Below are 57,671 nucleotides of genomic sequence, written 5' to 3'. Positions count from 1 at the left end.
AAATCAGGCTCTCCTTTGATCACTACGACCTCTGGCGCTGCAGGTACTGGAGCTATGCATATTGACCAAGATTCAGCTACAGGTGGAGGCTATGGTTACATTTACTACAATGCAACTTCGACAACTACTACTGGAGCTCAAGCCATTGAGGATTCATTCTCTGTAGAGACGGTTATTAAAGCAGATCGTTTTGGGTATGATTCCGACGTTTCACTTGTTGATTTTGCAGAAACTAGTGACTACTTGGGGTTTAAACTCTACCTCGAGTCATCAGACAACTCCATCAAGTTTAAGGTTTACGGCGGTCTTGATGCAGATGACAAGGGCTTGAGTACAGAAGCGAAGTCTAGTGAAGGAGACGTTTATCTTGTTGAAGATAATTGGTATCACATCTTAGCGACTTACAACCACTTAGATTCGACTGCTAACTTATATATAGATGGTACTCTTGCTCACTCGAAAAGTGTCGATTTTTCTGTTATTGAAAATACAACAGATGACAAATTTATTCTTTTAGGTGGCTCTTCTAGTAGTGATAAAAACTTCGATGGGTCGGTGGACAATATCGCAGTTTGGAATACAGTTCTGACTGATGTACAAATTCAAGAACGTGTAGCTCAATTTACTGCTGAGTAATAACTCTTTGATTGCGCCAATAATAGCCTCTAGTTCTGCTAGAGGCTTTTTTGTAATCGGTATTCCAATATATACCTCAAACCTACTCATCTAAATCTCTAAAAGCTCCTAACTTCAAAAGTAGTAACCTCCTAACCTCCCCGTCCTGTTATTTGGGCTTTTAATAGCCAACTCAATTTCAGTTTACCGATACAAACCCCGTTGTTTATTCAATGACTTCCAGAACTAATCATCCTAGGTGCAAGGTATTATCAGCCAATAAATTGCCCTTAGTATCTAGTGTTAAATATAAGTATTGATAGCGATATGGCGATCAGTTTGAACAAACCCAAAGCAACCTAAGCCAATGTTTAACACTAACCCTAGATTGTTAATATATGGCTTATTGATGCAGGTCTATGAACGAATGAAAGGCTATGTGTTGGATATTAGATTAGGGGATCGGAAAGAGGATGCTCAAAACAGAAGTTAAGGTCAACCACCAACTTTTAATCTATATGCCTATCTTTAACAACTGATGGTTTCTGCCCAAATAACAGACACAAAAAAGCCTCCAAACTCGAGAGGTTGGAGGCTATTGTTTATCCGTTTAGATTACTTTTTGTATTGATCGTGCGATACGTCTAGCTGGTAGAAAGTCGCTTGTGAATAATCGTCTAGGTCACCACTGATGTTTTGATTATATACACCAGCCTTGAAGTACATGTACTTACCACCTGCGTCGTAGCCGCTTTCGCTCATATCTACGACTTGTACAACGTCATCTTTGCCTTCACGCATTAAGCTAACAGTCATCGTGTTGCCTTTAACGTCAATACGGTAGCTGAACACTTCGCCAAGTGCGATACCATCTTCACCCACTTCAGCTGTCATATCGCCCACTAGAGGGTAAAAATCTTCTTTTGTCGCATCTTGGCTTTCGTGTGCAAAGTAAACCGCACCCGTTGCTTGGTTTGGTAGTTTACGGTAGTACAAACGAATTGGCTCATCGTTTTGATCATGAATCTGACCAATGATAAAGCGGCCTACTTCGTTCGCATTACCGGTCGTTGTTGCGTGATCGATTTTCAAGGTAGCTTCTAGAACACCATCAATACCCGCTGCCGCTTCTAAATCTGATTCAGGCGCGCTTGAAAATACCCAGTTGTTCTTGTTAACACCCTTAGTGCTAATAGATTGGTCACCACGGCGCATCATTTCACGAAGCTCCGTACGTGCGTACTTAGTGTTTTTAGAGGTACGTACACCCTTCACGTAAACTTTGAATACTAGGCCGCCATCGTCAGCAGTATAGAAGATTTCTGGATGCTGGTAACCGTTTGCTAGGTTCCACTCAGAAACATCATCAGGCTTGCCATTTTTATCATGATCGAAAGGCTGAGATAGATACCAGTGGGTCATATCAAAGTTTTCGCTCGGAGCATTACCTGCTAGAGGTGTTTCAGGTAAACCCGTTGGTACAGGTAACGCAGTGCGTGTTTCACATTTCACTGTTGTCTCACAAGGGTAAACCGCTGCGACACCGAAATTACCAGAACGTAGATCTTTACGTGCTGCCTTACGCGCTTTTTCCGCAGCTTTCATTTCAGCGATCATTGTTTGTTCTGCTGCTACTACTGCAGGGGTAATAATGTGGCTAGTAGGACAAGCGTTAACGTTACAGTTAACAGCAGCTAACTCAGTCACACTGTTCCAACCGTTTTTGGTGTTGCCGTGACCAACGTATCGTACGTAACGAGCTTGAACTGCTGGCTCAAACTGGAAACGCTCTAGGCCAATCGCTTTACCTGAACTCATTTGGTTCTCAAGTACTGTTGTCCAGCTTTCGCCATCAACACTGACTTGAATATCAAATTTAGATTGACGCTCGTTACCTTTGCTAAATGATGCCTGAACAGCGTCAAATTCTTGAACTGAGCCATAGTCCAACATTGCCCACTCGCCGTCACCTGCTGAAGACCAACGTGTTGTTAGATCTTGGTCAAACAAACGATCTGGACCGTTACCATCGTGGCTGCTAGCCGTCATAGCAACCGGCGTCAGGAGAGCTTCACCGGTTTCTTTGTTGTTTGGAAAATCAGCAGTAGGTGTGCTCGTGCTCGCACAACCAACCGCAAGTAAGATAGAAGAAGCGAGTAGGGTTTTTATAGTAATTTGTTTCATATTTAATCCATTATTATAATACAAAGGCAGCATTTATAAGTGAAAGTAGAACCTGCAAACACGAGCTATAAGGCGATTCCTCTCTCAATATTTGCGATAACACAAAAATATTACGTAATCTTATAATACAAACAAAACATTTCGTTGAATAAATGAGACTGAGGACACTTTCCGTTTTTCCATACTTTAACTGGATCACATTTCCTATTGATAAAAGACAATATATATTAATTCAGAATGCGAAATGAGCTCACAAACTTAAAAATTCCAAGATAAAATTGCCATTTTCAAACTCAACGCAGCTGGTCATACATCATTGTGAACGGACCCTATATTCACCTCTCCGAAAAGTAAAAAGACCACATTGTTAGTCACCAATGTGGTCTTAAAATTACCGTAATAGCTCATTAGCCATCTATCAAATCAGTTATGTTCAACCCTTAACGAACTGAAGCTCACATCAAACACTTCACCTGTATAGTCGCTATCTGGCTTAAATTGTGGATAGATACCCGCTTTGAAATAGAATGCGATATCGGTAGATGTCCACTCTGACGTTAACGAAACAGTGTCCCCGTCTTTGTCTTGGTAATCTTCGCCCCAAGGAATTAAATGCGAAACCGTATTGGTTCCATCTGAATCATGAGTTGCCAGATAAACACCGTCTTGATTGGTTCGAATCGTATATCGCCACTCTTCACTGGCTGAATATGTACCTAATTCAACACTGAATGGTTCACAATCGCTGCAATCTTGATTGTTGCGCTCAAAATCGGAGTTGAGTATAACTCGGACGGGCTTATCCTCTCCTTCCCATAAGAGCTTCACCAGTGCTTGATTAATTTTCCAACCATGGATTTGTCCGAGTACCACTTTCGGGTCTTGGTTATTGAGATTTGGATAGTTTTCAACTCGTAATGTTGCCGTCAATTCGTGAGTGGTTGCACTTGTTCTTATATCGTTCAGATACCAACTAGTGTCTTCATCGCTGGTGCTGCAATCCGGTTGTGCATTGCTTTGATACAACTCTCTTAACTCAGAACGAATATAGCTAGAATTTTGTGTCGTAGTGCCGTACCCCATATCCGCTCTAAAGTGAATTCTTCCTTCATCCGTGTTGAAATAAGAAAGATCAATATCGCTATGGTAGACATCGCTGTCATTAGCGAGAAGGCCCTTGCTCGACTCACAACGTTCAGGCTCTAATTCAGCAGCACTATCGCCGCCACTGCCATACCAAGTATCTTTGCTCGCGGGAATCGTCAACTTCCAATCATTAATATCCCAATCGTTTGAACCACTGATTTGGGTTGTGGTGTATCTTAACGCTTGAAAATAGGCCGTAGCTTCACCATTTTCAAACTGGTTATATATACCCGCTTTAAAATAGCTTAGGAGATGCTCCCAATAGGCGATATCTTGGTCCACTTTTACTTCATCATTCACTTTGATCGACAATGTATTTTCATAAACAGAAAGATCAAATTTAGTAAAGCTATCAAGATCTGCCTCTCCTAAATCGTACCGATCATAAGAGGTGGCATAACAGTTTGAAGAGTCTGAAGCACTGCTGCAGTCAATGGCGTTGTTTTTCATTACGGCCCAATAGTGGCCTGTGATACCATCGCGTTCTTGTTCCCAAACCACACGTAATAGCGGATGAGGAATATAACCAGTTCCGCTCTCGTCCGTACCTTTATTATGTATCTGTAACATCGTCACTTCATCATGATCGGCAGGTGAGCTCGCCATTGCATGTTCGATATCAGGTAAGCTTATTTCCGCATACAGGCTTCGTCTTACACCCGTTTCATTGATATCGAAGTTTTCTCCCTCACGAACCTCAGAACGCATCTTATAGTTCGCCATTTTAAAAATTAGGTTTTCCGTCTCTTCATCTGCATAAAAGTAATCACTGATGTAACCATCGAAATCGCCATCTTTCACTTCAGAGGTTTTGTTACCCTCTGTGCCGTTAGGATCCGATACCTGAAGATCGGAACTAGAGAGTATGTTTTGATATTTTGCGATATCGTAAGGTGCGACAACACCATAAGACGTTCCTGGATTGCTACCAGATGGGTCACTGCTGTCACTTGAATTATTTGAACTGCTTCCACCGCAGCCATACGTAAGCGAAGCGAGCACGACGACAAAAATTGGCTTATTCACATTTATCTCACTTATCCATAAGAGTTGAGTGATAATGTATATTTGTACTATTTTATGTCAATTGTGTAATTATCAGAATGTGAGATGCGACAAATCAAGTGAAATGAGTAAGGAATACGGCGTTTTCTATATGATAAAACGCAGAAATGCCACTCTAAACTCGAACGTTATTGAGTGGCTTTCAGTGTGATAAATTAAGTTAAGCTATTGAAAATTAGTATTAATTAGCGCCCAATTTAAATATTAATTGTGAACCTGCTAAACTTTAAAGCTGCTCATAAGCTCACTGACGCTGCCATTAAGCGTTTTGATTTCTGCCGACTCTGTCAGTTGGTCTTGGCTTAACTTGTTCAGCTCTTCAACGAAGCTTTCAATCTTATGCATGTTCTTAGCAATACTCTGAATCAATGCGTTTTGCTCCACAGAAGACCCCGAAATGTCGTTATTGAAACGGCTCACGGTTTCCATCTGCTCAGTTAGCTTAGCCAGCATGTTTACCGCTTGGATTACTTGAGCACGAGTCATCTCACAATTACTTTTGGTCAGTTCAATCGATTTAACTAAACCATCTGATTTCGACTGTAAACCCAATAGCGCCTCTTCTATTTCAGAAGTGCTGATTTGAGTTCGGTTAGCCAGTGCACGAACTTCATCAGCCACCACAGCAAAACCTCGACCGTGTTCGCCGGCACGCGCTGCTTCTATCGACGCATTCAATGCCAGCAAGTTGGTTTGCTCAGCAATACCACCAATCACAGAAACGATAGACTGTATGCTCTGCGTTTCGTTGGCCATAGACCGGATGTCATCAGAAGTCGTGCACACTTGCTTTTCAAGATCACTGATATACGTTTCAGTTACCGTATTGATTTGCTTGGTTTCATCACTGAACACGGCCGCATCTCGCGCTGCGTCTGCCGCCGATTGAGAGCTCTTCTCTACTTCGTTAGACGCTTCTGAAAGCCCATTAATCGCAGAGACAACTTGAACGGTTTCGTCAGTGTGAACTTTCAACACATTACTGGTCTCTTTACAGCCCTCTCGAATACTCAAAACTTTGGTATCGAGATCCGAGTTCTTGAATTTCACGTCTTTAACCATTTCTTGCAGGCCAATGATGAACAAATTGATGTCTTTAGCGATGTGCCCTAAGTCATCATTGCCCTTCTCTACCAGCCTTCGAGTTAAGTCTCCGTTGCCCTGAGATAGATCGTGAACGATTTTGCGCAGCGACACTATTGGGCGGTAAAAACGATTCAGAAGTAATATCATCAGTATCACTGAACCAAATACACAAGCGACAATCAGCATTCGAGTACTTGACATCACACCGTTCAATTGATCGAGCGCTAGCTCAGGATCGATACTGGATATCATGTACCACTCTTTTTGGCTGCCGATATCAACTTTCTTCGCCATCAAGATCCTTGGGTTTCCATCAATTACGCCCTCGATAAATTGATCAGGCTGTTCAATGGCATTTTTGAGTTTCATCTGCGTGTCTGCAGAAGATATGTTGGTTTGCGGAAGTACGTTCTCTATTGTTGAAGCAACAACCATCCCTCTTTCATCAACAATGATACCTTTCGCTTGATAAATTCCGTCTAACTGTTCGAGTTGCGCTTTTAAGTCATCAAATCGAATGTCTGCCATGATCACACGGTCTTGATACGAATACGTCACACCAATCATTGGTACTTGAGTACTCTTAGTGAAAAATAGGTCACTAAAAGATAAACCTGACTTCAGTTTCGCTTGTTGATACCAAGGGCGAGTCGTTGGGTTATACTTTTCTTTTAGTCCAACACCGTTAGGGAAAGACTCTGAAGGTCGAGATGTATAAGAACGTCCGTCGTCGAAACCCACCACAATTTTGTCGATGCCACCTAGCTTAGCGGCATAGTGCATAAGCGCTTCGTTAGGTACCTGGTATGGTGACTTCATGAACTCTTGAGCAACTGAATTTACGGTATCGATGGTTCTCTGAACGGTATTTTCAATTTGGTTAATTTCTATCGTTAACGAATGGTCGATCTCGTTGTAAATCGTTTGGTTGACTTGTTCTGTCGCCAAATCGAGCGTAAACCAGTTCGTGAATACTAAAGCACTGGTACTAACGATAGCCACCATTAAAATCAGTTTTCCTTTAAACCCTAGAGACAATTTTGAATTCATAAAACTCATTATCCATATAACCTATGTCTATTATTTTCATCCGAATAAAATGGTCATATTTTGCATTATCGAAGATACGGTAAAACGTTACGTATCCATGTCGATTCATCGCTACAACCACAATTTAATTAATATTGTATGTTTAATTGGCAGCTCTTTCTGTGAGCGATCTTGATATATTAAAACCGGCTGTAAACACCCTGTGACATAGGTATCATTTATGCATTTTTACTTTATCCTTGTCGGATAAAATCGTCAAAATTTTGTAAAATATCCGAACTTTAAATAAAAAGATCCTATTTTCGCCGATAATTATCATCAATAATTTTAACTGTCCTCTGCGATCTAATCATGCGTAAAAATGACGATGAACTCACACTTTCACAAACCAACCATTCACTAAAGGCATTCAAGACCAAGATTTATTTGTAATACAATAAGCCTTGATGTATGGTGTATTTGAATCATAACTTAAGTTCTTTCTGAATCCTTTTGTTCAATTCAAAGTGGTAATTGAAGCAATTTGCTTTGAGGTCATTGAACACGTTTAACGTAGAAACTGTCGGGGGATCTCGTTAATCGTTATTTCACTTATGATTGTTCATTCGTTTTTTCAGACGGCTCGTCCGAATACGCCCACATAGTCACCAGCTGTGTGGGCTTTTTTTTGCTTTCTTTTCAGGTGTTCGAGCTGATAATCCGCTTAAAGCTAGACAACAACAGTGTTGGTTTTAAAGTTTGCGGCTTGGTTTACTAGGAACTTAATTGACTAAGGTTTCGGTTTACCAAAAGATAGGCGATTGGCTTGATACGAGGATAATGGCTTGAAGCTGAATGGCGTTGGAAACTAACGCATTAAGAGTTGAAATCAAATTAGAGCTTTGATTAGGCAAAACAGAACGTAATTAGAAAGGAAGAATAGTAGAAAGAAAAACGATTACGAAGAGTTGTATGAGAAAATATGAACTGCAGATAAAAACGAACCTCGTTGAGGTATCGCTGCCAAAAAGACAAGCCATACCCTAACGAGGTCGTACGTCGATTACTTCTCTAGTTTAGCGAAGTAGTCGAAGATTACTGGTACGTCGTTTTGACCAAGACCTGCATCAACAGCAGCTTGTAGGCTTGTTGCAGTACCTTGAGCAATTAGAGACTCAGTACCTAGCTCTTCACAAAGAGCAAGGAAGTAGCCAAGGTCTTTGTTTGCGTTTGCAACAGAGAAACCTAGCTTCTCTTCACCGTCTACAGCGTAGAACTTACAGAATTGCATAAACGGAGAGTTAGATGGACCTGCAGACATGATATCAAACAGTTGTTGGCCATCAACACCAGCGCGTTGAGCAACAGCGAAAGCTTGAGACATAGTCGCAACAGTTGTCATACCCATGAAGTTGTTCACAAGCTTAGTCACGTGACCTGAACCTAGAGCACCTAGGTGGAATACGTTTTCGCCTTGCTCTTCAAGAACAGGTTTAACTTTGTTGAAAGTTTCCATGTCGCCAGCAGCCATGATGTTCAGAAGACCATCTTTAGCGTGTGCAGGTGTACGGCCTAGAGGAGCGTCGATCATGCCAGCGCCTTTCTCAGCAAGAGCTGCACCGATCTTCTTAGTAGAAGCAGGGATAGAAGTACCGAAGTCTACTAGTACTGCGCCTTCTTTGATGCCCGCAAGAACGCCATCTTCGCCGTATACGATTTTTTCAACAACAGCTGAAGTTGTAAGACAAAATTGAACAATGTCACTTGCTGCAGCGAGTTCTTTAGCAGAAGTGAATGCAGTCGCATTGCCGCGATCTGTAACGCGAGCAACAGCTTCAGCGCTTAGGTCCATTACGTTTACGTGGTAGCCGCGCTTTTGCAGGTTTTCAACCATGTTGCCGCCCATAAGACCTAGGCCAATGAAACCGATTACAGGTTTAGTCATGTTCAAACTCCAAATATAGTATTGTATGATTATATGCTCATTATAATAACTACGTCTTTCTCGTTTCGCAATAGTTTTAAGGCATTCATTTGATGCTTAGGCGTAAGTTGTGACGGCGATACAATTTACGACAAAATATGGCTTACGTTTTATATTTACCGGAACGATATCCCCTTTAAGAAACCGTTCATTTAAAAAATGTCGCACATTATAGTTAACGCAATAAATATGAGCACACTTAAACCAACCTACTTTTAGTTCTCTATTTCTTTTTCTACCAGTGGCTGAGGTCCTTCATTATTAATAAGTGATGAAAATTTCTTGGAAACCACAAAGCCATACATACGAGCCTCTTATACGACCCTGAACATTTGCACTCAACATTATTGTCGAATACGTGTCCTGTCTTGCCCTACATCAGCTCCATCAGCCCGTACCATTGGTTTGCCGTTGAGAGGCTATCAAATGCTCTTTAGCATTAACCCAAGTAAAATGAAGGTACATTGGAATAAAGATTGTCATTTTCGCTAGGCAAAAAAAAACTCCGAACTTTCACTCGGAGTTTTTATATCTAGCTTCTGTTACTTCAGCGAATTACAGTTCTATCGAAACCGTTTCACCGTCAACATTGAGCACTAACATGTTGCCTTCAAGCTTGTGAGACACTTCAACTTGTTCGCCTTCGTTCTTATTAGGAACAAGAAGCGTCAGGATGTTGTGCTCTTTAGACGCCTTGAATTCCACTTCAACGTGACGGTGGATCTCAAGATCTTTGAACTCGTATGGGTCAACTTCACCAAAGCCTTCAACGTTCTTAACTGAAGTGATGTTATCAGCAGACTCGTTAATAAAGTTTACGTCTAGGTGCGCAACTTCGCCGCGGATAGTGAAAGACTTGTCTGCCACTTCGTTTGCGAAAGTGGTATGCATGAGCCAAGTCATATCTTTCTCTTCAGAAAGCGTTGCCTTGTCTTGCATTACGAATACTTTACCTTGAACGAACCAGACCTTACGCTTGTAAGATTCAATTTCAGGAACGAAGTACTTGTAAGAAGCCGTTGCATCACCTTCAACCATCTTCACATCAGATTCTGTGTCGAAGTCAGAAATAGTACCGCCCGCTTCGATACAGAAACGATCTTGGTGGTTTTCGTAGCCTGTGTTCTTGTTCTCACCATACTGACCTTTGCCGCCAAATAGTGGAAGGTTTTTAGAGAACGTTTGACGACGCCATTTCGTGTGCATATCAACACCGAAACCACCGTAGTAGCCAGTGATTGACGCTAGCGTTTCACCGAATGCATGCAACGTGAATGCATTTTGGTCACCGTGAGAGTGGCTGATTGAGCCAAACGGAGAACATTTAAATACCATATGGATATGGTTATCACGCTCAGTCATCTTGTTGTGGAATGCAGCCCAACCCGTGATTGGGAATACTTTCAACAGTGGATCGTTCGATGGTGCTTTCTCTTCAGGTGCATCCCAAAGGAAGTTGAAACGAAGATCGTCGTAACCGAAGTCCCACCAACCGAAGTTGTAGAATTTGGTGTGTGCTTCAGTATCACGGCCTTTCAATTGATTATAGTACCAAACGTATTCAGGCTTCTGGTTAACACCCGCATAGTGCTTGATGTTGTAAGCCAGTTTTAGACCTGGGAAATCACCGATTGAAGACTGGTCACAAAAGCTCGCGCGCTTAGAGTGAACAGGCATACAGTAAAGCGGGAAGTCACCGGTGTTTTCATAGAATGTTTTGTTAAACATGTCTACGCCACAGTATGCTTTCAATAGATCGAATGCTTCACCTAGGAATGCAGTTTGTGTGTTCCAGTAATCCGGACCTTCAGCCCAACCGCCGTCTACACCGCCCCATGGCGGGTAATGTACTGCGTAGTATTCTAGCGCGTATGCGATGTACTCGCCTGCTTTCGGGTGATCGTGGTAAAGCGCGATACACGTTGGAATAATAGCAGAAGAGATCGAACGAACACCGTGGCTGTTTAGCGGGTTGTTCAATAGATCAACCGTCACTTTTAGGTGGTGCATGATTTCGTCTAGACGCTCAATCAAAGCATCTTGAACTTGCTGACGCTCTTCATCGGTGAAGTAACCGTGTAACCAGTCGTAGCCCCAAGCCATAGCAGCGATAACACGGAAAGCCGCTTCGTCGTTATAGCCACGAGAAGTCACGCCTTCTGGATCGTAGGTAGACAGTTTTAAAGTCCAAGCTTTTGCTTTAGCAATGAGCGCTTCGTCTTCTTTTACTACACCAGCGATAGCTAGGTTACGTGTCGCGTTCAATGCCATTTGGCAATCAACGTACATTTGACGCCAGTAAGGACGCCATAAAGAGGCTTTACCTACCGTCTCAGCTGGGTACGCTTGAGGCTCTTCAAAAGGAGCAGTCTCAAGGAACTTAACTGTCGAGTTGTTGTAGAAATCATCAAACATACAGTGAGCTTCATCAGCTTTCACTTTCGCTTTGAATTCTTCTAACTGATCAGCTTGAACAAGAAGACGTGGACGCGCTTCGCTCAAGTTGTCTAGGAATGATAGGTCGAAGTCACGTTTCTGTACTTCGATAGGGAGTAGGTCTACAAGATTACCTGCTGAAGTATCATTCTCCAGCTTCATCTTCCTGATTGCATCAAGAGATTTTTGGTCGCTCATTCTAACTCACTTATTTTCAAGTTGACTGAAAGGAATTAGCAACAATATACGTCTTATTGTAGGACAATTGAATGTATTTCGGTTCAATCGTACAATTTTTTACAGTTTTCGTGATTTAGGTCTGATGTTGTAAGGCTGACACGTTTACTCGCTTCGCAAAGCAAAAAATGCGACGCCCTTTCGAGTCGTCGCATTCTATTATAAACGTTTTCTATGTATTAGCTTTCAGTCACTGCTTTCGCTTGCTTGCCGCCATCATCGACCGCTTTCACAAGTAGTACACCAACACCACCAACAATCACACCACATAAGATGAAGACTAGACGTCCCCACATTGGGTTAGTTAGCAGAGCCATTAGCATAATACCAATACCTGCTACTGCAATCAGTTTACCAAGCATTTCACGCTGCTTGTTATCCAGTACTTTCTGTTCCGCTGACTCCGCAACTAGAGGAGTAGACAGATTACCGAAGAACTTATCAACGTCTGCTTGACGCTTATCAGACAGTGGTTTGTAGAACAATGTCGATAGGATGAAGAAGCCACCTGTTAGTGTGATGTGACCAATTAGACCAATCGCAACTTTAACATCAGACCATTCGCGGCTCGTTAGCTCTTCAAGACCGAATACAGATGACACCATTTCAGCATTTACAACGAAACCTACGTAGTAAGACACAAGACCACCCACTACTAGCGTACCCCAACCTGCCCAGTCTGGAGTCTTCTTGATGAAGAAGCCAAGGAATGCAGGGATTGTCATTGGGAAGCCGATTAGAGCACCAACGTACATCATTGTATCGAACAGGCTCAAACCTTTAAGCGAGTTAATGAACTGGGCGATAAGAATGATAGCAATACCGAAGACTGCAGAAGTAATCTTAGAAACTGTTACCAGCTCTTTCTCACTTGCGTTGCCTTTACGAACAATAGTTTCGTAGAAGTTCTTAACAAAGATACCTGAGTTACGGTTTAGACCTGAGTCCATTGAAGACATTGTCGCTGCAAACATCGCTGCAACTAGAAGACCTACCATACCTGCTGGCATGTACTCTTGTACAAAGTATAGGTATGCAAAGTCACCCGCTTTCTTACCTGCTTCTGGGTAAGCTGCTGCTAGGTCGACACCTTGACCAGCAATGTACCAAGAAGGCATGAACCAGATGAATACACCACAAAGCATTAGAATACATGCAAGTAGCGCTGCTTTCTTAGCGTTCTTTGAGTCTTTAGCCGCTAGGTAACGGTAAGAGTTAAGCATGTTGTTCGTGATTGAGAATTGCTTCACGAAGATGAAAAATGCCCAGATGCTGAAGATGCTTAGGTAGTTAATGTTGTTACCAGAAAGGAATGAACCGCCTTCTGCTACAGGGAAGTTACTGACGATTTCGCCAACACCACCACCTTGTACAACCGCTACAACCGCACAAGTCACCGTAACTGCCATGATGATAACCATCTGCATAAAATCAGATGCGATAACTGCCCATGAACCGCCCGTTACCGACATAGCTAATACTACTAAACCAGTAATCCAGATAGTCGCTGTCATGTCGAAGCCGAAGATACCAGAAGCAATGATTGCTAATGCGTTTAGCCATACACCTGCAGAAACCACACTGTTTGGCATTGAAGACCAAGTAAACACTTGTTCGTTAGTCGCGCCAAAACGCATACGGATTGCTTCTATTACCGTCACTACACGTAGTTGGCGGAACTTAGGCGCGAAGTATGCAAAGTTCATGAAGTAACCAAAAGCATTGGCTATAAAGATAACCGCTACGGCAAAACCATCGTTATACGCTTTACCTGCCGCACCGGTGAATGTCCATGCACTAAACTGGGTCATAAAGGCGGTTGCACCAACCATCCACCATAGCATATTACCGCCCCCGCGGAAGTAATCACTGGTGGTACTTGTAAATGTTCTAAACATCCAACCTATCGCAATCAAGAATAGGAAATAAATGCCGACAATAATCGTGTTGAGTTCCATCGTGTATCCTTTGTCCGTTGTAATTTGATACGAGGACTATAGGAAATCTCAAACCTTATTTGTAGTACAATAATCCAAATAAGTGATGGTGATCTTATTTTGATTGATTAAGTTAATTATATATATGACATAGGATGGAATATGGCTAATCCATTAAGGAAATTACTGGGGTTTGAGGTGAAAACATGAAAAACCACCCACCAATAACACCCACCCTATAAAAATCAATGACTTACAAAAAAGTGAGACTTTGCACACTTATTAACAAATACAACCAAACACATATAAATATAAAATTCTCAAAAATAATAAAAGCCAAATCAGAGCTGAATCACCCTCATTTATCACACAATAAACCAGTGTTTTATATCAATTGAGAGTAGCTAATTCTATTAGAATTCTACGTAAGTTACTCAATATAGAAGCCACATATCTTGTTGAGATGATGATGGATTCAAAAGGTAAAAAATGAAAAATCATGGATGGCGCATAATTATTTGAGGAGAGATCGAGTGTCTAAAACACAAATCTCGCCGCAATATTCTCTTAATTACGATGGTAGAAAGAACTACCGCTAAACGTATACAAGAAAAATTGCCTTAAGAAAGAGTTAATCGGGAGTGAACCAAAACCGTGCTACACATGGTGCAACACACTTCTTAAAAACAAAAAAAGCATTCACTTGGTATACCTTTTTGACTGGTTTTGATGAACCTATAAATGGTTCATCGGGACGTTTAAGTGGTTCACATAATAGTTGAAACGCGCGTTTAGCTTAACGGTGGTTAGCGTCTTGCAGGTGAGCCGCTGACATGTTCGCATATAACTCGTTGTGTTATAGGACGCTCGATTATCAAGCCAAAATTTTCTCCCTTATGAATTAACAGAACGGCGAGCATATGGTGGTGAATTTATATCTAGGAAATCAGCCAAAATAAAACTGGATCTGTGTCCATTTACACCCAGCTCAAAAAAAGACCAGAATCACACTATTTCCGCCAGAATATGGTCAAAACAAGATCGAAGTCTTGTTAGAAGACTTTCACTTGTGATCGCTCCCCGCTTCCAAGTCATCGTTAATTGAAGAATTATTGTCATACAATATTCTATATTCATCTACCAAACGTAAGGACATGTGGAATGCGATCAATGAAAGATATCACTCAAGACGCTATCGATATCGTTAAACCCTCTATCGACAAGCTGTTTGAAAGAACGAATAGAAAAGAACTGCATATTGTCGTTATGAATCCACACCTCAAGCCTTGGGAAGCCTCTTTTGAAGACGCCATTCTATATGAAGAGTCGTTAGGAGCTCCTGACAACTGGACAATCAAGTTTGATCACCTTGCCCGTAAGAAAGCACAACAAGCGTGGCGAGAATCGACAAGCAATCTAACACTGCACTCCCAACACCCATCTTCACTACGTGACGAAGACTTACTGTTTTATGGTTCGTTTGTTTACGGAAACGTGGTTGTTGCCTGCAGTGGTGTACAACAATGGTATGACATGCTGATCAGTGGCTGGATAGCGATAGCTATTGAACAGTTAGCAATGCACGAATACCAAACAGAAAAAGCAGAAAACCCTACAAAAACATATCGCTAATAATTAGAAACAGAAGGTACTTATTATGAGTAAACTATTAAAATCCATTATGCTAGCAGCCGGTATACTTGTTTCTGCAACGTCAATTGCAGCTGACTATCCAAGCAAAAACATTCGCTTAGTTGTGCCATTTGGCGCGGGCGGCGGCACCGATGCCGTTGGTCGTACTCTTGCAAATAGCGCGAAAGACATTCTTGGGCAAAATATTTCAATCATGAACCGTACTGGTGGTGCAGGCGCAGTTGGGATGAGCTTTGGTGCTCAGCAGCGTGCGGATGGTTACACATTAACAGTAGTAACACGTGAAATCGCTTCACTTCCTCAAATGGGTTTGATGCGTCATACCGCTGACGACTTTAAACTCATTCGTTTAGTTAACTTAGATCCTGCGGTCGTATTGGTTGCAGCAGATAGCCCATACAACACGATTAACGACCTGATTAAGGAAGCCAAAGAAAAACCAGGCAGCGTAAAATTCGCTTCAACCGCTGCGCCAAACTTCTACCTAATGTCTCTTGAAAAAGATCAAGGCATTAAATTAAACGCTATCCCTTACAACGGTGCATCAGAAGCAATCCCTGCTGTACTAGGCCATCACACAGACGTCACTATGGTTACTCCTGGTGAAGCTATCGCTCAACTTCGTTCAGGCCAACTAAAAGCATTAGGTGTCATGTCTGAAGAACGTATTCAGTACATTCCAGATGTTCCTACTTTGAAAGAGCAAGGCATTGATGTAGTAACAGGTACATGGCGCGGTATTGGTGCTCCAAAAGATACACCTGATGCAGTAATCGAGAAGTTGGGGGCTGCATTTGATGAAGCAATGGCAAGTGAAGAGTTCAAAACTTTCATGGCGAAAGGTGCAATGACGATTCACAATCTTGATGACAAAGCCTTCACTGAGTTTGTTGCAGAAGATACAAAATCATTGACTCAATTAATTCAATAACCTTTGTTCAGAGGCACAGCTTTTATCAGTTGTGCCTCTGTTACTAGTTTGTACCTTTCCCTTGCTTTACTTTTTAGGGGTAAACTCCATGTCTAACTCTCACTCTTACTTAAACCGAAACGTCGTTTTCCCTTCTATCATCATTATCCTTAGCGCAATCGCGTTCGCGCTGATCACTCAATTTGATCGTCCGATGTACCAAGATGCAAGTGTCGATGCAAAATTCTTCCCGATGATGATTGTGATTGCCCAAATTGCTATCTGTATTGTTCTCATCGTTCAACACAAATTAAAAGGTGCCTCTGAACAACAAGAAGCGATGATAAGCAAGATGTCGATTTTCGGCGTTGCTTTTCTTATTGGCTACGCATTACTCATCAGTGTAGTTGGCTACCTTTATGCTAGTTTGATTGCATTTATGTTCTACCTCGTTTACTTCAAAGTGAAGAAGCCAATCTATTACGTTGTCGCCGTTTTCTTTGTGTTCGCGGTTTACTATCTATTTGGCGAGGTGTTCTACATCGCGCTTCCTGAAGCAACGTGGTCTTAGGAGGTCATATGTTTGAATATCTAATCGATGGTCTCGCAACTGCAGTTAGCTTTGCAGTGCTTCCTGTCCTTGTTTTTGGCGTACTGGGCGGCGTTATTTTAGGCGCACTACCCGGACTTACAGCGACAATGGGCGTGGCAATTCTCCTTCCATTTACCTTTGGCATGGAACCGACTTCAGCCCTTGTGATGTTAATTGGTGTATACATTGGTGGGATTTACGGTGGCTCAATTGCCGCAATTTTACTTAAAACCCCAGGAACACCGGCTTCTGCAGCAAGTGTACTCGACGGTCACACTATGGCTGTTAGAGGACAAGCCGCAAGAGCATTAAGTATTTCTGCTGTTGCATCATTTATTGGCGGGCTGTTAAGTACTATCGTCCTCATCGCGATTGCGCCTAAATTAGCGACCTTTGCACTGCGTTTTAATGCGCCAGAATATTTTGCACTCGCTCTGTTTGGTTTAACGATTATTGCGAGTGTTTCTTCGAACAACATTTTTAAAGGGTTACTTGCGGGAACCATTGGATTATTGGTTTCAACTGTTGGACTCGACCCAATCAGCAGTGTGCCAAGATTTACTTTTGACATCATGGATCTTTACAGCGGAATCAATGTCATCCCTGTCTTGATTGGTTTATTCGCTCTATCTGAGGCATTAAACCAACTAGAGAAGCTGTTCTCTGAAAAGAAAGTCGTTGCACCGAAATTTGACCACAAACTATTAAGTAAAAGTGATCTCAAAGAAATGCTACCAACGGCCATAAAAAGTGGTTTGATGGGAACAACTATCGGCTCGGTACCGGGTGCTGGTGCTGATATATCTGCATTTGTTTGTTACAACGAAGCAAAACGTTCGTCTAAGAACCCAGAAGAGTTTGGTAAAGGCTCGGTTCGTGGCCTTGCAGCCGCTGAATCTGGAAACAACGGCGTAACGGGTGGCTCGCTAGTTCCGTTATTAACACTAGGTGTTCCTGGAGATGCCGTGGCAGCGGTTCTTCTTGGTGCACTTATAGTACAAGGACTCACACCAGGCCCACTGCTATTCGCCCAAAACCCCGAAGTGGTTTATGGCGTGTTCAGCTCAATGTTGGTCGCTAACCTTGTGATGTTAGTGATTGGTTTACTGGGTATTCGCTTCTTCTGTCGAATCATTGAAGTACCGAAGATCATCATGATTCCAATCATTGTCTTCCTTTCAATTGTCGGCGCTTACGCAATTAACAACTCGATGTTTGATGTGGGTATTGCAATCGGTTTCGGTCTACTTGGCTTTATCTTAACTAAACTGGATATCCCTTCTTCACCGATTCTGCTTGCGATCATCTTAGGGCCAATGGCAGAAACAAACCTTAGAAAATCACTACTGATGTACGATGGCAGTTGGTCTTTCCTTTATGAGCGCCCTATTGCTCTCGCGTTTATCATGTTAGCTGTATTCTCGGTTTATTCAACGTTAAAAATGAAGAAAAAGCAGAAACAAAAGCAGACTTACGAACATCATGATTAGCCGCTTGTTTAAGCTAGAATATTGAAACAACTCAAAGCCAGAGACAACAGTCTCTGGCTTTTTTCATACATGAAAGCAGCCAATTTTCGTAAACGGTAGACAACAAAAAAGGTATGCACTTGGCATACCCTTTTAAGTCGTTTATCCGAGCGTAATGCTGTTCATCTCTATATGAGGTGACTCATCTACCTACGCTCTAGACTATTTCTATTACGCTGTCGCCAGACGGTGGTTGGCATCTTGCAAGTGTGCAGCAGACACAACTCGTGCCTTATCACTATCACCAGCCATGATTGCTTCATAGATTCTACGGTGTTCATTGATACACGTGCTTCCTTCTTCAGAAGAGTGCACGATGAAGTTCACGAACATCGTAGTCAAGATATTGCCGAATGGCAGGTAGAAGTCATTACCTGTCGCATTAAAGATCAAGCTATGAAAACGAGTATCAATATCTGTCCAACGCTCTTGATCAAATACTTCAGCCTCATCCACTTCTACCATTTTTTGGAAGATTTCTGAAAGTTCAATGCGTTGTTCAGCCGTTGCAAATTTAGCCGCCAGTGCGCACGCTTCAGGTTCTATCGCACGGCGAAGGCCTAAAAACTGAGAACAGAATTGATCTATGTCGGTTAGACCATCCATCCATTCAATCAGCTGAGGATCAAGAAAGTTCCAATATGCGCGGTCGACTACACGAGTACCGATTTTCGGGCGGGACTCTAACAAACCTTTAGAAGTTAATAGTTTAACTGCTTCACGTAGTGCCGTTCGGCTAATACCAAACTGTTCACATAACGCCATTTCACCAGGAATAATAGAACCTTGCGGCAGATCGCCAGACAAGATTCCACGAGCGATTTCACGCGCTACTTGCACGTGCAGGCTACGCTTCGAGCCCGAAATTGAATTAAAAGTGCTAACCATAAGTTCACTTATTTTATATGTTATGTTTATGTATTATTTAAGGATTACTATAACAGTATTTCAACCTACAGCCAATTGAGTAAAATCAAACAAAGAATAGCCCATTAATTTACCCGCTAAATCAGATAGTTAAAAGCATCTAATTTCATTTAACGAGAAACATCATGTTACACCATTCATAAATCCGTCATCAAAAAGCAGCGGTTCTGTCATCGTCGATTCCTATACTCCCTTCCCAACAGATAACTCAATTGGACTGAAACAATGAAACCGACAAAAACTAATCTCACGCTTAAAAGCGCTATTACTGCTGCGCTGATTTTTTCTGGTTCTGCATTAGCAATGGATTCACGATACGAAGATCGTTCTGGTAACTTAGTTGCTGACGTTCCCCAAGATGAATCACAATGGGTCGACCCAAACACGCTGATTTTTGCTTACACGCCAGTTGAAGATCCAGCAGTATACGCTGATGTGTGGAGCGAGTTTTTGAGCCACCTAGAAAAAACAACCGAAAAAACGGTTCGTTTCTTTCCTGTACAAAATAACGCAGCTCAAATTGAAGCCATGCGTTCTGGGCGTCTACATATTGCAGGCTTCAACACTGGCTCTACCCCACTAGCGGTCAACTGTGCTGGTTTCGCTCCTTTTACCATGATGGCGGCTGAAGATGGTTCTTTCGGTTACGAAATGGAAATCATCACTCATCCTAGTTCTGGCATTGAAAAAGTAGAAGATCTGAAAGGTAAAAATCTCGCTTTCACAGCGCAAACTTCTAACTCTGGATTCAAAGCTCCATCTGCAATTTTAGATGCTGAATACCAACTTCAACCGGATCGTGATTTTAAACCTGCGTTCTCTGGCGCGCACGACAACTCTATCTTAGGTGTAGCACATAAGGATTACGATGCGGCGGCCGTTGCTAACTCGGTGTTGAACCGCATGCTTTCACGTGAAGTAGTAAAAGAAGACCAAATCAAAAGTATCTACAAGTCACAAACCTTCCCGACTACCGCTTACGGTACTGCACATAACCTAACACCTGAACTACAAGAAAAGATTCAACAAGCATTCTTCACGTTTGATTGGGAAGGCACCAAACTGCAAGAAGAATTCGAACGTAACGGCGAGGCAAAATTTGTTCCAATCACTTATCAAGAGCACTGGGAAGTGATCCGAACTATCGATACAGCGAACAAAGTGTCTTACACGTGTAGCTAAGTTCAAGCGAACTAAAAAGCCAATAACACAGAAATACTAACTGCAGGCAAACACGCCTGCAGTTATTCAACACTCTTTCCGGTTTGCTCTCCACGCCTGCCTCTGGCGAACTCTTAGTACACCGTCTTATAGGAATTTTATGTCTACTCTTACCCTTAAAGGGCTTACCAAGCACTATTCCAGTTCTGACAAAGCCCTAACTAACGTCAGCTTGTCAGTGAATGCTGGCGAAGTTGTTGGATTAATTGGCCCATCAGGAGCAGGGAAATCAACACTTATCCGTTGTATTAACCGACTAACAGAGCCCACCAGCGGCGAAGTTATCTTTTCCAATACCAACTTAGAGACGCTGTCTAAGCGCCAGCTAAGACAATCTCGACGTGAAATTGGGATGATTTTCCAAGAATACGCATTGATTGAGCGCTTAACGGTGATGGAAAACGTACTTTCAGGACGTTTGGGATACGTGAATTTCTGGCAAAGCTTTACTCGTCGTTTCCCTGAATCGGATATCCAAGCCGCTTATGCCCTACTCGACCGAGTTGGATTATTAGAGCACGCCAATAAAAGAGCCGATGCCTTATCAGGTGGTCAGCGTCAGCGTGTCGGTATTGCGCGTGCGCTTGCTCAAAAACCAAAGCTATTACTGATTGATGAACCAACAGCCGCACTCGATCCACGTACTGCTCGTCAGATCATGCGATTGATCAGCGAGATTTGTTCAGAGCAACGACTTCCAGCCATCATCAATATTCACGACGTTCAGTTAGCAAAACAGTTTGTTGACCGAGTTGTCGGCCTAAATGCAGGCTGTGTGGTATTTGATAACCAACCAAACCTGCTCACCGAAGACGTACTCACACAGATCTACGGTGAAGAGGATTGGAGCCAACAGGTAGAAGAAGAGGAAGATGACCTGAGCATCACTCACCCTCATTTGTCTGAGGCAACAGTATGATTCAGTCATATCCAAAACAATGGACCAAGCCGCCACTGATTTCCAACCCTTGGTTACGTTGGAGCTTAGTCATCATCGTCGCGGTGTATTTATACCTTGCGACTCAATCGGTACACGTAAACTGGACTCGAATTTACGAAGGTAGCGAGCGCGGCTGGCAGTTCATTTTGGCTTTCATGAACCCAGATTTCGGTGGACGGTGGAATAACATCTCGCAAGGTTTAATTGAAAGCTTAACCATGACGCTCACATCGACCGTGGCTGGTGTTATTCTTTCTATTCCATTTGGATTAGGTGCAGCGAAAAACCTTGCTCCGACTCCGGTTTACCTGTTCTGCCGCGCGTTTATTTCTATCGCCCGTAGCTTACAAGAGATCATTGTCGCGATTTTGTGTGTGGCTCTGTTTGGCTTCGGTACGTTTGCTGGTTTTGTCACTCTCACATTTGCCACTATCGGCTTTCTCGCAAAACTGTTCGCCGATGAGATTGAAGCCATTGACCCAGCACCACTGACGGCAATGCGTGCAACAGGGGCGAGTTGGCTACAACAAGTTAATTACGCAATTCAAGCACAAGTGATGCCTCGTTTCATTGGGCTTTCGATGTACCGACTCGACATCAATTTTCGTGAATCTGCTGTAATCGGCATTGTTGGCGCAGGTGGTATTGGTGCTACGTTAAACACAGCAATGGACCGCTATGAGTACAGCGCAGCCGCTGCTATTCTATTGATTATTATCGTGATTGTGATGTTGTGTGAATACCTATCAACTATCATCCGTAAGTATGTGCAGTAAGGAACGACTCAATGAGCACGCTAAATAACACACCGACAAGCGTCATCAATCGTACCCAATGGAAGCGTTACGACAATAAACAGAGCCTGATGCTCTGGATAGGCTGGCTTTGCTTTGTTGCTTTAACTGTTTTTGCATGGCAAATCATGAACAAAGATACGATTTGGTACTTTGTAACTGATTCACCGAACCAACTTGCTGATATATCTTCACGTATGTGGCCACCAAGGTGGAGTTACTTAGAGTCTCTTTGGAGCCCTTTGTGGGACACAATTAATATCGCAACACTTGGCACACTGTTAGGGATCGTACTGGCATTTCCAGTTGCATTCTTAGCCGCACGCAACACAACGCCAAGCACTACGTTTATCAGGCCTATCGCACTGTTCATCATTGCGGCAAGTCGTTCGATCAACTCGCTAATTTGGGCGCTCTTGTTGGTGGCAATCATAGGTCCTGGATTACTGGCCGGTATTATCGCGATTGCTCTGCGCTCAATTGGTTTCGTGGCTAAATTGATGTATGAAGCGATTGAAGAAGTGAACGTCACGCAGATGTCAGCGATTCAATCGACGGGTGCATCTCCCCTGCAAGTATTGAACTACGGCATTCTTCCGCAAGTAATGCCAAGTTTCATCGGCACAAGCTTGTTTCGCTGGGATATCAATATCCGCGAGTCTACAGTCTTAGGTTTAGTAGGAGCTGGCGGTATTGGATTGAAACTGCAGGAGTCGATGGCGATGCTAGCATGGCCTCAAGTAACGGTGATTTTCTTTGCGATTTTAGTGACAGTCGTCTTCTCAGAATGGTTAGCAGCCAAAGCAAGAAAAGCCTTTATTTAATCAATACATCATAGATGTCTATCAAAGCCTACTTGCAGAGTAGGCTTTTTTGTTCATGGACAAACGATAAGCAGGTTTCAAAATTAGAAACGTATTTCATTAGTGACAGTCCCTACCCCTTTGATCGTGACCGATACTTGATCTTTATCGACCAATGCATGCGTTCTCCCCGGTGTGCCCATAAATACAAGGTCACCTGGTTTTAGAGTAAAGTAATGGCTTAAGTAACTGACAACTTTTCGCGGGCTGTGAATCATGAAAGATGTATTTTCTTGCTGGACGATATCGCCGTTAACACGTGTTGTAAGTTCGACATCGTTATAATCAACCCCTTTCACAATAGTATGACCAATCGGTCCAAATCCATCCGATGCCTTAGCTCGTAACCATTGTAAATCACTGTTCTGCCAACTTCTCTCCGTTATGTCATTACCCACCGTGACACCGAAAATCGCATCCTCAGCTTCTTCTTGACTCGCTTTACTGATCTCTTTTCCTATCACTACGACGAGCTCACCTTCAAAATGCACGTTCTGAGCATCAAAAGGGGCATGAATAGTTTCACCCGATAAAATCAAAGAAGATGGAAGCTTCAGAAATAATGGCGGTGGTAAATCAGGATGAGAAGCGGCGTGACTCACGTAATTCATGCCAACGGCAAATACTTTTTCTGGTTCAGTCGGAAGCAGTAGATCAACCGATTCAAGTGGAATCGAGGTTTTCTCAACGGAGTACTCGCTAAAGATGTCACCATTGATTGGAAAAATAGTACCTTTCGTCAACTTTCCGTAGCTGATTTTGTCTTGATAATGGTAACGCACGAATTGATCTGTATTCGCGTGATTTTGCGTGTCATTTGCTAGCGTATAAGTAGAACAAGAAGCTGTAAGTATTAACGCCAACCCTTCCATTAACTTCATGATTTATCCTTAGTTATTTTATTCCTAACACTTACTGTAGCTTACACATCGACACCATAGTGACTGTTTTCTATTATTTAACGCATTCTCTTTCTTTTCCCACATTTTTCCTTTCCTACACGCATAAAAAAACCGAGCAACTCGCAGTGAGTTACTCGGTTTGACTTATTCCCGATGTATTCAGTCGTTGTTGGTATCAACGAACGATTTTACAATCACGACTGAATTCAATGTGATGCTTCGTTCCCGCAAAGCACCACATCAATACATGCCATGGTTAAACGGCATGTATGTTAATCATTTACAGTTGAGCAAATGATCCTTCCCACGAGTATGTCTCACCCGCGAACTCAACAGTGTGAGTTGCTTGCTGCGTGTCTTCAGCTTGGTTTGAGATACCGTAGTGGTAAGTGTTGCCAGAAGTAGTCTGAATGCAAACAACAGTCCCGACACTGTTATGGCCCACAACAGACACTGATTTAACTAGACCACGAGCGCCTACAGAGGCTTCGATAGATTCGTTAAAGTAACCATGCGTTTCTAGTACAGAAGCAAACACGTGGTTTTGACCAGACTGACGTAAGATAAACGCAGGTTCACTCTTAAGATTGAAGTCTGGATCGTTAGCACCAGTGCGAGCAAAAATCACTTCGCTGCCCGCATTAGCGCTGGTTACTAGGCTGTAGTAGCTGCTGTCATGTAGCCAGCTTACTAGAGAACCCTCTTCGTTCACTTTGCCTGAAGCCACGTTCCATAGGTGTTGGTAACCGTTGTCTTCACCTAATGGCTTAAGCGTTTTTTCCATGTTGTAATCGAAATCAGTACGGATGATCTGGCCAGAGTGGTGAACGGGAAGATCGTACTGGTGCTCAGCGTCAGCTTCGATGCGGTAAACATCAATCACTAACGGCTTCTCGAACTCAGGAAGTTCAGCAAGAATCACGCTGCGTTGCATGTCTACGCCTGTGTAGTACTCAGAAATTGTGCCGCTCATGCCTTGCAAAGACTCGTCGTCTGCTACGAAGAAGTGCTTCTGACCAAACTTAGACTCAGCCAATGCTGTGTTGAAGTTATTCTGCGTTTTCTGATCAACCGTTACTGTGTTGTGAGCAACCGTCTGCTTACAGTAAGACTTGTTCTCTGGAATGTAACGACCACCAAACTTAGGCTCAACGTTTACCCAGCGACCGAAGCCGTAATCGTGCAGCACTTCGTGGCCACGGTTGAATACACTTAGGTGCAGTCCATCGTAGTGACCGTGGTCTAGCGCAGAGTGGTACTGGTGATCGCTGCCGTGTTGACCGAACCAGATCAACGCCATGGTATCGTCGTCTTTCTCATCACGGTGACGAAGAATGCTAACGCCGCCTTTCTCACCTTCAGGGCCGTCGGTAACGAACAGGCTACCCCAGTTGAATGGTTTGATTTCATCAGCTGCTTCAACAGCGTCAGACAATGTTTTACCTGAAGCATGAACCCAAACGTTTTGTTGGTGGTTAGCCATACCAAGCAGAGTTTCAGTCTGCTCGTAACGGTGGTAACACACAGACGTTGCCATGATAACGCCTTCATCGTTGATAGAGATCGTCTTCGATGAATCGTTCAGAGCTGGCAATGTACCGTCTGGGAATGCGGTTTTGAATACAGAGTAAGATGTTGTCTTGATCACTGAATCGTTGAATTCATAGATACCGACTTCAGGCTGACGACGTTCAATCGCTTCTGCGAACAGGTAGATTGGACGTAGAGAGAAGCGGTGGTAGTAAGGACCTTCCATGTAGTAGCCGTCTGGCGAAAACAGTTGGTCAAGTTGCGCTAAGAAACCGCCGCTTACTTTGTCCAGTTTCAGGCCATAAAGTGCTTTATCTACAGATTCTTGATCGTTGATCGCGTAACCACAGATACCTACCGCTGCCACTGCCCATAGGCCGTGGTTGTGTACGATATCGAAGTCGTGTGCGTAAGTCACAACGAACATTTCGATCATTTGCTTAAGAAGATCGTCTTCGATCAGACGCTTCTGCTCTTCAGAGATTGTGTGGTAAATACAGCTGTACGCACAAGAAGCGTAAAGCATCCACATGTTCTCGTTCAACGTTTGGTGGAACAGCTTACCCGGAGGGTTAGAGTCACGGCTTACGTTGCTTTCCAATGTTGGGTATACCGTCGCGTACGCTGTTAGCATATCAACGATGTAATCACGGTACTTAGTTTCCTCAGTGATAAGGAACAAACGACCCGCTAGATCCATATGGATGTAGTTTTGCTTATGACGGTTATGTTCATAACCGCCACCTTCGCCGTGACCTGGAACTTCGATGCCAACTTCAGCCATGTAAGCGTCAGTTTGTTTAATGTCACGAGTTAGTGCGTTACCTAATAGGCTATCCTTGCCAAGTTCTTTACGAAGCTCTGCTGCTTCTTCAAAGTTAAGTAAAAGTGGTTGATAGCTCATTATTATTTCCCCTGCTCTAAAGTCGTTTCTACTGAGTAGAAGCCTGTCCAGCTGTATACTTTGCCGTTCAGTTCTACTTTGTGTTCAGTGCTGTCAGTTGCGCCAAGTTGGTTACTGATCATCACTGTCACGTTTGATTTCTCTGTCGTAATTTCTACTACTGAACCTACATTCGTGTGAGCAACAACATTGATGTTTTTCACAACACCACGAGCGTTTACTGATTGCTCGAATTCTTCGTTAAAGTAACCGTGCGTTTCTAGCACAGAAGCAAACAATGTTGTTTCGCCTTTGCTACGTAGAATGAATGCAGGCTCTGAACGTAAATTAAAGCTTGGATCGTTAGCACCAGTGCGAGTGAAGATGATTTCTCCGTTCTCGTTCGAACTTGTACCCAACCAAGTATAGTACGTGTCGTTCTGTAACCAGCTAACTAACGCAGTACCATTCACTTCACCACTCGCTACATTCCATAGGTGTTGGTAACCGAAGTCACTTCCTAGTGTGTTTAGCTCTTTGTTTGCTTGGTATTCGAAGTTAGTGCGAATAATTTGACCTTGATATTGATGAGAGTAATCAAACTGGTGGTCGCCTTCGCCGCCTTTTGTCGAACCTAAGCGGTACAAGTCTAACAATAGCGGAGACTCAAGCTCTTCAAGGTTTAGCATGAACACACTGCGTTGCATGTCAAAACCTTCGTAATGGTCGTTAGCAAATGCGCTCATACCGTTAATTTGCTCATCTGCCACTTTGAAGAAGTGAGGCAAACCGTGTACTGCGTCAGCACGCTCAACGTCAAAGTTGTTCTGACATTTCTCATCAATCGTTACTGCATTATGTGCAATCGTTTGACGAGCGTAAGATTTATTTTCATCTAGGTAGCGACCGCCAAATTTTGGCTCAACGTTAACCCAACGACAGAAACCGTATTCACGCAACACTTCTTGACCGCGGTTAAAGAAAGAAATACCCAGCGTATCGAAGTTGCCGTGACCCATGCCGTGTTGACCGTAGTTCATAACAAGTTGAGAAACGTCACCTTTATTATCCTGCATACGGATAAAGCCTTGTGCACCATTGTGGCCTTCAGGACCCTCGCTCAATTCAACACTTGGCCAGAAAGGCATGCCGATTTCTTGTTTAGCTGAAGCCTCTTCGTAGGCTTTAGATAGCTCAAGACCACATGGGTGCATCCATACTGCGTCTTGAATCTTCGCCATACCAAGAATGTTTTGGTCAACGCCACTTTCAGAAGAGTAATGCTTGCTGTAAACACTTACGGCAACCTGAACACCCATATCAGTAATGCCCATTGTGCGAGACGCGTCGTTTAATGCTGGGAATTCACCGTTCGGGTAAGCAGTAGAAAGCATTGCTTGTACTGTGTTACCAATCACGCCGCCTTTGTAGTTGTAGATATCAACTTCGGGCATGTGACGATGAATAACTTCAGCGAACACACACGTTGGGCGAATTGCGTAACGGTGGTAGTAAGGACCTTCCATGTAGTAACCAGAAGGTGCAAACAGTTGAGAAATTTGCGCTAAGAAGCCGCCCGTATCGTTACGGTCGATGCCGTAAACCGACATTTCAAGGTACTCACGCTTGCCTAAAGCAAGACCACAGATACCCACAGCCGCTACAGCCCAAATGCCGTGATTGTGAATGCGGTCGAAGTCGTGTGCGTACTTCACTGTGAACATTTCTAGCATTGGTTCAAAAATGCGAGACTCAATGTTGTCACGTTGTTCCTGTGTCAATGTTGAAGCAACACAAGAGTAAGCTAAGCTTGAAAACATTAACCAGCAGTGTTCATTCAGGATTTGGTGGAACAAACGACCTGTCGGGTTAGTGTTTTTCTGTACGTGGTAATCAAACGTTAGATATTTGTCTGCGTACACTTCCAATAATTCTGTAACGAAGTCTGCGTATTTTTGCTCTTTAGTGATCAAGAACATGCGACCAGCTAAGTTCATGTACGTGTAATTTTGCTTATGGCGGTTATGCTCGTAACCCCCTGCTTCACCGTGACCTGGAACATCAATAGGTAAACGCATGAACGCTTCTAAGTCTTTCGCATTCGCTGCAATGGTTTTGCCCATTAAGCTAGAACGGCCCACTTCAAGGTGAAGTTGCTCAATTTCTGCTTCAGTCAACAATACTGGTTTGGTAGTCATATTCTTTGTCACCCTCAATAAAGAGTTTATCTGTTTAAACTTTGATTAAATTTTCAAACTCCATATAAAGTAATACAATATGAGCTTTAATCATACCTATTCGATGCTAAATGATGAGTAGAATCACATAAATCATCATAAGTCATTGATGTAGTTAACTAATGATAAATTTAGAGCATTTGTTAAGTTATTGATTTATTTACGCAATATAAAGTATCACTTGATCAATATCACACAATTTTAGATATATTGTATTACAATTAAGCTCATTCCCTTATTATGAATGCAAGCTAAGTAACACTTAAAAGATTTAAACAGATTAGGAGATACACAATGAACTCTTTCTTTATGCTAGATGAAAATCCGTGGGAAGAACTTGGTGGCGGTATTAAGCGTAAAATCGTTGCTTACACCGACGATCTAATGGCTGTACACCTTTGTTTTGATAAGGGTGCGATTGGCCATCCTCACACACACGAAATTCATGACCAGATCGGTTATGTTGTTCGCGGCAGCTTTGAAGCTGAGATTGAAGGCGAGAAGAGAGTACTTAAAGAAGGCGACGCTTACTTCGCTCGTAAACACATGATGCACGGTGCGGTTGCACTAGAGCAAGACAGCATCCTTCTAGATATCTTCAACCCTGCGCGTGAAGACTTCCTAAAATAATGAATAGCGCAACCTCAGTTGCTAAGGTAAGCATATGAAATCATTAAACATCGCGGTCATTGGCGAGTGCATGGTTGAGCTACAAAAGAAACAAGATGGGCTTAAGCAAAGTTTTGGTGGCGATACACTAAATACGGCACTTTACCTGTCACGCTTAACAAAAGAGCATGGTATCCAAACAAGCTATGTAACCGCACTAGGCACCGACCCATTCAGTACTGACATGCTAGAAAAGTGGCAAGCTGAAGGTATCGACACAAGCTTAGTGGCTCAGCTCGATCACAAACAACCAGGGCTTTATTACATCGAGACCGATGAAACTGGTGAGCGTAGCTTCCACTACTGGCGTAGTGATGCTGCAGCGAAGTTCATGTTTGATCAGCAAGACACGCCTGCTCTACTTGATAAGCTATTCTCTTTTGATGCGGTTTACCTAAGCGGTATTACACTTGCTATCTTGACAGAAAATGGCCGTACACAGCTGTTTAACTTCTTAGACAAATTTAAAGCTCAAGGCGGCCAAGTATTCTTCGACAATAACTACCGTCCTAAACTTTGGGAAAGCCAACAAGAAGCGATTTCTTGGTACTTGAAAATGCTCAAGTACACCGACACGGCCCTACTGACGTTTGATGATGAGCAAGAGTTGTACGGCGACGAAAGCATTGAACAATGTATTGCTCGTACGTCTGAGTCTGGTGTGAAAGAGATCGTTATCAAACGTGGCGCAAAAGACTGCTTAGTCGTTGAAAGCCAAAGTGCTCAATACGTAGCTCCAAACCCAGTTGACAACATCGTAGACACTACGGCCGCTGGCGACTCGTTCAGTGCTGGCTTCTTAGCTAAGCGTTTGAGCGGTGGTAATGCTCGTGATGCCGCATTTGCCGGTCATATTGTGGCAGGAACCGTGATTCAGCATCCAGGTGCTATCATTCCTGTAGATGCGACGCCTGATCTGTCTTTATAATTACGCACTTTATGTATTAATCAAGGGCTTGCTTAGTTAAAAGCAAGCCCATAATTAACGTGAGAAAGAATTCATGACTACATTAAATGAACAACTAGCAAACCTAAAAGTAATTCCTGTAATCGCTATCAACCGTGCTGAAGATGCTATCCCTCTAGGTAAAGCTCTTGTTGAAAACGGCATGCCATGTGCAGAAATCACACTACGTACAGAATGTGCAATCGAAGCGATTCGCATCATGCGTAAAGAGTTCCCTGACATGCTAATCGGTTCAGGCACAGTGCTGACTAACGAGCAAGTTGATGCGTCTATCGAAGCCGGTGTTGATTTCATCGTAAGCCCAGGTTTTAACCCACGTACTGTTCAATACTGTATCGATAAAGGCGTAGCTATTGTACCGGGTGTTAACAACCCAAGCCTAGTTGAACAAGCAATGGAAATGGGCCTTCGCACATTGAAGTTCTTCCCTGCTGAGCCGTCTGGCGGTACTGGTATGCTTAAAGCACTAACAGCGGTTTACCCTGTTAAATTTATGCCTACTGGCGGTGTAAGCTTGAAGAATGTAGATGAATATCTATCTATCCCTTCTGTACTTGCGTGCGGTGGTACTTGGATGGTTCCAACTAACCTTATCGACGAAGGTAAGTGGGACGAACTAGGCAAGCTTGTTCGCGATGCAGTTGCTCACGTTAACGCTTAATCTATTTTAGATTTGGTGATAAGGCCTCACTTCGGTGGGGCTTTTTTTTGCTTATAACTAACTGATATCTAATGCGAACTGCTCTTTGGCAGTAAATGCTTTGTAAACCAGTATTCTCAATATCGGTCCCTACCCTGAAGTAAACTACGGTCTCGAATCAAACTGACTAAGTGGCTAGTTGGCTCAGTAACTCAACACTAAATACGGCACCTGATACATGGTTAGTTGTTAGGTACACAAACAACTGGGTAAACACAAACTACCTGACTTTAGATAAAGCTTCTTTCTCCCCATAAACGATATCACCGTCGAAGCCCGCTCAACGTGTCACACGCCGATTGTACGTAATTCAACTCACATTCAGTTCTTGTATTCTCTGTTGGCGCTTAAATTACCACTCAGAGCTTAAAATTAATGCTTCTCGAACAATCGTCTATGACTTAAATCACGGTAAGTGCCCACTAACTACCGTCAATTCATATTTTGCACTTAGAACTACTTGCTCAACATCTACGCTGACCGCCTTAGACCTCTTCAACCCGCCGTTGTGCTTCATATAAGAATAAACAAAAAGCTAAATTAAATGTCGAGGGCAATAACTTCTCTCGATAATAAGCAGCTCTACATACAAAGAAACCAAAGCTAACAATGAATAGCAGCATAAAAACCAATAAGCTACACTTAATTTTTTCAAATCCTTCTTATCAAATTAGCGTTTAGATTTAACGTGAATTCCATCGCACAACCACACCTATTTGTAGCACATTTGTTACGGTTATAATTAAAATCTTATAGATCGCCCAATCTATAGATGAACCTTTTATATTGTAATACATATAAACAATTAGAACGTATTTTATTTACGATCTGAAATAAATTAAATAGACATTTAAGTTCAACAAAAACAAAAACTTAACTAAAAACAGTGTGAGAACTAAAAAATCAATGCGACCTAGATCATACTAAAGGCATATTGTAGTACAAATAAACCTTTGAAAGCGTTAATCTAAGCGCAGTTAATTATGATATTTAAAAGGCTGAAAAGATGACTATTGATACTTTTGTTGTTCTCGCCTACTTCTTCTTTTTGATCGCTATTGGTTGGATGTTCCGTAAGTTCACCACCTCTACTAGTGATTACTTCAGAGGTGGCGGCAAAATGTTGTGGTGGATGGTTGGTGCAACTGCCTTCATGACACAATTTTCAGCATGGACGTTTACAGGTGCCGCAGGACGCGCATTCAATGACGGTTTCGTTATTGTAATCCTATTCTTAGCCAATGCATTTGGCTACTTCATGAACTATATGTACTTCGCTCCAAAGTTCCGCCAACTTCGTGTGGTAACGGCGATTGAAGCTATCCGTCAGCGCTTTGGTAAAACGTCTGAACAGTTCTTCACATGGGCAGGCATGCCTGACAGCCTTATCTCTGCAGGTATTTGGCTAAACGGTCTAGCTATCTTTGTAGCAGCAGTATTCAACATCCCAATGGAAGCAACCATTGTGGTAACGGGTATGGTTCTAGTATTGATGGCAGTAACGGGCGGCTCTTGGGCGGTTGTTGCTTCTGACTTCATGCAAATGCTGGTTATCATGGCGGTTACGATTACTTGTGCGGTTGCAGCTTACTTCCACGGTGGCGGCCTAACTAACATCGTTGCTAATTTCGACGGCGACTTCATGTTGGGTAACAACCTAAACTACATGAGCATCTTCATCCTTTGGGTCGTGTTCATTTTCGTGAAGCAGTTCGGTGTAATGAACAACAGCATCAACGCTTACCGTTACCTATGTGCAAAAGACAGTGAAAACGCACGTAAAGCGGCAGGCCTAGCATGTATCCTTATGGTTGTCGGTCCACTAATCTGGTTCCTACCACCTTGGTACGTAAGTGCGTTCATGCCTGATTTCGCATTAGAGTACGCTTCAATGGGTGATAAAGCAGGTGATGCGGCTTACCTAGCATTCGTACAGAACGTAATGCCAGCAGGTATGGTTGGTCTTCTTATGTCAGCAATGTTCGCTGCAACGATGTCTTCTATGGATTCAGGTCTGAACCGTAATGCAGGTATCTTTGTAATGAATTTCTACAGCCCGATTCTTCGTCAGAACGCGACTCAGAAAGAGCTGGTTATCGTAAGTAAGCTAACCACTATCATGATGGGTATTATCATCATCGCGATTGGCTTGTTCATTAACTCTCTACGTCACTTGAGCTTGTTCGATATCGTAATGAACGTAGGTGCATTAATTGGCTTCCCAATGCTTATCCCTGTACTACTAGGTATGTGGATTCGTAAGACGCCTGACTGGGCTGGTTGGTCTACCCTAGTGGTTGGTGGCTTCGTTTCTTACATCTTCGGTATCTCGCTTCAAGCAGAAGACATCGAAAACCTATTTGGTCTAGAAACAGCGCTTACTGGCCGTGAATGGAGCGACTTGAAAGTTGGTCTAAGCTTAGCAGCTCACGTCGTGTTCACTGGTGGTTACTTCATCATGACTTCTCGCTTCTACAAAGGCCTATCGCCAGAGCGTGAGAAAGAAGTTGACCAATTATTCACTAACTGGAACACGCCGCTAGTCGCGGAAGGTGAAGAGCAACAAAACCTAGATACTAAACAGCGTTCAATGCTTGGTAAGCTTATCAGCACAGCAGGTTTCGGTATCCTAGCAATGGCTCTGATTCCAAACGAACCAACAGGACGCTTGTTGTTCCTGCTATGTGGTTCAATGGTACTAACCGTTGGTATCCTCCTGGTTAACGCATCTAAAGCTCCGGCTAAGATGAACAACGAATCAGTTGCTAAGTAGCTAAATAGCTAAATAGGCAACTAACAAGTTAAACCCATAATGAAGCCCATGTTATTCGATAACATGGGCTTTTTGTTTACCACTCAAACTTGCTGATACTTTTAACTCTGAATAGCACTTTAATGTGTATTATCTCCCTTTTAAACCTTTCTATTACACCCGTTAACTCCCTCGTACAAATAGAGTTCTCTTAACTCTATTTTTTGTAGTCTCACTTTTTTGATACTTTCCAATGGTTTGATCTCTTTCTCGGATTGTTTCTGTTACTTTGAATAACAACACAAACACAACAGATAATTACAATGACAAAAACATCACTATTACTTGCTTCCATTGCTCTGGCACTTTCCGGCGCAGCGCAAGCTGACCAGTTAGAAGACATTCAAAAATCAGGCACACTTCGCGTCGGCACCACAGGCGACTACAAACCTTTTTCTTACTTCGACGGCAAAACCTACTCTGGTTATGACATTGACGTGGCTAAGCATGTTGCAGAGCAGCTAGGCGTCGAATTACAGATTGTTCGTACCACATGGAAAGATCTGCTAACCGACCTCGACAGCGAAAAATACGACATTGCGATGGGCGGTATTACGCGCAAAATGCAGCGTCAGTTAAACGCAGAACAAACTCAAGGCTACATGACCTTTGGTAAGTGCTTCTTAGTCGCGAAAGGCAAAGCAGAACAATACAACAGTATAGAAAAAGTGAACCTTTCTTCAGTGCGTGTTGGCGTCAATATCGGCGGGACTAACGAGATTTTTGCGGATGCTAACTTGCAAGACGCGAGCTTTACACGTTATGAGAACAACCTAGACGTTCCGCAAGCCGTTGCGGAAGGTAAAGTTGATGTGATGGTCACAGAAACTCCTGAAGGACTGTTCTATCAAGTGACTGATGAGCGCCTTGAAGCTGCTCGTTGTGAGACACCGTTTACCAACAGCCAATTCGGTTACCTGATACCAAAAGGTGAACAACGTTTGTTGAACACGGTGAACTTCATTATGGATGAAATGAAATTGAAAGGCGTTGAAGAAGAGTTCCTGATCCACAACTCGCTAAAATAATCTTGTTGTAGTTTATACAGAGCAAAAAAATAGGCCAACATTAGCATTGCTGGCCTATTTCGTTTGGTTTTATGGTTCGCCTCTAATAGTTATCGTTTACCTATTAGTATCTATAACTAGCTATTTACCATCTAGAGATCTCTCAACTAGCTGTCGCTCACCTAATTAGCTTTAACCGTGAGTAATAACATTCTGCTGAACTAACGCATCCAGAATATCTGACGGCATGGTGCCGCTTAGCGTCAACTGAGGTGCAAGGTCTTCAACCACAATCACTTGTTCCGTAGTACCTAGACCATCCGGATTGATCGTAAGCTCAATATCATCCCCATCGACTTTCGCGTCTATCTGTTGCAATAACGCTGTCATGTCTGGAGATGTGTTCTTAAGTTCAGGTAACACTTCACGCAGGTCAATCTGGTCTCCTTCAGATAGGCTGAAATCGGTAATGGTATCTTCAACACCGTCTTCAATGTTAAGCCATACAAACGAGTCCATACCGTCACCGCCGGTTAAAATATCTGAACCGCCGCCGCCAATAAGCGTATCGTTGCCCTCGCCACCAACAAGCGTATCATCTCCCGTTCCACCTTCCAGTCTGTCATTTCCAGAACCGGCAGTCAGGTCGGTATTGTTAGCGCCAGCCAATAGTTGCACATCATCCGTTTCCGCAGCCAAGTTAATATCAATCGCGTCAGAGACAATGTTCAAGTTAAGGTCTATTGAAGCCGAAGTGGCAGTGTCATTATTGTCTGTCTCTTCAGAAACAGCTTCAACTTTAAGTGTATAACCACCCGGAGTTTCAGAGAGTCCTACAACTTTCAAACTATCAATCGCATCAGCCGTTGCTACCCAAACACCATTCTCAAGAGTCACTATACCTACATCACTGGTGATTTGAGCACCAGCAGGTACGTCGCTGATATGCAACGTTAACTCTTCCGTAATGTCAGTTAAGGCTGCAATAATACCAACCAAAGGAATACCACTCGCACTGACTGACTGACTCGCGGTAATGTTTCTCACGTAGTTAGAGGCAGTATCAATTGATAAAGTAGGCGTATTCGCAACTGGCGTAACAGCAATGTTGTAAACCACAGGTACAGTTTCTATTGCGATACCCGAAGGGTTTCCACTGTCTTTAGCGGTAACCTCCAAGCCAATAATATTGATTGGTGAAAGGCTCGCATCGAGATAAACACCATTTGGACTGGTTGGCGTATCAATCAACGCATTCAAATCGCTTAGAGTACCGACTAAGATAACCGAACCTGTGTTGTTGCCATTTACCACCACAGTTGTCATAGCTGGTAATGATACATTCAGTGTACCGTAATCCACAGCCAGCGTGACGGTCATGAGATCATCAGAAAATGTATCAACATAATCAGGGTCACTGACATTGATACCACTCAATAACTGACCAGCATCCTCGTCAACAACCGTAGTGACGCTGTCACCATTAACAACAGGTGTATCGTTCACTCCATCGACAATCGCGGTGATCTCCGCAGTATCCATAAGGAAGTCATTGACGCCGTTGGTTGTACCATCATCTTCGACGGTATAAGTGAACTTAACGTTACCGTTGTATTCATCAGCCGCAGCAAATACCCAGTATGGGCCAGTGATCGTAGCGTCATCAGCACCACCCACGTTTTCAAAGCGCTGTAACTGACCTTGGCCTTCATCGATTACCAGATTAGTCACGGTAATCGTGTCATTTTCCGGATCACTCGTCGCAGCAATTAAGTCTTCCTCTTTGATGATCAACTTACCTTCTTCAAGAATGTTTCCTAAGTCGATATCCGTTGCCACCGGCTGATCATTCACTGCTGTTACCACTACGCTGATTTCGCCTGTATCTGTTAAGAAATCATCAGCGCCGTTGGTTGTACCATCGTCCTCAACGGTATAAGTGAACTTAACATCACCGTTGTATTCGTTGGCTGCGGTAAATACCCAGTATGGGCCAGTGATCGTAGCATCATCAGCACCACCGACGTTCTCAAAGCGTTGTAATTGGCCCTGACCTTGATCGAGCACCAAACTGTTCACAGTAATCGTGTCGTTTTCCGGATCAGTAGTTGAGGAAATCAAGTCTTGCTCTTTAATGATCAACTGATCTTCTTCAAGCATGGTGCCCAAATCAATATCCGATGCCACCGGCTGATCATTAACTTCAGTAACCACAAGGCTAATTTCAGCATTATCAGTTAAGAAATCATCCGCACCGTTGATTGTGCCATCATCAATGATGTCGTATTTGAACTTCACATCGCCATTGAAATCATTGGCTGCAATGAATATCCAGTACGGTCCCGTAATCGCTGCGTCATCAGCACCACCAGCATTTTCAAAGCGTGTTAGCTGACCTTGCCCTTGAGTCAGAGTCACACCGGTTACCGTGAGATTATGGTTTTCTAGATCAGAACTGGCTGCAATCAAGTCACTTTCAACAATCACGATTTGGCCGTCTTCCATAATCGAACCCAAATCAACATCAGTCGCAACAGGAGCGTCATTCACTTCCGTCACCTTAATGGTAAACGTGGTTTGATTGGTTTGAGCAGTATTCGGGCCACCCGCGTCAATCAGACCATTGTTGCCACCATCATCAACCGTTGCTGTCACTGTTGCGACACCATTTTGGTTTAGGTAGTTTTCATCAGCACCTAACTCAAATTGAACACTTCCAGAGTTTAAAGCACTGTTGATATCACCTAATGTCCCCTCAAGAGTGATTGCACTTCCCGAAACTGGAACTGATGTTACCCCAGTAAAACCTCCAAAGTTCAATGTACCTTGGTCTACAGATAGCGTTAACGTGTAAATCGCAGTTGGATCGTCATAAACCGCATCAGAGTCGGTAATCTTGAAGCCAGATATATCACTCAAGGCAATTGAAGTATCTTCCGGGGTCTCAATGTTGGTCACATTCACAAACGTCGGTTGATCGTTGATAGGATCAATCACTAAATCAACATCAAAGCTGGTTGGCGTGCCTAAGTATTCGGTGTTGTCAGCGTCTGTATCTACAGAACGAACCGTAATTTGCAATGGTCCATTGATGCCAAGCGCATTGCCTGCATCGCTATTATGTTCACCCGAATTAAATACGATCTTATCGAGCGACTGCGCCGAAACATCCAATGTCCAAAGTTGTGTCACCGGATCGTAGCTAGCCAATGTCGTGCCGTCTGGATAGAAAATAGAAGCATCTTGAGGCACTCCCGCCACTTCAACTCGAAGTGTTTCAGGTGCATTTTCAGTAAACGTTCCGCTTCCTGTAGCCGACAATTCTTTGTCCAAAATAGTCGCATTGATTTCGATATCAATGTTTTGGCCTTCATTCCCGGTGACAGAATCGGTTGGGTTGGTATCAACATCATCACCAACTGGTACCACATGCAGCTTGAAGCTTGGCAAATTTTCTGCAGCAGTAGGCACACCCAACAAAGATTCTTGAGTGAAGACTTCCACACCAAACTCGGCCGTACCACTGAAATTTTTCGGTGGTAAAATTGACAACTCACTGAGGTCGAATGACAGTCCTGATGCTTGAGGCAGTTGAACGCTCCATTCACCACCACCGTTGTTCTTCACTGTGTAAGTTGAGGCAGCGTCTGCACTCATTAAGAAGCCATCTGGTACACCCGTAAACTTAATTGAAACGAACTGCTCTGAACCATCAAGGTCAGTCAATGCGATCGATACTGGCCCCGTACCTGACAAGGAAATAAGCTGGTCTTCGTTACCTGTAATCTCGATAACATCTGGGTCACTGCCCGGCCCTGTAACAAGAACATCATCCACGACAGGAACCACTTCAAAGTTTACAGTCGTAGAGAAAGTATCCGTGTCAGTCGCGCTACCAACAGGAGAAGCTGTCTCATTGTAGGTAGCCGTGTCGGTAATTGTCCCGCTGACATTCACTTGAATCTGATTAACGTCATTACCCGTCGGGTAGTTTGGTGCAGCTCTGAACAAGACGTTATCTAGAGCACCCGCGTTGATCTCCGATTCATCGAAGGTCAACGCTGTGCCAAGAGATACACCCGCGCTGGTATAAAACGCACCGACACTCGTGTCATCTAAAGTCAGCGTAATAGATGTGAATTTTTCGTCACCGCCTTCAACCCCACTTACTTGGTCAGTAATAGTTGAGCTGAAATCAAGCTGGATATAGGTATCTTCGTAGCCAACTGGATCTTGTCCAGCTTGGCCATCGGTATCGACAGGATTAAACGAATCGTCGAGCGAACCAACCACCGTAACATCGATGTCTGGATTGCCTTCAACATCTGGTGCGACTTTGATTACCACATCGGTCACCAAGGTGTTTTCATCACCTGAAAGGAGATCTTTGGTCACAATGGTTAGTGGTAACTTAAAGTCACCAGAGTAGTCCGCTGGTAGATTCAGTAACAGCCCAGAAAAGTCCGTTAAAACGTTCTGGTCGACTGTCGTCTCAAAGACATACTTTCCATTAACGAAATCGACTTCACTGCTTCCCGACAAACTAATTGGGAAGGTGCCTCCTGGATTAATAGTAACTGAGTCATCAATAATGATGGTCACTTGGTCTGTTGAAGTATCTTTGCCAGAGAAAGTGATCAAGTTATTTAGCGCAGCTCCTAGGTCTAACTGTGTGTCTTCTATAGCATCGACAACGCTATCTGGTGTCATCGTAATATCTGCAGCAACCTCATTCCCACCAATAAGTACTTGAGGGAAAGATAGGACTACATCACCTTCTCGTTCAACTGCTGGTGATGATTCTGTCTCAACGCCATCACCGCGATCAATTACGGTACTAAAGATGTTCATCTTTATTTCATTGAACAATCCAGGAGTACTAGTAGTTAGCGGGAAACTAAGACCGTTCGGTGCACTGATGCTAAATAAGTCCTCATTCGTCACAACCCAGCGACCATTGCCTTCATATGCAGCACCAATAACAAGTAACTGATTTAGCACATCATCTGATAACGCCGAATCGTTCACGTTTGTTAATTCAATAACCAATTGGTCTACTTCTTCAATCGCAGATGAAGCATCCGTTTCTTGGTATCGGATGACAAACTCATCCGTAGCGGATGGGTTATCGCTGTTGGTCGTAAACTTAATTACACCTGTAAGAAGATCGGCAACAACACTTATCAAACCACCAATTCCTGCAACATCATCGACGATGAGTTTATTGGTAGTGCCATTGTCAGTCTCAACTACAGGCCTAACGACAACATTGATCGTCCCCATAACCGTCGCTGTAGCGATACCCTCACCAGAATCAGAAGAGTCCACATACTCATGATCACGCTCCTCGACCTCAACTTCCGTTGTCAATGTAAAATCAACGCTCGAGTCAGATGGGGGTGTCATTTGAATAAAGTTATTCGCTAATGCAATTTGGGTAAATTGTTCAGGTGTTTGATTACTATCTTTTGGTGTAATCGTTAACGTACCAGCGCCATCATCAACAACAGTAACATCACCATTTACGACAGCAGTTACCCCCGATGGAATACCTGAGATTATGATAGAGGTAAAGTGCTCATCGGAATCAATATAATCGGCTCCATCAGGATGCCAATCGATATTGATTACTGAATCTTCATTACCATTGGTCGCATTAACGTAATTCGTTGATGTGTCAATTACTGGCTCAACCAACACTCTAATCTCTTGATCAAATGTCAGTGTATGACCATCATTTTCGGTCACAACTATTTTGCCTTGGATGTGGATATTCTCAGTTGATGAGTCAACAGGTCTGATACGAATGCCCGACGTTTTGCCCACATCAGTAATATTCGCTTCGTAGATAGGTTTGGATAGATCAGGGCTACCGCCCGATCCGGTTTCATAACCAACAAAATTAAGGTCAATCACTGTACCATCGCCATCTTCGAGGATGACCCCGTCAGGGATACCCGAAAGGATTACAGTGATTGCTTCAGACCCATCTCCTGTTAAAGGAGAATCCGCGAGATCATCAGGTTTACGTTCACCAGACAACACCGTGAAATCAAGCTCTGCAAAGCTGTCGCCGTTTTGACTCTCTTGAATCGTAGTTTGAACGCCGCTTGCAGTACCATCTGTAATTGAGGTCCAATCGGTACCATTCGTCCCACCATACGGAACATCTGCAACACCTTTAACCTCGACGTTGACCGTCTTAGTACCCAGAATTTCTTCATCAACTTGTTGAGGGTTGGTTGACAGGTTTGCAGTATCTTTGACTACACCGGTAACATCAAAGGTGAAATCTACATTACTGTGTTTAGTTGGAACAACCTCAACATTAGCCAAATCGGAATATGCGATTTCTTGATAATTGGTACCATTAACGGTAGGAACTACCGTGGTTGTACCTACAAAGTAAAGCACTGCGCCTTCTGTGATATTACTGATACGGACAAACAGTTCTTCAGAGCCATCTGTGTCCACCGACCCTGTCATGGTAATGACTTCGTCTAACGTGAATGCGTCTTTGTTGTCCAAAGGGCCAATGTAATCAGGGTCATCGATATTGTCTTCGTTGATCTTGATACGACTCACACTGAATTTTCCTGGGTCGGCGTCAGCAGTGACATCAATAATGATGTTTTGCTCTACAGAACGAGCTTGAGTTTTATCATTTGCTCCGCCATTGGCGGTATCTTCATAAGGGTTCAGTGTTTCCTTTGTAACCGCTATTGCTTTGAATTCAATCTGACCAGAGAAGTTATCGATCGGGTTAACTACGGTGCTGTTAATGTCTTCTGCCGCTATTTCATATACACCATCCGTCGTCAGCGTAAGCACATTGCCGTTCTTATCAAGCAGCTCGAACTTCCCATCACCTTGAACAGCTTCAAGTTCATAGGTAATCGTCTCAGTATTACTGTTATCTTGCGACTCTGCGTTCAGCTGCAAAGTAACGTTGTCTTCATCTTCGTTCACTTGATAATGATAAGTGCTGTTGGAATCATCCCAAGTCGCTATATCAGCCACCGCTTCAATCTCGATTCTGAAGTTTGAGTTGATGGTGTGATCCGTGGAGCCATTTTTCTCAATTTCAAGCTCATAACGAACTCGCCCACCAGTTTCATCCGAACTAGCGTGTTGGTCCGGAACAAAGAACAGGTTGTCTACCGTCGCGATAGTTTGTCTTGGTTCACTCGGGTTTGGAGCAAAGCTTTGTTCAAGTTCAGGAGAACCAAATATAATGCTTCCATTTGACTCAGGTACCAATTCAATGTAATCAGCACCATCAAAGTAATAAAAAGTACCTTGGTGACTATCACCTCCATTCGGGCTTTTAATCGTCAACTGCCCAATAGATTCAGCATTATCTTGGTCATACAGACTAACTTGCAGCGCAACTTGAGCTGGTGCATTAGGCAAACCATTTTGGTTATCTTGAACGTTCTCAAGAGTCGGTTCATCACCCGTTGCGTAAGGTATCGTTAAATCTCTACCCGCATCCTCGAAGGTAGTCACTTTCAGCGCGATTCTTGTAGAGTCCCTATCTGTAATCGTGATATCTAACGGTGTTTCAGAGGTATCTAAATCGCCGTCCGTCGCAATCACGTTAATCGAGAAGTCGATGGTGTCAAGACCGTCATGATCGAGATAACCGTTAGCTCTGAATTCAACCTCGCCATTTGAGTTAATACGAAGTCGACCAAGCTGTCGAGTATCAACGCCTCCATTACCATCATCCGTTTGCTCGTAAACGCGAACCTGTTGGCTGCCAATGTTTAAATCGAAGTCACTACTGTAAGGCCCACTGTTCTCAGCTCGGAAAACAATTCCACTTCCGTCAAAGGCCTCAATTTTGCTCAGTACTGCGCCATCAGAACCCACATCAGTCGCATCAGCAAACATATCGACTTTAGAACCATTATAGTTCTGACCTTCAATACGAGTAATCGATTGAGTTGTCACCAACGGTACATCATCCGTGACCGTGATTTTCAGATCGATCGCGTCTGATTGGTCTTGGTCAAAATCTTCAGCCACGATAGAGAAATCAAGCTCTATGGTGTTTTCATTCGCGCCATCAGGGTGCTTAAGTGGTTTAAACAGCTCAAATTGATAGCTGTTGTTTGAGGTATCAAAAATGATTTCAAACACAGGCTGATTGCTGGTTACAGTCTGTGCAACATAAGTGAAGGTTGTACCGCTTTGTGAAACAGGCAGCCACTCTAGGCTTTCTCCATCAGAAGTTAAGCCTGTAATCACCAAGTTTTCATCGACCAATTCGTACTTAACAACACCATCAGCGCCTTCATCAACGGTGAATAGCCCATTGATAATTGTATCTTCGGATTGATCCGAACCAATCCCAGCAAGATCATCTTCATCGACAACCGTCTCACCCGTTGGCGGACTCATCACTGGCACATCATCGATCACCTCGATTGGCAATACATACTGATTAGAATCATCACCATCACTGTCAACAGCCACTACATTAAAGGAGATAGGCAGCTTATTTCTCGCCTCTGAGCTAGGCTCATGATCTAGAGGACCAAGTAAGGTAAATGTGTATGACCCATCGTTACCCAAAACAAGAGTAAAAATCGGTGTTCCACTTGTGGTGGTTCCTTGATAGGTGGTTGTGTTCGCTGCTCCAGAGATCTCAGTAATCGAAATTGCTTCACCACTTGAGGTAAGCGTAGGTTCTAGAGTCGCTATATTACGGAGTTCGTAAACCTCGACTTGATCTGCACCTTGTGTGGTTACAAACGAACCCGTTGCTTGTGCCAGAGTGCCTAAATCATCTTCATCAACCACAAACGTACTCGCGACAGTGGTGTCAGTAATGGTTGGTACATCATCGGTAATGGTCACCGTAAGAGGTTTCATCGCTGAGTCAGTGTTGTCTTTGTCGACTGCTATAACTGGCAAGGTGAAAACTTGATCGTTATTACCCTGTACTGGCAGGTGATCTAACTCTTCCAACAAGGTGAATGTGTACTCTCCTAGAACCACGCTGCTAAACGTGATGGTGAAGATATCCGTTTGGACACCGCCGCTTTCAACGTAACCAATATAATTATCGCTGTTTAGAGGATCTTCTTTGAGCTGAACAACTAAGCCATCCGCTTTGAGATCGCCAGATGTGTTGAACTGGGTGGTATCAATACGGAAGTAGCTCACATCATCACTTCCTGCTGTGAAAGTAATGGTTTCAGTTTGGCTCACAGGTAAACTCGGTGAAGAGCCGTCGATCAGATTCGCTTCTTCCAATGCAACCGTTGGTACTGTGTCTATTACTGGTGGAGCACCATCTGAAATCGTCAGTGTCACTGTCGAGGTCACGATGTCGCCATCTTTATCTTCAGATGTCACCGTAATGGTCTTAACGATGTTACCACCCGAATGATCGAGATTACGGTTAGGTTCGAAACGTACATCACCTTCAAGATTGATAAACAGAGAACCTTCAGTGAATACAAACTCTTGCTCACCCGTGTTGGTTTGTACCAAGGCTGTTTCAGCTTGATTGTCATACACAAACTTAGTGATTGTCGCGCCATCTGCACTTTGCGCAGGCATCACATCAAATGTCGTTGTGGTAGGCGTTCCTGTAGTAGGCTCTGTGATGCTGAGCGTGCCGGATTGCATCAGTTGGACATCATCAGTAATGGTCACAGTCAGCGGTTTAGACGCTGAAATATCACCATCGGTATCTTCCGCGTAAACAGAAAGATCAAAGCTCAGATCGTTATTTCCTAAACCATCAACATGGTCTAAACGCTCAAGCAGAGTAAATGTGTATTGGCTCGGATTCGTATCATCAAAATCCAGAGTGAAGATTACTTTCTCAACACCCGAACCATTAGTGGTAAATGCAATGTAGTCGCCAGAATTTACAGGGTCTTCACGCAAACTCAACTCAAGGCCATCCGACTTCAACGCGCCGTTGGTATTGAACAGCCCTACTTCCACCACTATTTCAGCAATATCATCACTGCTTGCAAGTGAAGTAATGGTTTGAGTGATACTCACAGGGTTTACGCTAGGCGTAGAACCATCCGCAAGTAAGCTTTCTGACAATGCCACACCTGGTACAACGTCAATTGCTGGCCCATCACCATCAACAATGGTGAGAGTAACTTTTGATGAGAAGATGTCGTTATCAAAGTCTGAAGAGGTGAACACAATCGATTTAACAATGTCGCCCGCAGAGTGATCAAGGTTTCGATTTGGCTCAAACCTTACATCACCATCTAATGTCACAAACAGTGAACCTTCAGTGAAAACAAACTCTTGTTCACCACTGATGCTCTGATTCAGAGTAAATGGGGAACCACCGTCATACGTAAACTGCGTAATGTTCGCGCCGTCTGCACTTGGTATTGGCATCACATCAACTGTAGCCGTTGTAGGAGTACCAGTATTAGGCTCAGTGATGGTTAAGAAGCCATCTTGCATTTGCTGGAGGTCATCTTCTATCGTAACCACCACATCGCGCTTCGTTGATTCAGAATCATCGGTATCAACGGCATAAACCGGTAGACGGAAAGTTAGATCGTTATGCAGTACACCATTAAGATGATCAAACGCCTCAATCAAGGTAAAAGTAAACTCACCTTTGTTGACACTATCAAAGCGAATTGTGAATACATCGGTAACGTTACCCATACCGTCATCGGTATAACCAATGTAGTCACCAGTAGAAGAAGGATCTTCTTTTAGTTGAACGACAAGACCATTTGATTTCAACAGATCGCCCGGATTGAACTCGTTGGTCGCAATTCTAAAGTGACTAAAGTCATCACTTCCTTCGGTGTAAGTGATTGTGTGAGTCGAACTGACTGCAGAACCACTTGGCGTCGAGCCATCCGCTAGGTTAACTTCCGATAAGTTAACATCTGGAACCACGTCAATAACGGGATCGATGCCGTCTTTGATCGTTAAGGTGACATCCGCGGTATCTGTATCGTTATCAAAATCACTGGTGGTGACGACAATCGTTCTTACAATGTCGCCGGATGAATGGTCAAGATCTCGGCTCGGTTCAAAACGAACCTCCCCTTCAATGGTGATGTACAGTAAGCCATCGGTTACGGTAAAGACTTGTTCTGTAGAAATGCTTGGGTCTAACGTTACAGCTGTGCCACCATCGTAAGTAAACTGTGTCACTTTCGCGCCATCAGCACTCTGCGTTGGCATAAGATCAATGATTGGTGTCGTAGGTGGCGTACCCGATGCCAAATCAGCTAATGAAGGCTCAATGATGCTCAAGGTACCATCTTGAACACCTTGTACGTCATCGGTGATCGCAACTGTCATTGGCGACACTGCAGAATCATCACCATCCGCATCAACCACTAACACAGGGACATCGAAGCTTAGTGTATTGTTTTGTAATCCATCGACATGATCTAACGCTTCAAGCAGTGTGAACGTGTATTGTCCTAAATTACTCGCCGAGAAGCTGATCGTGAAGACGTTGGTTTCTACGTTAGAACCGTCTTTGACGAAGCCAATGTAATTACCAGAATTAGCTGGCTGCTCTTTTATTTCGACATCTAGACCGTTCGATTTCAAAGATCCTGAAGTATTGAACTGCGTAGGGTCAATTCTGAAATGGCTTACGTCGTCACTACCCGTTGTGTAGGTAATGGTTTGTGTCATTGTCACTGGATTACCGGTTGGCACAGAGCCATCGACCAGGTCCACTTCAGATAACGTAATTCCGGGAACAAGGTCGATAGTAGGAAGGTCACCATCAACAATCTTCAGCGTCACGGTCGATGTAACAATATCGCCATCGAGGTCAACAGACGTCACCTCAATCGACTTGGTAATATCACCACCAGCATGATTTTGATTACGTACAGGTTCGAAACGTATCTCACCTTCCGTCGTAATGAATACCGAGCCTTCCGTGAAGACAAACTCTTGTTCACCATTCACATTTAAATCAAGGCTTTCTGCAGTGTTACCGTCAAAAACAAATGAAGTGACTTTGGCTCCATCAGCACTTTGGTTTGGCATCACATCAAAGGTATTTGATGTTTCGACACTTGCTGCCGGCTCACGACTGGTGATTGTGCCGTCTTGCATCAACTGCACATCGTCGCCAATGGTCACACCAAGCTGAGAAACTAACGAATCATCGCCATCACTATCAACCGCATACATAGGCAGATTAAAGCTTAAATCGTTGTTGCCGCGCGCATCTTGATGATCGAGAGCTTCGATTAAGGTAAATGTGTATTCGCCTAATGTTGCGGAGTTAAAGTCCAACGTAAATACTGTCGTCTCCACGTTAGACGAACTGGTAGTAAATCCGATGTAGTTGCCCGACCCTTGCGGATCTTCGCGTAATTCAACGGCTAAGCCATTCGATTTAAGCGCATCGTTGGTATTGAACTCAGTTGGTTCAATTCGGAAGCGAACCACATCGTCACTTTGGTTGGTGAAAGTAATAGTTTGCGTTGAGCTGATCGCACCAGCGTTTGGAGCCGAACCATCCGCTAGATTTGTTTCTGAGAGAGTAACGCTTGGAACTGCATCGATGGTTGGAATATCACCATCTGTAATGGTCAGTGTAATGGTTGAAGTCACCGGATCATTATCAAAATCACTTGAAGTAACCACTATCGACTTCACGATGTCTTCGCTGGCAGAGTGGTCAAGGTCACGATTCGGTTCAAAACGCACTTGGCCTTGCAGAGTGATGAATAACTCACCTTCTGTGAAACTAAACTGCTGCTCGCCTACGATGCTTTGATCGAGTGTTTTGACAATACCGCCAAATGAGAATTCAGTGATCGTCGCACCATCGGCACTCTGATTTGGCGTCACATCAATGGTGTTGGTTGTGATTGTTCCGTCTGCAAGATTTGGCTCGATGATATCTAACGTACCGCCTTGCATGATTTGAACATCATCACCAATGGTCACGTTAAGTTGAGACACAAGTGAATCATCACCATCGCTATCTACCGCATAAACGGGCAAATCAAAGCTCAGATCGTTATTAGCTAGGCCATCTGCATGGTCTAGCGCTTCAATTAGAGTAAAGGTGTATTCACCTAGCGTGGTGGTCGAGAAACTAACAGTGAACACTGGAACTTCAGCGTTCGAACCATTGGTAATAAAACCTATGTAAGTGCCTGGATTAGCAGAGTCTTCTTTTATCTCAACCGCAAACCCATTCGATTTCAGTGCGCCGCCGACATTGAACTCGGTTGGTTCAATACGGAAACTGGTCACATCATCACTTTGATTCGTAAAAGTAATCGTTTCAGTTTGACTGACTGCACTGCCACTTGGAGTTGAACCATCTGCAAGGTTGGTTTCAGACAAAATAACGCTTGGCACTGCATCAATGGTTGGGATATCACCATCAGTAATGGTCAAAGTTACTGTTGACGTCACTACATCGTTATCTGAATCGCCCGAAGTCACCACTATCGACTTCACGATGTTTTCGCTAGCGGTGTGGTTTAGATTACGATTTGGCTCGAAGCGCACTTCACCTTGCAAGGTAATGAACAGTGAACCTTCAGCAAAGACAAACTTCTGTTCACCCGTATCGTTTTGATCAAGCGTTATTACTGCTCCGTTATCATATATAAACTGAGTAATTGTCGCCCCATCGGCGCTTTGTTCAGGCATCACATCAACAGTAGCTGTCGTCGGAGTACCTGCAGCCAAATCAGCAACCGTTGGCTCAATAATATTAAGCGCTTGGTCTTGCATGACCTGTACATCATCACCGATGGTGACTTTAAGTTGAGACACCAGTGAATCATCACCATCGCTATCAATCGCGTAAACAGGAAGGTCAAAAGTCAGATCATTCTTCGCTAAGCCATCTACATGATCCAACGCTTCAAGCAAAGTGAATGTGTATTGGCCTAAGTTAGTATCTGAGAAGCTAATCGTGAATACGTTAGTTTCAACATTCGGAGCCGTGGTCACAAAGCCGATATAGCCACCCGATGTGGTTGGGTCGGGTTTCAACTCAACCGCCAATCCGTTCGATGTCAAAGCACCACCAACATTAAACTCAGTCGGTTCAATGCGGAAACTCGTCACGTCATCACTTTGGTTAGTAAAGGTAATCGTTTGAGTTGAACTCACCGCACTGGCATTCGGGTCAGAGCCGTCACTCAGATTCGTTTCTGACAGCGTAACGCTTGGCACTGTGTCAATGGTTGGGATATCACCATCAGTAATGGTTAGCGTTACCGTTGAGGTCAGCACATCGTTATCCGAATCGCTAGACGTCACCACGATAGATTTCACGATGTCTTCGTTCAGCCTGTGGTCTAAATCGCGATTAGGCTCAAAGCGCACTTCACCTTGAAGCGTGATGAACAGTTCACCTTCCGTAAAGCTAAACTGCTGCTCACCATTTTCATTTTGGTCAAGCGTTCGAAGCTGGCCATCATAAGTGAATTGCGTCACTGTTGCGCCATCAGCGCTTTGATTCGGCATTACATCGAAAATACTGGTTGTTACCGTACCATTAGCAAGATTTGGTTCAACGATACCTAACTTACCGTCTTGCATGATTTGAACATCATCGCCAATGGTCACGCCAAGCTGAGAAACTAACGAATCATCGCCATCACTATCAACCGCATACACAGGTAGATTAAAGCTTAAATCGTTGTTGCCACGCGCATCTTGATGATCCAGAGCTTCGATTAAAGTAAATGTGTATTCACCTAAGGTTCCGGAGTTAAAGTCCAACGTAAATACTGTCGTCTCCACGTTAGACGAACTGGTAGTAAATCCGATGTACTGACCAGAACCTTGAGGATCTTCACGCAGTTCGACCGCTAAACCATTCGATTTAAGTGCATCGTTAGTATTGAACTCGGTTGGTTCTAAACGGAAGCGAACCACATCATCACTTTGGTTGGTGAAAGTAATCGTCTCCGTTTGACTAACCGCACTGCCACTTGGCGCAGAACCATCCGCTAAATTTGTTTCTGAGAGCGTAACGCTTGGCACTGCATCGATGGTTGGAATATCACCATCGGTAATGGTCAGCGTAATGGTTGAAGTCACCGGATCATTATCGAAATCACTTGAAGTCACCACAATCGACTTCACGATATCTTCACTCACTGAGTGGTCTAGGTCGCGGTTCGGCTCAAAGCGTACTTCCCCTTCAAGAGTGATAAACAGCTCACCTTCTGTGAAACTGAACTGCTGCTCGCCTGAAATGCTTTGATCCAGTGTGTTTACGACGCCGTCATAAGTAAACTGAGTGATCGTCGCACCATCGGCACTCTGATTTGGCATCACATCAATGGTGTTGGTTGTGATTGTTCCGTCTGCAAGATTTGGTTCAACAATATCTAACGTACCGTCTTGCATCATTTGGACATCATCACCAATGGTCACGTTAAGTTGAGATACCAGAGAATCATCACCATCACTGTCTACCGCATAAACAGGCAGTTCAAAGCTCAGATCGTTATTATCTAAACCATCCACATGGTCTAACGTTTCAAGCAGAGTAAAGGTGTACTCACCTAGTGTGGTCGTAGAGAAGCCAATAGTGAAGACAGGAACTTCAGTATTCGAGCCATCAATAATAAAACCGATATAAGTGCCCGGGTTAGCAGAGTCTTCTTTTATCTCAACTGCAAATCCGTTCGATTTTAGTGCTCCACCGGCATTGAACTCGGTTGGTTCAATTCGGAAACTCACTACATCATCACTTTGGTTCGTGAAAGTAATAGTCTCAGTCTGACTTACTGCACTGCCGCTTGGTAAAGACCCATCAACGAGATTGGTTTCTGAAAGCGTAACGCTTGGCACCGCATCAATGGTTGGGATATCACCATCAGTAATAGTCAGAGTGACCGTTGACGTCACCACATCGTTATCTAAATCGCTTGAAGTCACCACAATCGACTTCACGATGTCTTCGCTAAGCGTGTGGTCTAGATTACGGTTTGGTTCGAAGCGCACGTCACCTTGAAGAGTGATGAACAACTCACCTTCTGTGAAGCTAAATTGCTGCTCACCATTGTCATTTTGATCCAGAGTTCGAACTTGACCGTCATACGTAAACTGGGTGATTGTCGCGCCATCGGCACTTTGTTCTGGCATCACATCAATGGTATTCGTTGTGATTGTGCCGTCTGCAAGGTTTGGCTCAGTGATATCTAACGTACCACCTTGCATGATTTGAACATCATCACCAATGGTCACATTCAGTTGAGACACCAGTGAATCATCACCATCGCTATCAACCGCGTAAACAGGAAGGTCAAAAGTCAGATCATTCTTCGCTAAGCCATCTACATGATCCAACGCTTCAAGCAAGGTGAAGGTGTATTGACCTAAATTGGTATCCGAGAAGCTAATCGTAAACACGTTAGTTTCAACATTCGGAGCGGTTGTCGCAAAACCGATGTAGCCACCCGGAGTGGTTGGGTCGGCTTTCAACTCAACCGCCAATCCGTTTGATGTGAGAGCACCACCAATATTGAACTCCGTCGGTTCAATACGGAAACTTGTCACATCATCACTTTGGTTAGTAAAGGTAATGGTTTGAGTGGAACTTACCGCACTGGCATTCGGAGCAGATCCGTCACTCAGATTCGTTTCTGACAGCGTAACGCTTGGCACAGTGTCAATCGTTGGGATATCGCCATCGGTAATGGTTAGCGTTACCGTTGAAGACACAAGATCGCTATCAGAATCACTCGATGTTACGACTATCGACTTAACGATATCGCCAACAGTATGATCGAGGTTACGACTTGGTTCGAAACGAATATCGCCTTGTAGAGTGATATACAAAGCCCCGTCAGCAACCACAAACTTTTGCTCACCCGTGTCATTTTGGTCAAGCGTCAATACCGCCCCACCACCGTAAGTGAACTGAGTAATGGTCGTGCCATCAGCTCCTTCTTCATCAAGGACATTAACGATTGGCGTAGTCGGCGTACCTGCTGCCAAATCTGCAACCGTTGGCTCTTCAATAGTGAGAGAGTCATTAACCATCACTTGAATATCATCAGTAATAGTTACAGCCAGTGGCGACATCACAGAGTCATCACCATCGCTATCAACCGCGTAAACTGGCAAGTTAAATGTTAGGTCGTTGTTGCCTTGAATTGGTGTGTGGTCAATCGCTTCCAGAAGCGTGAAGGTGTACTCACCCAAAGTGGTACTGCTGAAATCGAGTGTAAACACTGTGGTTTCGACATTCGAAATATCAGTCGTGAAACCAATGTAATTGCCTGAACCTGTTGGTTCTTCTCGAATCTCAATGATTAAACCATCTGACTTGAGCGCGTTGTTGGTATTAAATTCACTTGGCTCTAAACGGAATTTCTCAACATCGTCACTTTGATTAGTGAAAGTGATGGTTTCCGTTTGGCTAACCGCGCTGCCAGTTGGCGTGGAACCATCAGCAAGATTAGCTTCTTCAATTGATACGCTCGGCACCGCATCAATAGTCGGATTGTCACCATCAGTAATGATCAGCGTAACGGTTGAAGTAAGAGAATCGTTATCGAAGTCACTTGAAGTCACCACAATCGACTTCACGATGTCTTCGCTCACTGAGTGGTCTAGATCGCGATTAGGTTCAAAGCGTACTTCACCTTCAAGGGTGATATACAGTTCGCCTTCTGTGAAGCTGAACTGCTGTTCGCCTGAAATACTTTGATCCAGTGTGTTTACGGCACCATCATAAGTGAACTGAGTGATCGTCGCGCCATCGGCACTTTGGTTTGGCATCACATCAATGGTATTGGTTGTGATTGTTCCATCAGCCAGATTTGGCTCGGTGATATCTAACGTACCGTCCTGCATGATCTGAACATCATCACCGATGGTCACATTAAGCTGGGATACCAGTGAATCGTCACCGTCCGTATCAACAGCATAAACAGGCAGGTCGAAGCTAAGATCGTTGTTATCTAAACCATCCGCATGGTCTAACGCTTCAAGTAAGGTAAAGGTGTATTCGCCTAACGTACTCGTAGAGAAACTAATGTTGAACACTGGAACTTCAGCGTTCGAACCATCGGTAATAAAACCGATGTAAGTACCGGGATTAGCAGAGTCTTCTTTTATCTCGACCGCAGCTCCGTTCGATTTTAGTGCTCCACCCACATTGAACCCGGTTGGCTCAATGCGGAAGTTTGCTACATCATCACTTTGATTGATAAAGGTGATGGTCTCAGTTTGACTGACTGCGCTGGCGCTTGGTGCTGAGCCGTCACTAAGGTTGGTTTCAGACAGAGTAACGCTAGGCACTGCATCAATGGTTGGGATATCACCATCGGTAATGGTCAGCGTCACTGTGGAGGTCAGTACGTCATTGTCTGAATCGCTTGAGGTCACCACTATCGATTTGACGATGTCTTCGTTAACCGTGTGGTCTAGATTACGGTTTGGCTCAAAGCGCACGTCACCTTGAAGAGTGATGAACAACTCACCTTCTGAGAAGCTAAATTGCTGCTCACCATTGTCAGTTTGATCCAGAGTTCGAACTTGCCCGTCATAAGTAAACTGAGTGACCGTCGCGCCATCGGCACTTTGCTCTGGCATCACATCAATGGTATTCGTTGTGATTGTGCCGTCAGCAAGATTTGGCTCAGTGATATCTAACGTACCACCTTGCATAATTTGAACATCATCACCAATGGTTACATTTAATTGAGACACGAGTGAATCATCGCCATCACTATCGACGGCGTAAAACGGTAAGTCGAAACTCAAATCATTATTTGTGAGGCCATCAACATGGTCTAAAGCTTCAAGTAAGGTGAAGGTGTATTGGCCTAAATTGGTATCTGAGAAACTAATCGTGAACACGCTGGTTTCAACGTTCGAGCCATCGGTAACATAACCGATGTAGCCGCCCGGTGTGGTTGGATCGGCTTTCAGATCAACCGCCAATCCATTTGATGTTAGAGCACCACCAACATTGAATTCGGTTGGTTCAATGCGGAAGCTGGTCACATCATCACTTTGAGTGGTGTAAGTAATGGTTTGAGTTGAACTCACCGCGCTGCCGCTTGGTGCAGAGCCATCACTCAGATTCGTTTCTGACAAGTTCACTGTTGGCACATTATCAATGGTTGGAATATCACCATCGGTAATGGTCAGCGTAACTGTTGAGGTCAGCGCATCGTTATCCGAATCGCTAGACGTCACCACGATCGATTTCACGATGTCTTCGTTCAGCGTGTGGTCTAGATTACGATTAGGCTCAAAGCGCACTTCACCTTCAAGCGTGATAAACAACTCACCTTCTGTGAAACTAAACTGCTGCTCGCCAGTGTCATTTTGGTCCAGCGCTCGAAGCTGACCATCATAAGTGAATTGCGTCACCGTTGCGCCATCAGCACTTTGATTTGGCATCACATCGAAAATGCTAGTTGTTACCGTGCCATCAGCAAGATTTGGTTCAACGATATCTAACGTACCGTCTTGCATAATTTGAACATCATCGCCGATAGTGACATTTAACGGAGACATCAGTGAATCATCGCCGTCACTGTCTACCGCATAAACAGGTAGGTCAAAGCTGAGGTCGTTATTGCCTCGGGCATCTTGGTGGTCTAATGCTTCGATGAGCGTGAACGTGTATTCGCCTAATGCCCCAGAATTAAAGCTTAATGTGAATACTGTAGTTTCTATGTTTGTGGCACTGGTCGTAAAACCAATATAGTCACCCGACCCTGCCGGATCTTCACGTAACTCAACGGCTAGACCGTTCGATTTAAGATCATCGTTAGTATTGAACTCTGTTGGCTCAATACGGAAACGAACCACATCATCACTTTGGTTGGTGAACGTGATGGTTTGAGTGGAGCTTACCGCGCTGCCACTTGGCGCAGAGCCATCAGTCAGATTCGTTTCAGAGAGGGTAACGCTTGGAATAACATCAATCGTAGGGTTATCACCATCCGTAATCGTCAGGGTTATGGTTGATGTCAGAGAATCATTATCAAAATCACTTGAAGTCACGACAATCGACTTCACGATGTCTTCGCTAACTGAATGGTCTAGGTCGCGGTTCGGCTCAAAGCGCACTTCACCTTCAAGAGTGATATAAAGCTTACCTTCAGTAAAGCTAAACTGCTGTTCGCCAGTATCATTTGGGTCAAGCGTTCGTAGCTGACCGTCATAGGTAAACTGAGTGACCGTTGCGCCATCGGCACTTTGATTTGGCATCACATCAATGGTGCTGGTTGTCACCGTACCGTCGGCCAGATTTGGCTCGATGATATCTAACGTACCGTCTTGCACGATTTGGACATCATCACCAATCGTGACGTTAAGCTGAGACACCAGTGAATCATCACCATCGCTATCAACAGCGTAAACAGGCAGATCGAAGCTGAGATCGTTATTATCTAAACCATCCACATGGTCTAGCGCTTCAAGTAAGGTAAAGGTATATTCACCTAACGTACCCGTAGAAAAGGCAATCGTGAAAACTGGAACTTCAGTGTTCAAACTATCGGTAATAAAGCCGATGTAAGTACCCGGGTTAGCAGAGTCTTCTTTTATCTCGACCGCAAAGCCATTAGACGTCAGAGCTCCACCTACATTGAACTCGGTTGGCTCAATACGGAAACTCGCCACATCATCACTTTGATTAGTGAAAGTAATCGTCTCAGTTTGGCTTACTGCACTGCCGCTAGGCGCAGAGCCGTCACTTAAGTTAGTTTCCGAAAGTGTAACGCTTGGCACTGCCTCAATGGTTGGGATATCACCATCGGTGATGGTCAGCGTCACTGTGGAGGTCAGTACGTCATTGTCTGAATCGCTTGAGGTCACCACTATCGATTTGACGATGTCTTCGTTAACCGTGTGGTCTAGATTACGGTTTGGCTCAAAGCGCACGTCACCTTGAAGAGTGATGAACAACTCACCTTCTGAGAAGCTAAATTGCTGCTCACCATTGTCAGTTTGATCCAGAGTTCGAACTTGCCCGTCATAAGTAAACTGAGTGATCGTCGCACCGTCAGCGCTTTGCTCTGGCATCACATCAATGGTGTTGGTTGTGATTGTGCCGTCAGCAAGATTTGGTTCCGTGATATCTAAGACACCGCCCTGCATAATTTGAACATCATCACCGATGGTTACATTTAACTGAGACACCAGTGAATCATCACCATCGCTATCGACAGCGTAAACAGGAAGATCAAAGTTCAAGTTATTATTCAACAAGCCATCAGCATGGTCTAACGCTTCAAGCAAGGTGAATGTGTATTGGCCCAAGTTAGTATCTGAGAAGCTAATCGTAAACACGTTGGTTTCAACGCTCGAGCCATCAGTAACGTAACCAATGTAACCGCCCGGTGTGGTTGGGTCGGCTTTCAGCTCAACCACTAACCCATTCGATTTCAACGTACCGCCAGTATTGAATTCAGTAGGCTCAATGCGGAAACCCGTCACATCATCACTTTGATTCGTGTAAGTAATCGTCTCGGTCTGACTTACTGCGCTGCCGCTTGGTGCAGAGCCATCATTCAGATTAGTTTCAGAAAGAGTAACGCTTGGCACTGCATCAATGGTTGGGATATCACCATCGGTAATGGTCAGCGTTACTGTTGAGGTAAGCACATCGTTATCCGAATCGCTAGACGTCACCACGATCAATTTCACGATGTCTTCGTTCAGCGCGTGGTCTAGATTGCGATTAGGTTCGAAACGAACGTCACCTTGAAGCGTGATAAACAACTCACCTTCCGTGAAGCTAAACTGCTGCTCGCCGTTATCATTTGGGTCAAGTGTTCGTAGTTGACCGTCATAAGTAAACTGAGTGATCGTCGCGCCATCGGCACTCTGGTTTGGCATCACATCAATGGTGCTGGTTGTCACTGTGCCAGCGGCCAAATCTGCGACGGTTGGCTCGACGATATCTAACGTATCATCTTGCATGATTTGAACATCATCGCCGATGGTCACACTTAACGGAGACATCAGTGAATCATCGCCGTCACTGTCTACCGCATAAACGGGTAAATCAAAACTGAGGTCATTGTTGCCACGGGCATTTTGATGATCCAAAGCCTCAAGCAAAGTAAAGGTATATTCACCTAATGTGGTGCTAGAAAAACTCAGTGTAAATACCGTGGTTTCGACATTCGTCGCACTGGTCGTAAAACCAATATAGTCACCCGACCCTGCCGGATCTTCACGTAACTCAACGGCTAGACCGTTCGATTTAAGATCATCGTTAGTATTGAACTCTGTTGGCTCAATACGGAAACGAAACACATCATCACTTTGATTGGTAAAAGTAATGGTTTGAGTGGAGCTTACCGCGCTGCCACTTGGCGCAGAGCCATCAGTCAGATTCGTTTCAGAGAGGGTAACGCTTGGAATAACATCAATCGTAGGGTTATCACCATCCGTAATCGTCAGGGTTATGGTTGATGTCAGAGAATCATTATCAAAATCACTTGAAGTCACGACAATCGACTTCACGATGTCTTCGCTAACTGAATGGTCTAGGTCGCGATTAGGTTCAAAGCGTACTTCACCTTCAAGGGTGATATACAGTTCGCCTTCTGTGAAGCTGAACTGCTGTTCGCCTGAAATACTTTGGTCCAGTGTGTTTACGACACCGTCATAAGTGAACTGAGTGATCGTCGCACCATCGGCACTCTGATTTGGCATCACATCAATGGTATTGGTTGTGATTGTTCCATCAGACAGATTTGGTTCAACGATATCTAATGTGCCATCTTGCATTATTTGGACATCATCACCGATGGTCACATTAAGCTGAGACACCAGTGAATCGTCGCCATCACTATCAACCGCATAAACAGGCAGTTCG

25 protein-coding genes (1 of these 25 running past the window's edge) are annotated in these 57,671 nt (G+C 43.8%); 14 read left to right on the top strand and 11 right to left on the bottom strand.

The window, feature by feature from the left end; translation table 11 throughout:
* Positions 1–636: the 3' portion of a LamG domain-containing protein gene (locus L8S15_RS20190; protein WP_010438372.1), read on the top strand. 1,290 nt of this gene lie to the left of the window's left edge; only the last 636 of its 1,926 coding nucleotides appear in the window; its start codon lies off the left edge, out of view; the stop codon is at positions 634–636.
* A gap of 594 nt (positions 637–1,230) precedes the next feature.
* On the opposite strand, the gene L8S15_RS20185 is transcribed toward L8S15_RS20190, so the two are convergent.
* The 6 genes from L8S15_RS20185 to L8S15_RS20160 all read right to left on the bottom strand — a co-directional run bounded on the left by L8S15_RS20185 (position 1,231) and on the right by L8S15_RS20160 (position 13,740).
* Positions 1,231–2,799 carry a polysaccharide lyase family 7 protein gene (locus tag L8S15_RS20185; RefSeq protein WP_280574875.1) on the bottom strand — a complete coding sequence of 523 codons (1,569 nt, stop codon included), beginning with the start codon at positions 2,797–2,799 and terminating at the stop codon, positions 1,231–1,233.
* 423 nt (positions 2,800–3,222) lie between these two features.
* On the bottom strand, positions 3,223–4,971 hold the full coding sequence (locus L8S15_RS20180) for a polysaccharide lyase family 7 protein (RefSeq protein WP_016791659.1): 1,749 nt from the start codon (positions 4,969–4,971) through the stop codon (positions 3,223–3,225).
* Between the two features lie 258 nt (positions 4,972–5,229).
* Complete coding sequence (locus tag L8S15_RS20175; protein WP_010438366.1) at positions 5,230–7,101, bottom strand: methyl-accepting chemotaxis protein; 1,872 nt, start codon at positions 7,099–7,101, stop codon at positions 5,230–5,232.
* Between the two features lie 1,087 nt (positions 7,102–8,188).
* Positions 8,189–9,070, bottom strand: a complete 882-nt coding sequence (locus L8S15_RS20170; protein WP_010438364.1) for an NAD(P)-dependent oxidoreductase — start codon at positions 9,068–9,070, stop codon at positions 8,189–8,191.
* Positions 9,071–9,664: 594 nt separating this feature from the next.
* Entirely contained in the window at positions 9,665–11,743 is a 2,079-nt protein-coding gene (locus L8S15_RS20165; RefSeq protein WP_010438362.1) for a DUF4962 domain-containing protein, read from the bottom strand.
* Positions 11,744–11,961: 218 nt separating this feature from the next.
* On the bottom strand, positions 11,962–13,740 hold the full coding sequence (locus tag L8S15_RS20160; protein ID WP_010438360.1) for a transporter: 1,779 nt from the start codon (positions 13,738–13,740) through the stop codon (positions 11,962–11,964).
* A 1,140-nt stretch (positions 13,741–14,880) separates the two neighbouring features.
* Between L8S15_RS20160 and L8S15_RS20155 the strand changes: the two genes are divergently transcribed.
* The 4 genes from L8S15_RS20155 to L8S15_RS20140 all read left to right on the top strand — a co-directional run bounded on the left by L8S15_RS20155 (position 14,881) and on the right by L8S15_RS20140 (position 18,364).
* Entirely contained in the window at positions 14,881–15,351 is a 471-nt protein-coding gene (locus L8S15_RS20155) for a hypothetical protein (RefSeq protein ID WP_010438357.1), read from the top strand.
* A gap of 25 nt (positions 15,352–15,376) precedes the next feature.
* Positions 15,377–16,303 (top strand): tripartite tricarboxylate transporter substrate binding protein, encoded by a 927-nt coding sequence (locus L8S15_RS20150; protein ID WP_010438355.1) that lies wholly within the window; start codon positions 15,377–15,379, stop codon positions 16,301–16,303.
* A gap of 88 nt (positions 16,304–16,391) precedes the next feature.
* Positions 16,392–16,853, top strand: coding sequence for a tripartite tricarboxylate transporter TctB family protein (locus L8S15_RS20145; RefSeq protein WP_280574868.1), 462 nt, complete (start codon positions 16,392–16,394; stop codon positions 16,851–16,853).
* A gap of 8 nt (positions 16,854–16,861) precedes the next feature.
* Positions 16,862–18,364, top strand: coding sequence for a tripartite tricarboxylate transporter permease (locus L8S15_RS20140; RefSeq protein WP_280574866.1), 1,503 nt, complete (start codon positions 16,862–16,864; stop codon positions 18,362–18,364).
* Between the two features lie 210 nt (positions 18,365–18,574).
* Here L8S15_RS20140 and L8S15_RS20135 read toward each other — a convergent pair whose 3' ends face one another.
* Positions 18,575–19,291, bottom strand: a complete 717-nt coding sequence (locus tag L8S15_RS20135; RefSeq protein ID WP_010438348.1) for a FadR/GntR family transcriptional regulator — start codon at positions 19,289–19,291, stop codon at positions 18,575–18,577.
* A gap of 264 nt (positions 19,292–19,555) precedes the next feature.
* Between L8S15_RS20135 and phnD the strand changes: the two genes are divergently transcribed.
* The 4 genes from phnD (at position 19,556) to phnE (L8S15_RS20115) (ending at position 23,109) form a co-directional block, all read left to right on the top strand.
* Positions 19,556–20,512 (top strand): phosphate/phosphite/phosphonate ABC transporter substrate-binding protein, encoded by a 957-nt coding sequence (gene phnD, locus L8S15_RS20130; RefSeq protein WP_010438345.1) that lies wholly within the window; start codon positions 19,556–19,558, stop codon positions 20,510–20,512.
* Between the two features lie 139 nt (positions 20,513–20,651).
* A complete protein-coding gene (gene phnC, locus L8S15_RS20125) occupies positions 20,652–21,470 on the top strand; it encodes a phosphonate ABC transporter ATP-binding protein (protein ID WP_010438343.1) in 819 nt (272 codons plus the stop codon).
* Complete coding sequence (phnE, locus tag L8S15_RS20120; protein WP_010438342.1) at positions 21,467–22,267, top strand: phosphonate ABC transporter, permease protein PhnE; 801 nt, start codon at positions 21,467–21,469, stop codon at positions 22,265–22,267. Before phnC ends, phnE (L8S15_RS20120) begins: the two co-directional genes overlap by 4 nt.
* 11 nt (positions 22,268–22,278) lie before the next feature.
* Positions 22,279–23,109: a phosphonate ABC transporter, permease protein PhnE gene (phnE, locus tag L8S15_RS20115; RefSeq protein ID WP_010438340.1), complete on the top strand. Its 831-nt coding sequence runs from the start codon at positions 22,279–22,281 to the stop codon at positions 23,107–23,109.
* Between the two features lie 83 nt (positions 23,110–23,192).
* Here phnE (L8S15_RS20115) and L8S15_RS20110 read toward each other — a convergent pair whose 3' ends face one another.
* The 3 genes from L8S15_RS20110 to L8S15_RS20100 all read right to left on the bottom strand — a co-directional run bounded on the left by L8S15_RS20110 (position 23,193) and on the right by L8S15_RS20100 (position 28,661).
* Entirely contained in the window at positions 23,193–24,029 is an 837-nt protein-coding gene (locus L8S15_RS20110) for a fumarylacetoacetate hydrolase family protein (RefSeq protein WP_016768617.1), read from the bottom strand.
* 301 nt (positions 24,030–24,330) lie between these two features.
* Positions 24,331–26,484: a heparinase II/III family protein gene (locus L8S15_RS20105; protein WP_280574861.1), complete on the bottom strand. Its 2,154-nt coding sequence runs from the start codon at positions 26,482–26,484 to the stop codon at positions 24,331–24,333.
* Positions 26,485–26,486: 2 nt separating this feature from the next.
* Entirely contained in the window at positions 26,487–28,661 is a 2,175-nt protein-coding gene (locus L8S15_RS20100; RefSeq protein ID WP_016768615.1) for a heparinase II/III family protein, read from the bottom strand.
* A 333-nt stretch (positions 28,662–28,994) separates the two neighbouring features.
* Between L8S15_RS20100 and L8S15_RS20095 the strand changes: the two genes are divergently transcribed.
* The 5 genes from L8S15_RS20095 (at position 28,995) to L8S15_RS20075 (ending at position 34,876) form a co-directional block, all read left to right on the top strand.
* Entirely contained in the window at positions 28,995–29,330 is a 336-nt protein-coding gene (locus tag L8S15_RS20095; RefSeq protein WP_010438329.1) for a cupin domain-containing protein, read from the top strand.
* A gap of 34 nt (positions 29,331–29,364) precedes the next feature.
* A complete protein-coding gene (locus L8S15_RS20090; RefSeq protein WP_010438326.1) occupies positions 29,365–30,297 on the top strand; it encodes a sugar kinase in 933 nt (310 codons plus the stop codon).
* Between the two features lie 73 nt (positions 30,298–30,370).
* On the top strand, positions 30,371–30,997 hold the full coding sequence (locus L8S15_RS20085) for a bifunctional 4-hydroxy-2-oxoglutarate aldolase/2-dehydro-3-deoxy-phosphogluconate aldolase (RefSeq protein ID WP_010438323.1): 627 nt from the start codon (positions 30,371–30,373) through the stop codon (positions 30,995–30,997).
* A gap of 1,045 nt (positions 30,998–32,042) precedes the next feature.
* Entirely contained in the window at positions 32,043–33,809 is a 1,767-nt protein-coding gene (locus L8S15_RS20080; protein WP_010438320.1) for a transporter, read from the top strand.
* A 302-nt stretch (positions 33,810–34,111) separates the two neighbouring features.
* The gene (locus L8S15_RS20075) at positions 34,112–34,876 is read left to right on the top strand and encodes a transporter substrate-binding domain-containing protein (protein WP_280574857.1); all 765 of its coding nucleotides are present in this window, start codon (positions 34,112–34,114) and stop codon (positions 34,874–34,876) included.
* A gap of 171 nt (positions 34,877–35,047) precedes the next feature.
* Here the strand turns inward: L8S15_RS20075 and L8S15_RS20070 are convergent.
* A partial coding sequence (locus L8S15_RS20070) for a cadherin-like domain-containing protein (protein WP_280574855.1) occupies positions 35,048–57,671 on the bottom strand: 22,624 nt, incomplete at its 5' end.

This window comes from Vibrio sp. S/42/10, assembly GCF_029890535.1.
Classification (GTDB): Bacteria; Pseudomonadota; Gammaproteobacteria; order Enterobacterales; family Vibrionaceae; genus Vibrio; species Vibrio cyclitrophicus.
This window is presented reverse-complemented; position numbering and strand designations above follow the sequence as displayed.

What these genes read in the sequence shown, in the direction of transcription:
- L8S15_RS20165 (WP_010438362.1), bottom strand. Translation starts at nt 11,743, where the DNA reads ATGAGCGACCAAAAATCTCTTGATGCAATCAGGAAGATGAAGCTGGAG.
- L8S15_RS20110 (WP_016768617.1), bottom strand. Translation starts at nt 24,029, where the DNA reads ATGAAGTTAATGGAAGGGTTGGCGTTAATACTTACAGCTTCTTGTTCT.
- L8S15_RS20095 (WP_010438329.1), top strand. Translation starts at nt 28,995, where the DNA reads ATGAACTCTTTCTTTATGCTAGATGAAAATCCGTGGGAAGAACTTGGT.
- L8S15_RS20080 (WP_010438320.1), top strand. Translation starts at nt 32,043, where the DNA reads ATGACTATTGATACTTTTGTTGTTCTCGCCTACTTCTTCTTTTTGATC.
- phnD (WP_010438345.1), top strand. Translation starts at nt 19,556, where the DNA reads ATGAAACCGACAAAAACTAATCTCACGCTTAAAAGCGCTATTACTGCT.
- L8S15_RS20140 (WP_280574866.1), top strand. Translation starts at nt 16,862, where the DNA reads ATGTTTGAATATCTAATCGATGGTCTCGCAACTGCAGTTAGCTTTGCA.
- L8S15_RS20090 (WP_010438326.1), top strand. Translation starts at nt 29,365, where the DNA reads ATGAAATCATTAAACATCGCGGTCATTGGCGAGTGCATGGTTGAGCTA.
- phnE (WP_010438340.1), top strand. Translation starts at nt 22,279, where the DNA reads ATGAGCACGCTAAATAACACACCGACAAGCGTCATCAATCGTACCCAA.
- L8S15_RS20150 (WP_010438355.1), top strand. Translation starts at nt 15,377, where the DNA reads ATGAGTAAACTATTAAAATCCATTATGCTAGCAGCCGGTATACTTGTT.
- L8S15_RS20185 (WP_280574875.1), bottom strand. Translation starts at nt 2,799, where the DNA reads ATGAAACAAATTACTATAAAAACCCTACTCGCTTCTTCTATCTTACTT.
- L8S15_RS20105 (WP_280574861.1), bottom strand. Translation starts at nt 26,484, where the DNA reads ATGAGCTATCAACCACTTTTACTTAACTTTGAAGAAGCAGCAGAGCTT.
- phnC (WP_010438343.1), top strand. Translation starts at nt 20,652, where the DNA reads ATGTCTACTCTTACCCTTAAAGGGCTTACCAAGCACTATTCCAGTTCT.
- L8S15_RS20075 (WP_280574857.1), top strand. Translation starts at nt 34,112, where the DNA reads ATGACAAAAACATCACTATTACTTGCTTCCATTGCTCTGGCACTTTCC.
- L8S15_RS20100 (WP_016768615.1), bottom strand. Translation starts at nt 28,661, where the DNA reads ATGACTACCAAACCAGTATTGTTGACTGAAGCAGAAATTGAGCAACTT.
- phnE (WP_010438342.1), top strand. Translation starts at nt 21,467, where the DNA reads ATGATTCAGTCATATCCAAAACAATGGACCAAGCCGCCACTGATTTCC.
- L8S15_RS20175 (WP_010438366.1), bottom strand. Translation starts at nt 7,101, where the DNA reads ATGGTGGCTATCGTTAGTACCAGTGCTTTAGTATTCACGAACTGGTTT.
- L8S15_RS20155 (WP_010438357.1), top strand. Translation starts at nt 14,881, where the DNA reads ATGCGATCAATGAAAGATATCACTCAAGACGCTATCGATATCGTTAAA.
- L8S15_RS20160 (WP_010438360.1), bottom strand. Translation starts at nt 13,740, where the DNA reads ATGGAACTCAACACGATTATTGTCGGCATTTATTTCCTATTCTTGATT.
- L8S15_RS20170 (WP_010438364.1), bottom strand. Translation starts at nt 9,070, where the DNA reads ATGACTAAACCTGTAATCGGTTTCATTGGCCTAGGTCTTATGGGCGGC.
- L8S15_RS20135 (WP_010438348.1), bottom strand. Translation starts at nt 19,291, where the DNA reads ATGGTTAGCACTTTTAATTCAATTTCGGGCTCGAAGCGTAGCCTGCAC.
- L8S15_RS20145 (WP_280574868.1), top strand. Translation starts at nt 16,392, where the DNA reads ATGTCTAACTCTCACTCTTACTTAAACCGAAACGTCGTTTTCCCTTCT.
- L8S15_RS20085 (WP_010438323.1), top strand. Translation starts at nt 30,371, where the DNA reads ATGACTACATTAAATGAACAACTAGCAAACCTAAAAGTAATTCCTGTA.